This is a genomic window from Roseicyclus mahoneyensis (assembly GCF_003148775.1).
In the GTDB taxonomy this organism is placed as follows: Bacteria; Pseudomonadota; Alphaproteobacteria; order Rhodobacterales; family Rhodobacteraceae; genus Roseicyclus; species Roseicyclus mahoneyensis.
The window spans coordinates 111058-166026 of record NZ_QGGW01000003.1 but is presented as its reverse complement, the minus strand read 5'-3'; the positions used below and the strand labels follow the sequence as shown (position 1 = coordinate 166026).

Genomic DNA, 54969 nt, shown 5'->3' with positions numbered 1-54969 from the left:
ATACGCTTTCGTGGGACACGCTGGAGGGGATCCGGGTCAAGCCGCTCTATACCGCCGAGGACACCGCGGGCCTGCCGCATATGGGCAGCCTGCCGGGCTTGGCACCCTTCACCCGGGGCGTGAAGGCGACGATGTATGCCGGTAGGCCGTGGACCATCCGCCAATACGCGGGCTTTTCCACCGCCGAGGAAAGCAATGCGTTTTACCGCAAGGCGCTGGCGGCGGGGCAGCAGGGCGTTTCGGTCGCCTTCGATCTGGCGACGCACAGGGGCTATGACAGCGACCATCCGCGGGTCGAGGGCGATGTGGGCAAGGCGGGCGTGGCCATCGACAGCGTCGAGGACATGAAGATCCTGTTCGACGGCATCCCGCTGGACAAGGTGTCGGTGTCGATGACGATGAACGGCGCGGTGATCCCGATCCTCGCGAATTTCATCGTGACCGGCGAGGAACAGGGATATGCGAGGGCGGTGCTTTCTGGAACGATCCAGAACGACATCCTCAAGGAGTTCATGGTCCGCAACACCTATATCTACCCGCCCGAGCCGAGCATGCGGATCATCTCGGACATCATCGGCTACACCACCACCAACATGCCGAAATTCAACAGTATTTCCATCTCCGGCTACCACATGCAGGAGGCCGGCGCGAACCTTGTGCAAGAACTGGCCTATACGCTGGCAGACGGGCGCGAATATGTGCGCGCGGCGACCGCAGCGGGGATGGATGTGGATGATTTCGCGGGGCGGCTGAGCTTTTTCTTCGCCATCGGCATGAATTTCTTCATGGAAATCGCCAAGCTGCGCGCGGCGCGCACGCTGTGGCACCGGGTGATGACGGAGTTCGGCGCGCAAGATGAACGTTCCAAGATGCTGCGCACGCATTGCCAGACCTCGGGCGTGAGCTTGCAGGAACAAGACCCCTACAACAACGTGGTGCGCACCGCCTACGAGGCGATGAGCGCGGTTCTGGGCGGCACGCAATCGCTGCACACCAACGCGCTGGATGAGGCAATCGCGCTGCCGACCGAGTTCAGCGCCCGCATCGCGCGCAATACCCAGTTGATCTTGCAAGAGGAAACCGGGGTGACGCGCGTCGTTGATCCGCTGGCAGGCTCCTACTACGTCGAAAGCCTCACCAACGACCTGATCGAGCAGGCCTGGGCGCTGATGCATGAGGTCGAGGAGATGGGCGGCATGACCAAGGCGGTCGCCAGCGGCATGCCCAAACTGAGGATCGAGGAATCGGCGGCGCGGCGTCAGGCGATGATCGACCGGGGCGAGGATGTGATCGTCGGCGTCAACAAATACCGCAAGGACGTCGAGGACCCGATCGACATTCTCGACATCGACAACGTCAAGGTGCGCGACAGCCAGATCGCCCGGCTGGCCCGCGTCCGCGCCACCCGTGACGAGGCTGCCTGTCGAGCGGCACTGGCCGAGATGGAACGGCGCGCGAAGGAAGGTGGCAACCTGCTCGAGGCCGCGGTCGAGGCCGCGCGCCATCGGGCATCGGTGGGAGAAATCAGCATGGCGATGGAAAAGGTGTTCGGCCGCCACCGGGCAGAGGTCAGGACGTTGGCCGGTGTCTATGGCGCAGCCTATGACGGCGATGCGGGCTTTGCCGCCATCCAGGCCGATGTGGAGAGATTCGCCGAGGAAGAGGGGCGCCGCCCGCGCATGTTGGTCGTCAAGATGGGGCAAGATGGCCATGATCGGGGCGCCAAGGTGATCGCCACGGCCTTTGCCGATATCGGCTTTGATGTCGATGTGGGGCCGCTGTTCCAGACGCCCGAGGAAGCGGCGCAAGATGCCATCGACAATGATGTTCATGTCATCGGCATCAGCAGTCAGGCGGCGGGTCACAAGACGCTGGCGCCCCGTCTGATCGAGGTGCTGAAAGCGCGCGGCGCGGGCGATATCTTGGTGATCTGTGGCGGCGTGATCCCGCATCAGGATTACGAGTTCCTGACCAAGGCAGGGGTCAAGGCGATCTTTGGCCCCGGCACCAACATCCCCGATGCGGCGCGCGATATCTTGTCGCTGATCCGGGCCGCCCGCGCGGCTTGAGGCCACGGATCGGGAAACTGCAGTTTTTCGGCCGGGACAACTGCAGTTTTCCCATACGGCGGTCGCGCATTTTTCGCCCAAACCCTATCTGCGTAGCATGCCACCCCTTGTCCGGCGGCCCACCCTGCCGCATCAAGGGCAAAGAAACAGGAGAACGCATGGCCCTGCCCATCCGCCAGCAAGTCACCTACTGGGGCATCGCCACGGCTGTGTTCCTCTTCGTGCTCTGGGCTTTGGGCAACGTGATCTTGCCCTTTCTCGTCGGCGGCGCGATTGCCTATTTTCTGGATCCGGTCGCCGACCGACTGGAAAAGATGGGCCTGAGCCGGGTTCTCGCCACCGTCATCATCTTCGTGTTTTTGCTTGGCGTGGTGACCCTGTCGCTTCTGGTCATCATCCCGCTCTTGATCCAGCAGACCAATGGTCTGATCCAGTCCGCACCCGATCTGTTCAACCAGTTGCGCAACTGGCTGAGCGAACGGTTTCCCGACGTGATGGCCGAGGGATCACCTGTGCGCCAGTCGCTCGTCTCCATCGGCGAGACGATTCAGTCGCGGGGTGGCGAATTGCTGCAACAGCTGCTCAGTTCGGCTGCAGGTGTCGTGAACCTGCTGGTGTTCCTTGTCGTTGTGCCCGTCGTGGCCTTCTACATGTTGCTCGACTGGGACCGCCTGATCGCGCGCATGGACGACCTTTTGCCGCGCGATCATGCCGACACGATCCGCATGCTGGCCGGCCAGATAGACCGGACTTTGGCCAGTTTCATCCGGGGTCAGGGCACGGTCTGCCTGATCCTCGGCACCTTCTATGCTGTGGCACTGATGGTGGTGGGGCTGCAGTTCGGGCTGGTGGTGGGGCTGGTCGCAGGCCTTTTGACCTTCATCCCCTATGTCGGCGCGCTGGTGGGCGGCGGTCTGTCTGTCGGTCTGGCGCTGTTCCAGTTCTGGGGCGACTGGTGGCTGATCGTGGCAGTCGCGGCGATCTTTCAGGTCGGACAGATGGTCGAGGGCAACATCTTGACGCCCAAGTTGGTGGGGTCCTCCGTGGGCCTGCACCCGGTCTGGCTGATCTTCGCGCTCTCGGCGTTTGGCACGCTCTTCGGCTTTGCGGGGATGCTGGTGGCAGTGCCGGTGGCGGCGGCGATCGGGGTTCTGGTGCGTTTTGTGATCGATCAGTACAAGGACGGGCTGCTCTACAAAGGCCAGTCCGACCGCGAGCACGAGGGTCACGGGGACGACGCGTGAGCCCTCGTCAACTGGTGCTGGACCTGCCGTTCCGGGCGGCGATGGGGCGCGCGGATTTCTTTGTCTCCGAGGCCAATGCGGGCGCCGTCGCGGGGCTGGACGGCTGGCGCGACTGGCCGGGGGGGAAGATGCTGCTGATCGGCCCTGCAGGCGCGGGCAAGACGCATCTGGCCCATGTTTTCGCGGCGCAAGGCGGCGCGCGGATCGTTGCGGCCTCGAACCTTTCCGACACCGACCCCTCACCCCTCGCCGAGACCCCAGCTCTGGTGGTCGAGGATGCCGACCGCATCGCGGGCAACCCGGTGCAGGAAGAGGCGCTGTTCCACCTGCACAATGCCGCCGCCGATCGCGGCTGCGCGCTACTCATCACGGCCTGCGCCCCGCCGGGGCACTGGGGGCTGCGCCTGCCGGACCTGCTCAGCCGCATGTTGCAAGCCGCGCAAGTGAGCGTGAGGGCACCTGATGACGCGCTGATGGCCGCCGTTCTGGTCAAGCTGGCCGCAGACCGTCAGATGACGCTGACGCCCGCGTTGGTGGCCTATGTCCTGCCTCGCATCGCGCGGTCGCTGGCCGATGTGCAACGGTTCGTGAACGACCTCGACGCCGAGGCGTTGGCGGACAAGCAAAAGCCGGGGTTGCGCCATGTAAAGCAGGTGCTGGCCCGGCTTGGCGGGTGATCCGAACGCCCCTCGACGCCGTGCGGCCGTCGCCCCACAATGGAGGCATGCGTCACGCAACCTTCACACAATCCCACTAGGTCCGCCCCCATGAGCTTCGCCGATTTCCTCACCGCCCCCCTGCCCGAACCCGTGACCCTGCCCGAGGCGCAGATCACCGGCCCTCAACGGTTTTTCAACCGCGAGCTGTCGTGGCTGGCCTTCAACTGGCGTGTGCTGGAAGAGGCCGGCAACCCGCGCGTGCCGCTGCTGGAACGGGTGCGCTTCGTGTCGATCTCGGCGGGAAATCTCGATGAGTTCTACACCGTGCGCGTCGCGGGCCTGCGCGAGCTGGCGCAGGAGGGGAACCTGACGCCCGCAGCCGACGGGCGCACACCCGCCGAGCAGCTCAAGCTGATCAACGCCGATGCAAGACGCCTTATGCAGCACCAGCAGGCGGCGTGGAACGCGCTCAGGACCGAGATGGAGACCGAAGGGCTGACCGTCGTGACCACCTCAAAGCTGACGGTCGCGGATCGAAAGCATCTTGAAGAGGAATTTTTCGCCCGCGTCTTTCCGGTGCTGTCGCCTCTGGCCATCGACCCGGCGCACCCTTTTCCCTTCATCCCGAACGAAGGCATCGCGCTGGCGCTGCAGATGACGCGCGAGCGGGACGGACGGGTTCTCAAGGCGCTGTTGCCGATCCCGGGCCAGATCGACCGGTTTCTGCGCCTGCCCGCGCCCGAGGGGCAGATGCGGTTCCTGCCGCTCGAAGACCTGCTGCGTCTGCATATCGGGGCGCTGTTTCCGGGCTACAAGCTGACCGGATCGTGCATGTTCCGCGTGCTGCGCGACAGCGATCTGGAGGTGGAGGAAGAGGCCGAGGATCTGGTCCGCGAATTCGAGACAGCGCTGAAGCGCCGCCGTCGGGGTGAGGTCGTACGCCTGCAGATCAGTGCGGGCGCACCCGACGAGCTCAAGGCCGAGATCGTGCACCAGCTGCATGTCACCGAGACCGAGGTGGTCGAGGTCAAAGGCATGATCGGGCTGGTCCGTCTCAAGGAACTGGTGGTGGATCAGCGGCCCGATCTGCTGTGGCCCAGTTTCACGCCGCGCGTGCCCGAACGGGTGCAGGACCATGACGGCGACATGTTCGCCGCGATCCGGCAAAAGGACATGCTGCTGCATCACCCCTACGAGACCTTCGACATGGTGATCCGCTTTCTCAGCCAAGCGGCGCGCGATCCCAATGTGGTGGCGATCAAGCAGACGCTCTACCGCACCTCCTACGAATCCCCCATCGTCGATGCGCTGTGCGAGGCGGCAGAGAACGGCAAATCCGTGACCGCACTGGTGGAGTTGAAGGCCCGTTTCGACGAGGCCGCCAACATCCGCCAGTCGCGCAAGCTGGAACGCGCCGGCGCGCATGTGATCTACGGCTTCATCCACTACAAGACGCATGCCAAGATCAGCACAGTGGTGCGCCGCGAGGGCGACCGGCTGGTGACCTACACCCATTTCGGCACCGGCAATTACCACCCGATCACGGCCCGCATCTACACCGACCTGAGCCTGTTCACCTGCGATGACGCGCTGGGGCGCGATGCCACCAAGGTGTTCAACTATGTCGGCGGATATGCGGAACCCGAGGGGTTGGAAAACCTGCGGATCTCGCCGCTGTCGCTGAAATCGACGATCCTCGACGGGCTGAAGGCCGAAATCGAACATGCCAAGGCAGGTCAACCCGCGATGGTCTGGGTCAAGATGAACTCGGTCATCGACCCCGACGTGATCGACGCGCTTTATGCCGCGTCACAGGCCGGGGTGCGGATAGATCTGGTCATCCGCGGTATCTGCGGCCTGCGCCCGGGCGTGAAGGGCCTGTCGGAGAACATCCGCGTCAAATCCATCGTCGGGCGCTTTTTGGAACATTCGCGCATCGTGTGTTTCGGCAACGGCTTTGGCCTGCCGTCGAAAAAGGCGCGTGTCTACATCAGTTCGGCCGATTGGATGGGCCGCAACCTCGTCCGCCGGGTGGAAACACTCGTCGAATGCCGCAACCCCACCGTCAAGGCGCAGATCGTCAGCCAGATCATGGCGGCGAACCTTGCGGATGTGGCCCAGACTTGGGTGCTGCAACCCGATGGCAGTTTCCTGCGCCCCGACCTGAACGCCATCGACACCCCGTTTTCGTGCCACCGCTTCTTCATGGAAAACCCCTCGCTGTCGGGGCGCGGCTCTGCGGGGGCCAAGGATGTGCCGGACCTGACGCACAGTCATGACTGACCCGCGACGCCGGTGTGGTTGACGCCTGCGTGGCTCCTGTGCACAAGACCTCATGGTTAGGCAGATGCGCGCCGAAACGCCGCCGGGCGGCCCGGAACAGCACCCCGAATGGGGGCCTTTTGGCGTACCCCTTTTCGATGGCCCCGAGGCGCAAAGCCTTGCGCGCGTTGGCGTGATCGATATCGGCTCGAATTCCGTCCGGATGGTGATCTTTGACGGCGCCGCCCGCAGCCCGGCCTATTTCTTCAACGAAAAGATCCTGTGCGGGCTGGGCGAAGGCTTTTCCGAGACCGGGCGGCTGAACGCGCAGGGCAAGATCCGCGCGATGGGCGCGCTGAAACGCTTTGCCCGGTTGGCCGATGCGGCTGAGGTAGCACCCCTTCTGGCGGTGGCGACGGCGGCGGTGCGCGACGCCGAGGATGGGGCCGCGTTCCGCGAGGCGGTGCGCACGGCAACCGGCCTCGAGATCCGGGTCATCGACGGCACGGAAGAGGCGCGGCTGTCGGCGCAGGGCGTGCTTTTGGGCTGGCCCGGCGCCGAGGGGCTGATCTGCGACATCGGCGGATCCTCGATGGAACTTGCCGAGCTCAAGGGCGGAGGCAAGGTCGGGATGCGGGCAAGCTCGGACCTCGGGCCGCTCAAGCTGATGGGGATCACCGGCGGCAAGAAGGCGCTGCGCGCCCACATCAAGGCCGAGGTGGGCCGGCTGGCCAATGATTTCGCCCAACGCTCGGAGCGGCTGTTTCTGGTGGGTGGATCATGGCGGGCGATTGCGCGCATCGACATGGAACGGCGTGGCTACCCGCTCAAGGTGTTGCACGAATACCGGATGACGCCGCAAGGCATCCTCGACACGATCAAGTATATCGGCAAGACCGACATCGACGTGCTGCGCGCCTCGACAGGGACCAGCGGAGAGCGCATGCGCCTCGTGCCCCATGCCGCCGAGGTGCTAAAGGTGCTGGTGCGCAAGCTGAGGCCCCGCGAAATCGCCGTGTCGTCCTACGGCATCCGCGAGGGGCTGCTCTATGAACAGATGTCCGAGGCGCTGCGAAAGCGCGACCCCCTGATCGAAGCCGCCCGCCATTCCGAGGCGCAATCGGCCCGCATGCCGGGCTTTGGCCGCCAGCTTTACCGCTTCGTCGAACCGCTGTTCCCCCGCGCGCGCGCCGACAAGAAGCGCCTGATCCGCGCTGCCTGCCTGTTGCATGACGTGAGTTGGCGCGCGCATCCCGATTACCGCGCCGAGGTTTGTTTCGACAACGCGACCCGCGCAAACCTTGGCGGCATGACCCATGCCGAAAGGGTCTATCTGGGTCTGGCGCTGCTGCACCGCTACAAATCGAACCGGGCAGGCACCGGATTCGATCCCGCGCTGCTGGACCTGCTGCCCGAAGCACAGGTGCGCGAGGCCGAAATTTTAGGCCGCGCAATGCGCTTTGGCGCGATGTTCGCGGTCGCCAATCCCTCCGACCATGGCACGCTCGTCTACCGCTCCAAGCGCCGCGAGTTGATCTTGACGCTGCACACCGACGCCGGGCGCGACCTGTTCGGCGAGGTGGCACAGGCGCGGTTCAAGGCGCTGGCCGCCGCGATGGAGGTCGAAGCCATCGTGGTGAACGGACCGTAAGGGCATCGTAAGGTTTTCCGGACTACGCTCGACGGAAGTGTTGGCATAGCCTTTGCAACACCGCCCCCGAGACCCCCGACCCGGAGACGCTGCCATGACCATCTTGAACACCATCGCGATTTCCCTCGTGGTCCTCGTGTTTGTGATCTTCACGGTCCTGATCTTCGGCTCGGGCGGTCTCGTCGCAGCTTGAGAGCTGTTTTTTCCTCCCTGTTGGACTGGCCCCCGGTTTTCCGGGGGCCTTTTTTTGGGGTGGAGCGGGTAGGGAATGCCTGCCTGTCATGCCAACCGGCCCGGGGTTAGGGTCTGTCATCCAATGGGGGACACTGCCATGTCGCTGTTCAATTTCCTGTCCGCCGCTCTGATCGTGCTGATCCTTGCCGCCTGCGCCGTTCTGGTGACCGGGCTTCAGGCCGCGCGGGCGGATGCCACCACCGTGCCGGTGCAGACCACGTTGCAAGAGGGGCGCGGAACCCGCGCCTTGTGAGGCGTTTTCCTTTGGCGTATGCGTCGCGAAACATGTCTCGCCAAAGGGTTTCCCCATGCGCCTCAGCCGCTATTTCCTGCCCGTTCTAAAGGAAACGCCGTCCGAGGCGCAGATCGTCAGCCACAGGCTGATGCTGCGGGCGGGGATGATCAAGCAATCGGCGGCGGGCATCTATTCGTGGTTGCCGCTGGGCTACAAGGTGCTCAAGCGCATCGAGCAGATCGTGCATGAAGAACAGATCCGTGCGGGGCATATCCCGATGCTCATGCCGACGCTGCAACCGGCGGATTTGTGGAAGGAATCAGGCCGTTACGACGCTTACGGCCCCGAGATGCTGCGCATTCGCGACCGGCATGACCGCGACATGTTGTATGGCCCGACCAACGAGGAGATGATCACGGACATCTTCCGCAGCCATGTGGGCAGCTACAAGGATCTGCCGCTGACGCTCTATCACATCCAGTGGAAGTTCCGCGACGAGGTGCGGCCGCGGTTTGGCGTCATGCGGGGGCGCGAGTTCCTGATGAAGGACGGCTACAACTTTGATTTGACGAAGGAAGCCGCCCTTCACGCCTACAACCGCCATCTGGTCAGCTACCTGCGGACCTATGAGCGGATGGGGCTGCAGGCGATCCCGATGCGGGCGGACAGCGGGCCCATCGGCGGCGACGACACGCATGAATTCCTCGTGCTGGCGGAGACGGGCGAGTCGGAGGTGTTCTACGACAGCCAGATTACCGATCTGCGCTTTGGCGACCGGGCGATCGACTACGATTCGGTCGAGGAATGTCAGGCGGTGCTGGAGGAGTTTACCTCGCGCTACGCGCGCACCGACGAGACCCATGACGCCGAGGTTTTCGCGCAGATTCCCGTGGAGCGCCAAAGGGTTGCGCGGGGGATCGAGGTGGGGCAGATCTTCTATTTCGGGACCAAGTATTCCGATGCGATGGGGGCCTTGGTCGATGACGGTCAGGGCGGGCGCGTGCCGGTGCACATGGGGTCCCACGGGATCGGCGTGAGCCGGTTGGTGGGGGCGATCATCGAGGCGAGCCATGACGACAAGGGCATCATCTGGCCCGAGGGCGTGACGCCCTTCCATGTCGGCATCGTGAACCTGAAGCAGGGCGATGCGGCCTGCGACGGGGCTTGCGAGGATCTGTATAAAGCGTTCACTGCCAAGGGGTTGGAGCCGCTTTACGACGACCGCAGCGAGCGGGCCGGAGCGAAATTCGCCACCATGGACCTGATTGGCCTGCCCTGGCGCATCACGGTCGGGCCGCGCGGGCTTGGGGCGGGTGTGGTGGAGCTGACGAGCCGCCGCACGGGCGAGAGCGAGGAGCTGTCGCTTGAGGCAGCCGTGGCGCGGGTGGCGGAGATCTACGCCCCCCATATGTAGTGTTGGCCCCCGCCGCACAGGGCGTACACCGCGCGTACACATGCCGTACACCGCCCGTCACCGGCGGGGCGTTAGCGCTTTGTTGACCCTGCCACCCGAGACTGGCCCCATTCCACGAGACAGGGGGCGGGCATGGGCGCGCAGGACAGACCGCTGGGCGAGGCCCGGCGGCGGCATCACTTCTACATGGCGGACGCGCTCAGGCGGTTCGAATTCGAGATGCATTCGAAGATCTGGTTCGACAACCGGATCCCGCCCGACTGGCACGAGATCGCCACCCGGCGCGACAGCGCCAAGGTCCGGGTCACGGTGCGGCTGGATGCGGATGTGGTGAAATGGTTCCGCTCGATGGGGCCGGGGTATCAGCCCCGGATGAACGACGTGCTGTCGGCCTTCATGCACGCCAAGCTGGCAGGGCTGCTGCACGGCGACGACACGATCGAGCCGTTCCGGGACAGCTGGCAGTCGCGGATGGAGGTGCCGAAGTGGGGGGAGACGGAGAGGCGGAGGCAGAGGGGGGAGTGAGGGCTGCAAGTTCATACCCCTCTACGGCCTCGGCTACTTCATTAGAAGGCTGGCAACGCGACCTCTTTTTCCATTGACTAATTTCCTTTCTAAGCACTAATTTGGCTTAGTGCTTGATACAAGTAGGATTTTCTTATCAATGAACTGGATGACGAGGTCCCATGGCTGAGGCAAAAAAGATCTTTGAGGGGACGCCTGCCAGTGTGGTCTTTGAGGCTTCTCAGAGAGCCCTACGCGCATTAGATTTGGATATCACAGACGAGGACCACGCACGTCATCAAATCTTTGCAGAAAGAAAGAAGACGTTCTGGCAGGAGCGCGCAGAAGTCGATCTATGGGTTGCACAAATAGGTCAATCAAGCGAAGTGCGAGTTAAAAAGTTACCCCAGGCAATGTTGGACATTACAGGAAAAGAACTAGTAAACAGCATCCTTTCGAAGATCGAAGTTGAATTAGAGCAGATGAACTCTGCGGTCCAAGTTCCTCAGGAATATGCCGAATCTTATGATGGATCTAGTCAAACTTTAATAGCTGCTCCGACTGAAAGATTGCCGCCAGCTAGACCTCCCCTTCCAAGGCGCGAAAAAGCGGAAAAAAGTAAGTCAGGTGAAAAATTTGGTATTCTTCAGCTTGTCGGGCTAGTGATATTTGTGCACTTCTTTTTTGGATGGGAATGGCTAGGAAATGTAACATCAGGTGAAAGTAGTGATACGCGTGCGCAGAATTTAATTTCCACTCTGAACGGCTATGCGCAGGCATCGCCAAATAGTATTGATCCTGTCGATCTTGCGAGGCGATTGCCCAACTTAACGGATGTCCAACTCACAGGGCTAGAGGAAAGCCTCGCAGGAGAGCTAGTCACTGCTCGTGGATCAATCTATGATGTACAAGCGGTTAGCCCAAGCCTTGGCCTCGACCGGTTTGAGGTGGTTGTTTGGCAAGCTACATTCAATCCCGAACATCTTCCGGTGAGAGGTACGTGCATTGCGCGTAGTGCACAAGAAACGTCAATGTTTGAGCGATTGACCGTCGGACAAAATGTACGAATTACTGGAGAACTCGCTTCCATAGGCCGCGTCCTTGGTGTGCGTGTCCGAAATTGTATTATTGAATAAGGGTTATATTCATTCTATCGACCTGTGCGCCGTGCAACATATCATTTAGGCTAATTCCTTCGATAAGATCCATTGTATGGCGTACAATTTAATCTAAGGTTGCCATACCTGACGTTCCGAAGTGATCTCGCAAGTGAGCGTTGGCAATGCCGCCCGCCCACTCACGCCTGCAACGACCTCACCCCCAGCTCCCCTTCCCGGCTCGCCCGCATCGCCTGCGCCGCCGCGTGGCTGGCGGCCAGCGTCGTGAAATAGGGGATCTTGTCGGCCAGCGTGACCGCGCGCATGGAGCGGCTGTCCTCCACCGCCTGCGCGCCCTCGGTCGTGTTCAGCACCAATTGCACGCCGCCATCCTTGATGATGTCGACGATGCTGCGCCCGCCCTCGTAGGCCTTGTTCACGATGTCGGAGGGAATGCCGTGCTCCTTGAGGAAGCTGGCGGTGCCGCGGGTTGCCAGAAGCGAGAAGCCCAAAGACCGCAGGATTTCGGCCGCCTCGATCAGCAGCGGCCCCTTGTCCTCGTCCTTGATCGAGACAAAGACGGTGCCGGCCTCGGGCAGGACGGTGCCGGCACCCAGTTGCGCCTTGAGGAAGGCGCGGGGGAAGGTGCGGTCCCAGCCCATGACCTCACCGGTGGAGCGCATCTCGGGCCCGAGCAGCGTGTCGACGCCGGGGAAGCGGCCAAAGGGCATCACGGCCTCTTTCACCGAGAACCAGGGCGTACGGTAGGAGGCGAGCGTCATCGGGTCGTTGGGGATGATGGGCGTGGCGTCATCGACGGGCGTGTGGGGGGCGGCCATGGGGAAATCGGCCAGTTTCTCGCCCGCCATGAGGCGCGCGGCGATGGAGGCGATGGCCGAGTCGGTGGCCTTGGCGACGAAGGGCACGGTGCGCGAGGCGCGGGGGTTGACCTCGATCAGGTAGATCTCGTCGTCCTTGACGGCGAATTGCACGTTCATGAGACCCACGACGTTGAGGGCATGGGCCAGCGCCTCGGTCTGGGCGATGATGCGGGTCTGGATGTCGTCGCTGAGCGTGTGGGGGGGCAGCGAACAGGCGCTGTCGCCGGAATGGACGCCCGCCTCCTCGATATGCTGCATGATGCCTGCGACATGGACGGCGGTGCCGTCGCAGAGCGCGTCGACATCGACTTCGACAGCGCCAGACAGGTAGCGGTCGAGCAGCACGGGGCTGTCGCCCGAGACGACGACGGCCTCGCGGATGTAGCGGTCAAGCTGGGCGCTGTCGCGCACGATCTCCATCGCGCGGCCGCCAAGAACGTAGGAGGGGCGGATGACGAGCGGGTAGCCGAGTTTCTCGGCGGCGGCCTTGGCCTGCGCATCGGTGGTGGCGATGGCGTTTTCGGGCTGTTTCAGGCCGAGGCGGATCACCAGTTGCTGGAACCGCTCGCGGTCTTCGGCCAGGTCGATGGCGTCGGGCGTGGTGCCGAGGATGGGGATGCCCGCGTCATGCAGCGCATTGGCGAGTTTCAGCGGCGTCTGGCCGCCGAACTGGACGATGACGCCGTGCAGCGTGCCGCGGGACTGTTCGACGCGCATGATTTCCATGACATGCTCGAAGGTGAGCGGTTCGAAATAGAGCCGGTCCGAGGTGTCGTAGTCTGTCGACACGGTCTCGGGGTTGCAGTTGATCATGATGGTCTCGTAGCCCACATCGCTGAGCGCGTAGCAGGCGTGGACGCAGCAATAGTCGAACTCGATCCCCTGCCCGATGCGGTTGGGGCCGCCGCCCAAGATCACGACCTTCTTGCGGTCGGAGGGGCGGGCCTCGCATTCCGGCTCGCCCATGGTGGGGTGTTCGTAGGTGGAATACATGTAGGGGGTCTGCGCCTCGAATTCGGCGGCGCAGGTGTCGATGCGCTTGAACTGGGCGTGGATGCCGAGGTTGAGGCGGGCGCGGCGGATGTTGGCCTCGTCGCGCCCGGTGAGTTTCGCCAACCGCGCGTCGGTGAAGCCCATCATCTTGAGCGCTCGCAAGGCTTCCTCGGCCATGGGCAGGCCGTCGCGCTTGATGCGGGCCTCGGTATCGATGATCTCGCGGATGCGGGCGAGGAACCAGGGGTCGAATTTCGTGACATGGTGGATGGTGTCATCCGACAGGCCGTGGCGCATGGCCTGCGCGATGATGCGGATGCGGTCGGGGGTCTGACGGGCGAGCGCCTTGATGATGGAGGCCTCGTCGGGCGCGCCCGGAATGGCGATCTCGTCAAAGCCGGTCAGGCCGGTCTCAAGCGAAGCCAGCGCCTTTTGCATCGACTCGTGGAAGGTGCGGCCGATGGCCATGGCCTCGCCCACGGATTTCATCGCCGTGGTCAGCGTCGGTTCCGAGCCGGGGAATTTCTCGAAGGCGAAGCGCGGGATCTTGGTCACGACATAGTCGATGGTCGGCTCGAAACTGGCGGGCGTGACCTTGGTGATGTCGTTGTCCAACTCATCCAGCGTGTAGCCCACGGCGAGTTTCGCGGCGATTTTCGCAATCGGGAACCCAGTGGCTTTGGAGGCCAAGGCGGAGGAGCGGCTGACGCGCGGGTTCATCTCGATCACGACCATGCGGCCGTCTTCGGGGTTCACCGCCCATTGCACGTTGGACCCGCCGGTTTCCACGCCGATCTCGCGCAGCACGGCGATGGAGCCGTTGCGCATGATCTGGTATTCCTTGTCGGTCAACGTGAGGGCGGGCGCGACGGTGATCGAGTCGCCGGTGTGCACGCCCATCGGATCGACGTTTTCGATGGAGCACACGATGATGGCGTTGTCGGCCTTGTCGCGGACAACCTCCATCTCGAATTCCTTCCAGCCCAGAAGGCTTTCATCAACGAGGATTTGCGCGACAGGCGAGGCTTCCATGCCGGTGCGGCAATAGTATTCGTATTCCTCGCGGTTGTAGGCGACGCCCCCGCCCGTGCCGCCCAAGGTAAAGGCGGGGCGGATGATCGCGGGCAGGCCCACATATTCGATGGCGTCGATGGCCTGCTGGAGACCCGCCTTGATGTCGTATTTGCCGTTTGGCAGCTTGGGGGCCGTGACGATGGTTGCCTTGGGGTTTTCCAGCCCGATCCGGTCCATCGCCTCGCGGAAGAGCTTGCGGTCCTCAGCCATCTCGATGGCTTCGCGCTTGGCACCGATCATCTCGACCCCGAATTTCGCCAAAACGCCCATTTCTTCCAGCGCGAGGGACGTGTTCAGCCCGGTCTGCCCGCCCATCGTCGGCAAAAGCGCGTCGGGGCGTTCCTTTTCGATGATGCGGGCGACGACCTCGGGGGTGATCGGCTCGATATAGGTGGCATCGGCCAGACCGGGGTCGGTCATGATCGTGGCGGGGTTGGAGTTGACCAAGATGACCCGGTAGCCTTCCTCACGCAGGGCCTTGCAGGCTTGCGCGCCGGAATAGTCGAACTCGCAGGCCTGACCGATGACGATGGGCCCCGCACCGATGATCATGATCGAGCGGATGTCGGTTCTTTTCGGCATGGGGTCCCCCGGGACGGCTGGCGCAAATTGTCTGCGTTATAGACAGGGAGGGACCGGGCGCAAGGTGCGAATGGGCAAGGCGAGATGCGCCCGTAGGCGCACCCTACTCGGCCGCGCGCAGCTGGCGCTGTGCCGACGCCGGATGCAGGTAATCGCGCGTCAGCGGCACCGCATCGGCACGGTGGGCGATCTGCATCTGGAACACCGCCTGCCGGTTGTGGCGGAAGGTGTGTTCGCAGCACTTGAGATAATAGCGCCACATCCGGCAGAAGCGATCATCGTAGAGCGCGCGGGCACGGTACTCGTTGGCGGTGAAGCGGTCATGCCAGTGGCGCAGCGTTTCGGCATAGTGCAGGCGCCAGACCTCAAGATCGGTGGGGTAGAGGTTGGCGTGCTCGACGGCGGCGGCCATTTCCGACATCGACGGGCAATAGCCGCCGGGAAAGATGTATTTCGCGATCCACGGGCTGGTCGCACCGGGCGGGGCCACGCGTCCGATGGTATGGATCAGCGCGATCCCGTCAGGTTTGAGGCGGTCGCGCACCACGTCGAAATATTCGCCGTAATGGGGCGCGCCCACATGTTCGAACATGCCGATGGATACGATCCGGTCGAACTGTCCACTGACGGCGCGGTAATCCTTGAGCTCGAACCGGACGCGATCGGACAGGCCCGCGCGAGCGGCGCGCGCGGTGGCGATCTTGTGCTGTTCGGTGGACAAGGTCACGCCCAGCACGCGCACCCCGTAATCTTGCGCCAGCGTCAGCGCCATTCCGCCCCAGCCGCAGCCGATCTCGAACACCTCCATGTCGGGCGAGAGGCAGAGCTTGGCGGCGATGTGGTGCTTCTTGGCGTCTTGCGCCTGTTCCAGCGTCATGTCGGGACGGGCGAAATAGGCGCAGGAATATTGCCGGTCGGCGTCAAGGAAGAGGTCGTAGAGCGCGCCCGACAGGTCGTAGTGATGGGCGACATTGGCCCGCGCCCGGTGCGCCGGGTTGTTCTGGTCGATCCACCGCTTCGCGCGGCGCAAGCGCACACCCAGCCGCCGCCACCAGACATCGAAACGCACGATATTGCGGATGATCAGGGTGAAAAAGGCGTCCAGATCGTCATCCGCCACCTGCACCGTGCCGTCCATGTAGCCTTCGCCCAGCGCCAGTTCGGTCGACAGGACCAAGCGACGCAACAGGGCCGGGTCGGTGACGATCAGGTGCGCATCGGCCCCCTGCCCCGGCCCGTAGCGTCGCGTCGTGCCGTCGGGATATGTGAAATCAAGCGCACCGGTCACGAAAAACTGGCGCAACATGCCATCAAGAACCAAGGTCCACATCGCGGTGTCTCCCTCGCGTTGGTGGCCTGTGTGATACCTGCTGGGATGAGTATAACGCCTTTGGGCTGCCCGAAAAACCCCAAGCCCCGGAGGTCGGCGGAAACTTGATCTGTGTCAATTCAAGTTGACAGTTTTCATGATCTGTTTGGCTGACATCATGTGGGAGCGTGGCCAATGCGAATCTGTCTCATTCACCCGAATTACCATTCCGGCGGGGCCGAGATCGCAGGAAATTGGCCTCCCGCCTGGGTCGCCTATATCGCGGGGGCGCTGAAAAAGGCCGGGTATACGGATGTGCAGTTCATCGACGCGATGACCGACCACATCGGCCCGGACGAGCTGCGGGTGAAGCTGGCCGAGATGCAGCCCGACGTGGTGGGCACCACCGCGATCACGCCCTCGATCTACGTGGCGGAGGAGACGCTCCAGATCGCCAAGGAAGTCGTGCCGAAGGCGTTGCGCATCCTGGGCGGCATTCACGCAACCTTCATGTACAAGCAGGTCCTGTCCGAGGCGCCGCAGGTCGATGTGATCGTGCGGGGCGAGGGCGAGGAGATCATCGTCGAGCTGATCCGCGCCTATGACGACGGGCGCTGGCCGTCCGACCGCGACAAGATCAAGGGTCTTGCCTACCGCGACGGCGACGAGATCGTGGCCACCCCTGCGGCCGCGACCGTGAAGGATCTGGATGGCATCACGCCCGACTGGTCTTTGCTGAAATGGGACCAGTACATCTATGTGCCGCTGGGCGTGAAGGTGGCGATCCCGAACATGGCGCGCGGCTGCCCCTTCACCTGTTCGTTCTGTTCGCAGTGGAAATTCTGGCGCGACTACCGCGTGCGCGATCCCATCAAGGTGGTCGACGAGATCGAGAATTTGGTGAACGAGCATGGCGTGGGGTTCTTCATTCTTGCCGATGAGGAACCGACGATCAACCGGCGCAAGTTCATCCAGTTTTGCGAGGAATTGATCAAGCGCGACCTGCCCCGCCGTGTGCAATGGGGGATCAACACCCGCGTGACCGACATCATGCGCGACAAGGAGCTGCTGCCGCTCTATCGCCGGGCTGGGCTGGTCCATGTGTCGTTGGGGACAGAGGCCGCGGCGCAGCTGAAACTCGACCAGTTCAACAAGGAAACACGCGTCGAGGAGAACAAGGAGGCGATCCGCCTGCTGCGCGAGGCCGACATCTTCACCGAGGCGCAGTTCATCGTGGGGTTGGACAACGAGACGCCCGAGACGCTGGAAGAAACCTACCGCATGGCGTGGGATTGGCAGCCGGATCTGGCGAATTGGGCGATGTATACGCCCTGGCCCTTTACGCCGCTGTTCCAAGAGTTGGGCGACAAGGTCGAGATTTTTGACTTCTCGAAATACAATTTCGTCACGCCCATCATGAAGCCCGAGGCGATGGACCGCGACGAATTGCTGGACCGGGTGATGAACAATTACCGCCGCTTCTATTCGAAAAAGGCGCTGTTCCACTACCCTTGGCGCGGCACGGGCTATCGGCGGAAATACCTGCTGGGATGCCTCAAGGCCTTCATGAAGGCGGGGTTTGCGCGCAAGTTCTATGATTTGGGCAAGGTCGATTACTGGGGGCCGCAGTCCAAGGGGAAACTTAACTTCAACTTCGATCGGACGCGGACGATTGCGCCCGCGCAGATGGAGGATTGGCAGTCCAAGCAGGACATCGCGGCGCAGAAGCGGGCGGCGAAACTCTCCAGAACCGGCGATTTCGTGTTGCCGAACGGGGCGCAGGTGAAAGCCGATGCAGGGGCTGTGAAGGCCTGCGGCGGCGGCACCCAGCAGATGCGGGAGGAGGCGGGCAACATCCCCGCCGAATGATCCCATGGGTGAGGCAGCGGCACGGATCGGGCCCAATGCCATCCTCCAGTTCGTGCCGGTGCTGGAGGCGGCGCGCGGGCCTGAGGAAACCGCCCATCTGCTGGCGATGGCAGGGATCATCACGCTGCCCGATCCGGCAAAGGGCCTGATCGAGGAGGGACCGGCGGCGCGCTTGCACAGGGCGGTGCGCCAAGCGCTGCCGCATGATGCCGCGCGGCTGGCGCGCGCGGCGGGTCTTGGCACGGGCGACTATATCCTCGCCCACCGCATCCCGCGACCGGCGCAGGCCGTGCTGAAGCGCCTGCCCGCAAGGCTATCCGTGCCGATCCTGTCCAAGGCTATCGCCAAACACGCCTGGACCTTTTGCGGATCGGGGGCGTTTCGGCTGGTCGCCAACTGGCCGCCGGTGTTCGAGATCGCGGACAACCCGGTGGTGCGGGGCGAGGTCTCCGACGTGCCGCTGTGTCATTGGCACGCGGCGGTCTTCGAGCGGTTGTTCACCGCGATCTGCGGCCCGCGCTGGCGGGCGGTGGAGACGCAATGCTGCGCGCAAGGGTCGATAGCTTGCCGCTTCGAGTTGCACCGCCTGCCTTGAGGCGGCGGCAAAAGGGCGTTTTCCGCCTGCCGCTCAATTCTCGATGCGTTCGGGCGTCTGGAACACCCGGTCGCGCCCGGTGGCATCGGTGATCGTCACGGTGGCCACCGGCCGGATGATCCGGTCGCCGAGGATTTCTTGCAAGACGAACCGGATCGGATTCGTGCCCGGGTCGATCTCGACCACATAGGGATAGGTCGCGGCGCAGCCGGTCAGAGTGCCGGACCATCCGGCCTCAAACCCTGAGGCGGGCGCCGGGCCACGGCAGGTGGAGCCGTCGCTCATCCGCACCGACAGAAGATCGGCGTCAAGCGTCACACGCTCGGGCGAGGCGGGACCGACGGCGCAGGCGGCCAGGGCGGTGACAATGGAGAGGGCGGCAAGGGCGCGGCGCATGGGCGGGCCTTTCGGGTCAGGGGTCAGAGCGGCCAGATCAGTGGGATCGTCAGGCAGACGACCACGCCGAGGCTGAGGTTGAGGGGAATACCGATCCGCATGAAATCGGTAAAGCGGTAGCCGCCCGGGCCATAGACCAGCATGTTGGTCTGGTAACCGATGGGCGTGGCGAAACAGGCCGAGGCCGCGATCATCACCGCCACGACCAGCGGACGCGGATCGACGCCGGTGGCCTGCGCCAAGGCGATGGCGATGGGGGCCATGATGACGGCGATGGCGTTGTTGGACACCAGTTCGGTCAGGATGGTGGTGATGTAATAGACCGCCCAGACCAGCACCCACGGCGGCATCTGCGACAGATAGGGGGCGACCGGATCGACGATCAGGGTGATCGCACCGGTGTGATCGAGCGCCGCGCCCACTGCCAGCATGGCGAAAATGAGCGCCAAGAGCCGCCCGTCGACAAAGGAAAACCCCTCATCGGCATCGATGCATCCGGTCAGCAGCACGACGGCGACCGCGATCACGGCCAGCACGAGGATGGGGGCGACGTCCAGCGCGGCCAGCGCCACGATCCCTACCATCGCGCCGATGGCGATCGGGGCCTTGGAGCGCCTGTAGGCGCGTTCCGAGGGCTGGCTGACATCGCCCAGATCCATGTCGGCGGCCAGCCGCTGGATGTCGGCGGGATCGCCTTCCAGCAGCAGCGTGTCGCCCACCCGGATCGACAGGTTGTCGAGCTGGGTGCCGATGTTCTGGTTTCTGCGGTGCACGGCCAGCGGGTAGACCCCGTAGCGGCGGCGCAGGCGCAGATCGCCCAAGGTGCGGCCCACAAGGCGCGCGCCGGGTGTGATCAGCACCTCGACGGTGGTGGTGCGAACAGATGACAGCTTGTCGACGGTCTTGAGGTCTTTCGACGCCTGCAAGCCCAGAACCTCGGACATGTCGGTGCGCAAAATGACACGGTCGCCCGCCTGCAGCAGCACGCCAGACATGTCGCGGCGCAGCGAGGCGTCGCCGCGCAGCACGTCGATCAGCCGCACGCCGTCGCGGCGGAACTGGTCGACCTCGTTGACGTTCTGTCCGATCAGGGCGCTCTCCTCGGGGATGGCCAGTTCGGTAAAGAACTTGGCCTTGGCCCGCCCCGCCCCCAGCAGCGCGGCCATGGAGCTGCGGTCGGGCAAAAGATGGCGCCCGATGAGCGTCAGGTAGAGCATCCCCCAACCGACGACGACAAGGCCGATGGGCGTAATCTCGAAAATGGTAAAGGGCTCCAGCCCCTGCGCGCGGGCGACACCGTCGACCAGCAGGTTGGTGGAGGTGCCGATCAGGGTCAGCGTGCCGCCCATGATCGCGGCATAGCTGAGCGGGATCAATAGCTTGGAGGTCGAGGTGCCGAGAATGCGCGAGATCGACACGAAGACCGGGATCATGATGACCACGATGGGCGTGTTGTTCATGAAGGCCGAGGCAATAGCGACGACGCCCAGCAGGGTCGTGACCGCCAGCGTGGGGTTCGAAACCGCCTTGGCCTCCGCGAATTTGGTCAGCCGGTCGAGGCTGCCGGTCCGCACCAGCGCGCCCATGACGATGAACAGCGCGGCGATGGTCCAGGGCGCGGGGTTGGCCAGCACCTCGGTCGCGCGCCCGGCGGGCAAAAGGCCAAGAACAAGCAGCGCCGCAACGCCGCCGATGGCCACCACCTCGGTCGGCCAGCGTTCGCGCAGGAACAGCACGAACATGACGACCAAGATGGCGAGCGTCAGCAGGCCCGCGCCTGTTTCCGGGATGGGCAGGTCGATCATGTCAGTCCCTTGGCGCGGGAGGGCGCGGCGATGGTCAAGTGTAGCGATGGAACACGGCGGGGCAAGCGGGCTTGCGGATCAATCCCGCGCCGCACGCGGCCTGACGAGGGCGAAACCGCAAAGGATCAGCGCAAGGCCCAGCCAGACCGGGGCGGGGTAGCGCTCGGACAGCAGCAGCAGGGACCAGATCACGCCAAATCCCGTGATGAAAGGGTTGGTCAGGGCGGCAAAGACTGCGCCCGCCTGACCGATCAGCCACAACAGGCCCGCGTAGCCGACAAGATGCAGCGTGGTGGCCCCCAGCATGGCCAGATCGGCCGGCGCTGTCCCCGGCAGGCGCAATTGTCCGGTGGCACCCGCAAGGATCAGCGCCACCGGCAGCGCCAGCAGGGCCGAGCCCAGAACCAGTTGCATCGGGTCGAGGCCACCGCGACGGAGGCGGTCGAGCAGGTTGCCGTTGAGCGCAAAGCACAGCGGTGCGCCCAATGCGATCAACAGCGCCAGAAGCGACAGCGGCGCAGAGCCAAGGCCTGCGGCCAGCGCGATGGCCGCCACGCCGAGGCCGCCCAGCGCCACGCCCGCCAGCCGCCCCGGAGTCGCGCGGTCCAGCCCCATGGCGACGGCAAGCGCAAGGCTGAGCATGGGGGTGATGGACAAGACAATGGCCATGACGCCCGCGGGCAGATCCTGCACCGCGCGGTAGATCGCGGCTTGCGGCAGGAGCGTGCCGAGGATGGCCACGATGGCGCAAACGCCCCAGGCCCGCCTGCCGCGCGGCAAGCCCCTGCCCCGCAGGCTTGTGGCGATGGCGCCGCCCGCGATCATCACCAGCGCCTGCCAGACAAGGATTCCCATCGGCTGCCAGCCGCCGGTGACCGCGATCTTGGCCAGCGGCTGCCCCAATCCCCACAGTGCGCCGATGGCCAAGGGGGCCAGCATCAGCGCGCGCGATCCGGTCATTGGGCCGCCACCGCCTCGGTCGGTTTGCGCGGTTGCACGAGGACGAGGCCCGCCATCATCAAAAGCGCGGCCGCCCAGACCCAGGGCGAATAGGTCTCGCCCAGGATCAGCTTGGCCCAGAGGATGCCGAACCCCGTGACAAGATAGGAGACTTGGGCGGCAAAAACGGATCCGGCGCGGGTGACCAGCCAGACATAGGCGGTATAGGCCAGCGCATGGGTGATGGATGAGGCGACGATGGCCAGATCGGGCAGGCCCCATGGCGGCAAGGGCGAGATGAATTGCCCCGTCATCAGAGCGAGGGGTCCGGCAAAGACCATACCGACCAGCGATGCGCCCAGAAGCACCTGCAGCGCATCGAGGCCGCCTGTGCCGTAACGGGCGACGAAATTGCCTTCGACCGCGTAGAACAAGGGCGCGATCAGGGCCAGCGGCAGCCACCAGACCATCGCGCGGTCGGGCAGGCTGCTTTGCGGCGCGGCGATCAGGAGGATGGCGCAGAGCCCCAGCACCAGACCCGTCAGGCGGGCGGCGGAAAACCGGTCCATCCCCCAGGCCAGCGCGATGGGAAAGGCCAGCATCGGGATCAGCGACAGCACGATCGACAAGATGCCCGATGGCAGGTGGATCGCGGCGGTGTAGCTGGCCGAATTGGGCAGAAGCGTGCCGATCAGCGCGATGATGGTGTAGAAGGCGAGGTGGTGCGATGCTGTGGGCAGGCGGCCCCCGCGTGCAAGGTTGATCGCGCCCAAGAGCGCCGCGCCGATGGCGAATTGCCAGAAGATGATGCCGAAATGGCGGTAGCCTTCGGAGACTGCGATCTTGGCGAAGGGCTGGCCCAGCCCCCAAGCCGCGCCGCACAGCACGAGGATGGCGACATAACCGGCCCAGTCCCGGTTGCGCTCAAGCCACATCCGGCGGGCCCTCGGGCGCCAGCCGCCCGCCCAGCCGCACCGCGCGCACAAGGGTCGCGGCGCCGGTCTTGTCATCGGTTTCCACATAGGTGCCCGAGAGCGTCGCTGGCCCCTCGGCGGGGCTGAAACGCTCCTTGGGCATGCCGGTGATGAAGCGGCGCATCGGTTCGGATTTCTCCATGCCGATGACGGAATTGTAGTCGCCGCACATGCCCGCATCGGTCTGGTAAGCGGTGCCGCCGGGCAGGATCATCGCATCGGCGGTGGGCACATGGGTATGGGTGCCGACCACGAGGCTGGCGCGGCCGTCGCAGAAATGGCCGGTTGCCATCTTTTCCGATGTCGCCTCGGCATGAATATCGACCAGCGCGGCCTGCACGGCGCCGCCGCGCGGAAACTTGCGCAAAACGCCGTCGAGTGCCGAAAACGGATCGTCGAAGGGCCGCTTCATGAAGACCTGACCCAAGGCTTGCGCCACCAGAACCTGCCGCCCCTTGGTGGCCTTGAACACGCGCGCGCCCGCACCCGGCGCATCCTTCGCAAAATTGAGCGGGCGCAAGATGCGCGGCTCCTCGGTGATGAATTGCAGCATCTCGCGCTGGTCGAAGGCGTGATCGCCCAGCGTGATGCAATCGGCGCCCGCGTCGAGCACAGCGCGCGCATGGGCCGCCGACAGGCCCGCGCCGGCGGTCGCGTTCTCGGCGTTGACCACGACGAAATCGAGCTGCCAGCGGGCCCGCAGGCCCGGCAGGGTGTCACTGATCGCCGCGCGCCCGGCGCGGCCCATCACATCGCCAAGAAATAAAATACGCATGGAGTGGGCTTAGGTCGCGTGGTGGGCTTGGGCAAGGCGGAAAAGGGCCGCGCGTCAGGGCGCGACAATGCCGTCCTCGGTCACGATGCCGTCGAGCGCCACATCGGTCGGTCCAGCCGCGACATCGGGCAGCGCCTGCGCGGCAAAGGCGAAGCCCAGCGCGCGCACCGGCCCTTTCGCTTTCAGCCGCGCCAGCGTGCGGTCGTAGAACCCGCCGCCATAGCCCAGCCGGTTGCAGGTCGCATCAAAGGCGAGCATGGGCACGATCAACGTCTCGGGGGTGAGCCAGTCGCCGCTTGCGGGGATGCGCGCGCCGAAAGGGCCATCGACCAGAGGGGCCTCGGGCGTCCATTCCCGAAACTCGAGCGGCAGCGCCTTGCCCGCGATCACCGGCACGCAGATGCGGGCGCCTTGGCGATGCAGGGCCGTCATGGCGGGGATCGGGTCGATCTCGCTGCGCATGGGCATGTAGCCCGCGACGGTCAGGCCATGGGCCGGGCCGATCCGGGCCAGCAGATGGGCGGTGGCGCGCAGGATGACATCCGTGTCGGCGCGGCTGTCAAAGGCCCGTTGGCGGGCGGCAAGGGCGGTCTGGCGCAGGCTGGTCTTGACGTCGGTCATGGGACATATCCAAAACCGGATCGGCGCAAGAGGCAAGACAAGGCGAAACGGCATGCTGACACTCGATCATATCGCAATCGCCAGCGCGCGGCTGCAGGACGGCGCGGCGGCGGTGGAGGCCGCGTTGGGCCTGCCCTTGCAGGGCGGCGGGCAGCATGCGGCGATGGGCACGCACAACCGGCTGATGGGGCTGGGCGCGGAGTATCTTGAGGTCATCGCCATCGACCCCGAGGGCCGCGCGCCGAGCCAGCCGCGCTGGTTCGACCTCGACCGGTTCCGGGGTGCGGCGCGCGCGACGACATGGATCTGCCGCTGCGACGATCTGGAGGGGGCCTTGGCGGCTTCGCCCCCCGGCGCGGGTGTGGCGTGGTCGCTGTCGCGCGGCGATCTGAGCTGGCGCATGGCGGTGCCGGTGGATGGCATCTTGCCCTTTGACGGTTTGTTCCCCGCGTTGATCCAGTGGGAGGGGGCGGCGCACCCTGCCCCGCGCCTGTCGGATGTGGGCGCGCGGCTGGTGGGGCTGCGCCTGTTCTCGCCGCAGGCGGACGCGTTGCGCGCGACACTGGCCCCGCTGATCGCGGATGCGCGGGTCACGGTCGTGGCCGCCGACGCGCCGCGGATGGAGGCGGTGATCGCCACGCCGACAGGCGAGGTGGTGCTGTGATCCGCCGTGGGCGACCCGAGGACGCGGACGCCATCGCGGAGATCTGGAACGCGGTGATCCGCGACACGACACACACCTTTGGCACGGTCGAGAAGACCCCGGGGGAGCTCGCCGCACAGATCGGGGCGCAACCGTGGTTCGTCGCCGATACCGCGGGCGCGGTGCTGGGCTTCGTCACATGGGCGCAGTTCCGGGGCGGGACCGGCTATGTGCACACGGTCGAACATTCCGTGCATGTCGCCGAAGCGGGCCGCGGGCGCGGGATCGGGCGCGCCTTGATGGCGCAGGCCGAGGTGGCGGCGCGGGCGGGCGGCATCCACGCGATGATCGCGGGCGTGGCGGGGGAAAACACGGGCGGGGCGGCGTTTCACGCAGCGCTCGGCTTTCGCGAGGTCGGGCGGCTGCCGCAGGTCGGTTGGAAGTTCGGGCGCTGGCATGACCTTGTGCTGATGCAGAAACTGCTGTGATGCGGCACCCTTTCCCCTGACATTTGCAGGCAATTCACGCTACAAAACGCCATGTCGCTCTGGACCCGCATCACCGAGGCGCTGGCCGCCCTTGCCAAAGGGGAGGGTCTGTCGGCCGTCTTCGACAAGCTGCGCAGCGCACCCGAACGCAGCGTGGCCTTCACCATCGCGGTGATCGCGCTGTCGGCCAAGATGGCCAAGGCCGATGGTCTGGTGACCCGCGACGAGGTCACGGCCTTTCGGCAGGTGTTCCATATCCCGCCCGAGGATGAGCGGGCGGCGGCGCGTGTCTTCAACCTCGCGCGCGAGGATGTGGCGGGGTTCGAGACCTATGCCGCGCGCATCGCGTCCATGTTCCGTGCCGAGGGGCGGCCTTGCGGGGTGGACAGCGTGCTGTGCGACCTGATGGAGGGGCTGTTTCACATCGCCACCGCTGATGGCGATTACCACCCGGCCGAAGATGCGTTCCTGACGCGCGTGGCCGAGATTTTCGGTATGGAAGAGCTGCAATTCCGCCGGTTGCGCGCGTGCTATGTGCCCGAAGCCGCGCCGGACCCCTACGCGGTGCTGGGCGTCGACCCCGAGGCAAGTATCGAGGATATCCGCAGCGCGTGGCGGGCCGAGGTGCGGTTGACCCATCCCGACACGATGATCGCGCGCGGCGTGCCCGAGGAGGCGGTGAAACTGGCCGAGCGCCGCCTGATCGCGGTCAATCGGGCTTGGGAAGAGATCTCGACCCGGTCCTCGGAACGGTCGGCGGAGCGGGTATGATGGGCCGGGCCTGATGGACGCAGCGTGATGGATCGTCGGCGGCTGCGCATCGCCACCTACAACGTGGAGTGGTTCCACGCGCTGTTCGATGATGACGGTCACCTCCTTGACACCAACGCCTGGTCGGGGCGGCATGACGTGACCCGCGCGCAGCAGATCGCCGGGCTGACGCGCGTGTTCCGGGCGATGGATGCCGATGCGGTGCTGGTGGTCGAGGCCCCCGACATCTCGCGCCGCCGCAACGGGGCCGTAGCGCTGGAAAACTTCGCGCGCGCCGCGGGGGTGAGGGCGCGCGAGGTCTGTTTCGGTTTCGCCAATGACACGCAGCAAGAGATCATGCTGCTCTACGATCCCGATGTGGTGCGCGCGACCCATGCGCCCTCGGATTTCGGCGCGCCGCGGTTTGACGGAGAATTCCGGATCGATCTGGACGTGGACGCGACCGAGGATCTGGTGATCTTTTCCAAGCCGCCGCTGGAGATGCGGCTGGATACGCCGCTGGGCAGGATACGGATGATCGGCGTGCATGTGAAATCCAAGGCGCCCCATGGCGCGCGCGACGCCGATCACGCGATGAAGATCTCCATCGCCAACCGGCGCAAGCAGCTGGCGCAATGCATCTGGCTGCGCCGCCGGGTCGAGGCGCATCTGGCCCAGCGCGAGCCGCTCATCTTGCTGGGCGATCTGAACGACGGCCCGGGTCTGGACGTGTTCGAGGATCTGTTCGGGCGCTCGGGCGTCGAGATCGTGATGGGCTGGGGCGAGGACGAAGCCGGGCTGATGTACGACCCCCATGCCGCCCGCGCGCTGGAGCGACGGATCGTCGCCGCGCCCACCACCGCGCGCTTCTACATCGCCTCCGAAGGGCGCTATCTGTCGGCGCTCCTGGATTACATCATGGTCTCGCCCGACCTGCGGCCGATGGCGCGGCGCTGGCGCGTCTGGCACCCGTTCGAGGACCCTGCCTGCTGGGAGGATGAGGGCCTGCGCGACGCGCTGCTGATGGCGTCGGATCATTTCCCGGTCACGCTCGACCTTGAGGCCGAGGGGTGAAAGGCGCGCCGGGGATGATTATCTGGATGCCGCAGCAATGGAGGAAGCGAGCATGCGACATGTCCTTTTTCTGACCGCAGCCCTGAGCTTGTCGACACCCGCCGTGGCGCAAGATGACAGCGGGGGATTGCGCGACGGCCTCGGTCTTTTGGGCGAAGGCAGCCGGATGATCCTTGAAGGGCTGCTGAACGAGATGCGCCCGATGCTGGAGGAGGTGCAGCCCTTCTTGGAGGAGGAGGTGGTGCCGATGCTGGAGCGGATGGGCGAGATCGTCGATGACCTGTCCCATTACGAGTTGCCCGAGCGGCTGCCCAATGGCGACATCTTGATCCGCCGCAGCCCCGAGGCGCCGCCTTTCGGTCGCGAGCCACTGCCCGAGGTGGGTGAGGGCGGCGAGGTCGAGCTGTAGGGGGGCGCTGCCCCCCGGCCCTGCGGGCCTTCCCCCCGGCATATTTTCGAAAAGATGAAGGGGCGAGCCTGCGCTTTTGGTTGAGAGTGGGGGGCGGAGGGGTCATATCTGCGGCGACATGTTTTTCCCGAGAGGTTCCCCATGCATCTGTCCCTGATCTCAGCGCCCCTGCCCCGTGACGCCGCACGCGACGCCGGGGGCGGGCCATTTGGGGACTTGCCGGACTGGGACCTGACGGATCTTTACCCAAGCCCCGATGCGGCCGAGCTGACGCGCGATCTGGCGTGGCTGGAGGGGGAATGCGCCGGTTTCGCCGCCGACTACGAGGGCAAGCTGGCTGGGCTCGATGCGGCGGGCATGCGGGACTGCATCACGCGCTACGAGAAGATCGACGTGGTGGCGGGGCGGATCATGTCCTACGCGGGCCTGCGCTATTACCAGCATACGACCGACGCGGGCCGCGCCAAGTTCATGTCGGACATGCAAGACAAGATCACGACATATACCACGGCGCTGGTGTTTTTCAGCCTCGAGTTCAACCGCATTCCCGATGATCGGTACGACGCGGTCTTTGGCGGTGACGCGGGCCTTGCGCGCTACAAGCCGGTCTTTGACCGGATGCGGGCGATGAAGCCCTACCAGCTGTCCGATGAGCTTGAGAAATTCCTGCACGATCAATCGGTCGTGGGGGCGAGCGCGTGGAACAAGCTTTTCGACGAGACGATCGCGGGGATGAGTTTCGAGGTCGACGGCGACCGGCTGGGCATCGAGGCGACGCTGAACCTGATGACGGACCATGACCGCGCGCGCCGCGAGGCGGGGGCGCGCGCGCTGGCCGAGGCGTTCGGGGAAAAGCTGCCGCTCTTTGCCCGGGTGCACAATACGCTGGCCAAGGAAAAGGAGATCTCCGACCGCTGGCGCAAGCTGCCCAGCCCGCAGATGGGCCGCCACCTGTCGAACCATGTGGAGCCCGAGGTGGTCGAGGCGCTCAGGAACGCCGTGGTGGCAGCCTACCCGCGCCTGTCGCATCGCTATTATGCGCTGAAGGCCAAATGGCTGGGGCTGGAGCGGATGCAGGTCTGGGACCGCAACGCGCCCCTGCCGATGGAGGAAAACCGCGTCTTTGGCTGGGAGGAGGCCCGCGCGCTGGTGAGCGAGGCCTATGCGGGCTTTGATCCGCGCATGGCGGAACTGGCCGAGCCGTTCTTTACCCAAGGCTGGATCGACGCAGGTGTGAAGGAAGGCAAGGCGCCGGGCGCCTTTGCGCATCCGACGGTGGCCGAGGTGCATCCTTACGTGATGCTCAATTATCTGGGCAAGCCGCGCGATGTGATGACGCTGGCCCATGAGTTGGGCCATGGCGTCCACCAGCGGCTGGCGGCGGGACAAGGCGAGTTGCTGTCCTCGACGCCGCTGACCCTCGCCGAGACGGCATCGGTCTTTGGCGAGATGCTGACCTTCCGCAAGATGCTGGCCGAGGCGAAGGATGACGCCGCGCGCAAGGTGCTGCTGGCGGGCAAGGTCGAGGACATGATCAACACGGTCGTGCGCCAGATCGCGTTCTACGATTTCGAGTGCAAGCTGCACGCCGCCCGCCGCGAGGGCGAATTGACGCCCGAGGATATCAATCTGTTGTGGATGAGCGTGCAGGCCCAAAGCCTCGGGCCGGTGTTCGATTTCATGGAGGGCTACGAGACCTTCTGGGCCTATATCCCGCATTTCGTCCACTCGCCCTTCTACGTCTATGCCTATGCCTTTGGCGACGGGCTCGTGAACGCGCTGTACGCGGTCTATGCGGAAGGCACGCCGGGGTTCGAGGAAAAGTATTTCGAGATGCTCAAGGCGGGCGGGTCCAAGCACCACAAGGAATTGCTGGCGCCCTTCGGGCTGGATGCCAGCGATCCGGCGTTCTGGGACAAGGGGTTGAGCATGATCGAGGGGCTGATCGACGAGCTGGAGGCGATGGAGGGGTGAGGCGTCGGGCGGGCGTTTCCGCCCGCCAAGGCCCGTCCGGTAGGATGCGCGTATCAGGTGGGCAGCATTGCCCACCCTGCAGGCTTCATTCCGCCTCGTTGGCAGGTTTTGCCTGCAGCAGGCCGTAATTGGCCTCGCCCAGACGGTCGAAAAGGTCGATCTGGGTTTCGAGGAAGTCGATGTGACCTTCCTCATCCGCGATCAGGGCCTCGAACAGGGCCTTGGTCACGTAATCCTTGACGCTTTCGCAATGGTCGCGCGCCTCGATGTAGAGGGTGCGGGCCTCATGCTCGGCGGCAAGATCCGCCTCCAGCGTTTCGCGCAAGCTCTGGCCAATGCGCAGCGGGTCGAGTTTTTGCAGGTTGGGATGACCGCCCAGGAAGATGATCCGCGCGATCAGCCGGTCGGCGTGGTGCATTTCCTCGACGCTTTCCTCGCGCGATTTGGCGGCGATGCGGCCATAGCCCCAATCCTCCTGCAGGCGGTAGTGCAGCCAATACTGGCTCACGGCCGTCAACTCGCTGCGCAGCGCGGCGTTAAGAAATTCGATGACCTTGGCGTCGCCTTTCATGGCACGGCTCTCCTGTCTGTCTGGCCGGGGGCGTCAGGCCCCGTGCGGCTGGTGGTGGGTCAAGTAATTTGGATCATTGGGGGAATTGAACGAAGGCCGTCAGACCCGCGCGCGGCGTCTGAGCCCGCGCAACGCGGCGGGCACGCCAAGGCCGGGCGAGGCCTGCATTGTGGAGAGGAACAGAGGCAGGCAGCCGCCGCAATCCGCCTTGCGGCCCAGCGCGCGGTAGAGCTTGCCGGGGGTTATGATCGTGTCGGGGTCGGCGGCGCGCATCCAGTCGATGGCGCTGTGGATGTCGGCGTCGCTGATGCCGGTGCAGTGACAGACGATCATCGGCGGCGGCCCCCTGTGGCGGGGGTCGCCTGCCGATCGATCAGCCGTTCCAGCAGGGCCGTGACCGAGGGGCAGCATCCACCGCCGAATTCCGAGAGCAGATCGGCGGCCATGGCGACCGGCGCGATGTCGGGCAACAAGGGCGGAGGGCGCGTGTGCATGGGTCACCTTCGGGTCACAATACCCAAAACCTGACTAATTCACTCGGACATGTCAATCCTTACAAAAAGCATCGCCTATTTGTCGCAACCGGCGCTTAAAGCTTGTTGTGCGATCCATCGCAGAGCGGCTGGCGCGCGCTGGCCTTGCAGCCGCAAAAGAAGGCGGTGCCGTCTTTCTCGGCGGTCCATTTCTGCGGCTGAAAGGGCGTGTCCTTGTGCGAACCGTCGCAAAAGGGCTGGTTCTGCGACCGTCCGCAGGCGCACCAGAAATAGTTCTTGCCTGCCGTCACCTCGACGGGAAACGGGGCTTTCTGGGCGATGATCGGGGTTTCGTCTGACATCTGGCGGGCTTCCTTGGCTGGACGTATCCCAGCCAAGGTGGCGCGCCCGGCCCCCGCGTCAATCCAGATCGGTCCAGGGCCAGGGTTTCACGTCAGAGGCGGCGGATTGATAGCGCGCGGCCTTGGCCATCCAGATGCCCAGATCGGTGCCGAAATCGGCCAGCCGCTGGTTGCGCTCGCCGGTGTTGACCAGCATCACGATGAACTGCACCACCGTCAGCAGGGTCAGCACGGTCTGGCTCAGGCTCAGCATGATGGCGATGATCACCATATAGAGCAGGCGCATCCCCATGCCGTCCCGGGGCGCTTCGGGCTGGTCGCCGTTCAGCCGGCCTTTGATCCGTGCGTCGTCGTTGCGGTCCATCATCCCATCCCCAGAAGGTCGAACATCGCGTCCATCGCGGCTTGCGTGCCGCGCGCGGCCTCAAGAGGATAGGGGAAATCGACGCGATCGAGAAGGGTGGCCGCCACCGCCTCGACCTGGGCCGCGTATTGCCGCGCCTCGGGGAAGGCGAAAACCTCGGTGGGGCGGCCGTCGCACGACAAGATCAGGTCGGCCTGCGCATATTGGCCGGCGTTGAAAGGGGCCGCGACCGTCAGGCGGCCCGCGTCGCCCTCGAAGATCATCGACTGGTAGCGCGTCGTGCGCATCGAGACGTGGAAGTTGAACCGAACCGCGCCTGACCGCGACTGAACCCAGGCAGAGGTGTCGATGCCGTTTTCGATCACCGCATCGGCCCAGACCGGCACAGGTTCCAGCCCCGTGGCAAAGCGGAAGGCGCCGATGGGATATACCCCGATGTCGCGAAGCGCCCCGCCCGCGAGGTCGGCGGAGAGGCGAATGTTGCTTGGGTCCGCAAGGCCGTAGGTAAAGGCGCCGGTGACGGTGTGCAGCCGCCCCAGCGCGCCATCCGCGATCAATTCACGGGCCTTGTGCCACTGGGGATGATGGGCGGGCATCCAGGCCTCGGCGATCAGGGACCCGGTCGCGTCTTGCGCGGCGATCAGGCGGTCGAAGTCGGACGCCCGCAGCGCGATGGGCTTTTCGCACAGCACCGCCTTGCCAGCCTCGGCCGCGCGGATCGACCAGTCGACATGGAGCGCGTTGGGCAGCGGGATATAGACCGCGTCGATCTCGGGGTCGGCCAGAAGGGTATCGTAGCTGTCATGCACCCTGAGGCCCGGCGCGATCTCGGCAAAGGGGGCGGCGCGCGCGCGGTCCCGCGTGGCGATGGCGGCAAGGCGCGACCGGCGCGCCTCGTTGATGGCGGGGGCCATGGTCTTGCGGGCAAAGCCCGACGCCCCAAGGATGCCCCAACGGATGTGATCTTGTGTCATGGTGGGCCTGCCTCGGTTCTTCGGTCTGTGACTATGACGCGGGACCGGGGGCACAAGGCAGCGCTGCGCGAGACGGCGCACGGATGGCCAAGGCTTCGATCCCGCGCGCGATGTCCTCGACCAGCTTTTCTACCCGGTCGGCCGCGTCTGTGCGCTGTGCATAGGCCCGCAGGCCAAAAATGGCAACTTGCAGGCGCGCCGCCAGCAGCTCGGGATCGACATCGGCGGCAATCTCACCTTCATCGCGCGCCTTGCGGAACGCGTCGTGAAAAATCAGCTCCACCCGGCGCAGCACCTCTTCGACCGACCGGCGCAAGACCGGATCATCATCGGGCGTTTCCAGCAGGGTCTTGACCAGCATGCAGGCCCGAGACGGCGCCTTGCCGCGCAAAATGCCGCCAAGGCTGCGGACATGCGCGGCCAGACCCGCGATGGGCGAGGCGGCCCCCGACAGCGTCATGGCCAGATCGGCTTGGCCCGTGCTGACGTACAGGTCGAGCGCCTCGCGGAACAACGCCTCTTTCGAGCCGAAGGCGGCGTAGATCGAGCCGGGTCGCATGTCGAGCCCATGCTCGAGATCCTTGAGCGACGTGTTGTGATAGCCGCGCGCCCAGAAAAGATCTCGCGCCGCCATCAGCACCTTTTGCCGGTCATAGCTGGCCGCGCGTCCCATGACTGCTCCTGATCGCATTTGAGTGATCGCTCAAAATATATCTTGAGCGGAGGCTCAGGTAAAGCTAGGCATTTTTGAGCGATCACTCAATTACCTCAAGGAGATATCATCATGACCTTCGAACTGCATGATCTCGAGACTGCGCCAGAGGCCAGCCGCCCGCTGCTGGAGGCATCGCAAAAGGCCTTTGGACGCATCCCGGGCCTGCATGCCGTGATGGCCGAGGCCCCTGCTCTGCTGCAAGCCTATCAGACCGCCCACAAGCTGTTTGCGGAACAGACAAGTTTCGACAAGGACGAGCTGACGGTTGTCTGGCAGACGATCAACGTCGAACATGCCTGCCATTATTGCGTGCCCGCCCATACCGGCATCGCCCGGATGATGAAGGTCGATGACGCCATCACCGAAGCGCTGCGCAACGAGACGCCGCTGCCCAATGCCCGGCTTGAAGCCCTGCGCAGCTTTACCCTCGCCATGGTCCGCCAGCGCGGCATGGTCGACGATGCGACGGTGGCGGCCTTTTTCGAGGCAGGCTTCACGCGGCGCCAGATCCTGGAAGTCATTCTTGGCGTGTCGCAAAAGGTGATGTCGAACTACACCAATCATCTTGCGCAAACCCCTGTGGATGCGCCGATGCAGGCCTATCTGTGGGAGAAGGCGGGCCAGAGCGCAGCCTGATCCGCTTTCGGGGTCGGGCCTGCCGCCCGAACAAGAAACTGGCCCGGGGTCGGTCCACCCCGGGCCACGCGTCTGGATTGGTCGTGCGATGAGTGGCTCAGGCGTTGGCCAGCATGCCCTGATCTTTCGCCAGATCGCGCATCCGCTTTTGCAGCTTTTCGAAGGCGCGCACCTCGATCTGGCGGATGCGTTCGCGGCTGACGCTGTAGACCGAGGACAGATCCTCGAGCGTGACCGGCTCATCGAGCAGACGGCGCTGGGTCAGGATATCGCGCTCACGCTCGTTCAGAACCTCCATCGCCTGACTCATCAAGGACATGCGCTGGGTGTATTCGTCGCGCTCGGCATAGTCGGAGGCCTGATTGGCGCCCTCATCCTCGAGCCAGTCCTGCCATTGGGTCGAGCCGTCATCCTCCGATCCGATGGTGGCGTTGAGCGACGCGTCGCCCCCCGACAGCCGCCGGTTCATCGAGATCACCTCGGCCTCGGTCACGCCGAGGTCATGGGCGATGCGGGCGACGTTTTCGGGGCGCAGATCGCCCTCTTCCAATGCGCCGATGCGGGCCTTGGCCTTGCGCAGGTTGAAGAACAGCTTTTTCTGCGCGCTGGTGGTGCCCAGTTTCACCATCGACCACGACCGCAGGACATATTCCTGGATCGAGGCGCGGATCCACCACATCGCGTAAGTGGCAAGGCGGAAGCCCTTTTCGGGGTCGAATTTCTTGACCGCCTGCATCAAGCCCACGTTGGCCTCGGAAATCACCTCGGCCTGCGGCAGGCCGTAGCCGCGATAGCCCATGGCGATCTTGGCCGCGAGCCGCAGGTGGCTGGTGACCAGCTGGTGGGCGGCGGCGGTGTCCTGATCCTCGACCCAGCGTTTGGCGAGCATGTATTCCTGTTCCGGTTCCAACATCGGGAACTTGCGGATTTCCTGAAGATAGCGGTTCAGGCCCTGTTCCGGCGAGGGCGCCGGGAGATTGGCGTAAGTGGTCATTTTTGGGGACCCCCTGTTAGGCTCCGTTAGGGAAGTATGTAAATCAGATTAACTTTTCGTCAAGAGCCGAAGTGAACGCGTCGGTTCAGAATGTGCCCTTTGCGCCCACGAACGGCAAGTCGCGTTACCGTGATATCACGTGCATGTGCGCACAGATTACAGGCCCGCCGCGCGCAGTCCCTGCAAAAGCGCGGCCATGTCTGGCGGCAGATCAGCCTCGAAGCTCATGTCATCGCCCGTCACCGGATGCACGAACCCCAACCGCGCAGCATGGAGCGCCTGCCGGGGAAAGCGGTTGATCACCTCAGCCAAATCCGCGCCCAGAAGCTTGTCGGAGACCTTGCGCCGCCCCCCATAGACCGGATCGCCGACCAGCGCGTGACCGACATGAGCCATGTGAACGCGGATCTGATGCGTGCGCCCGGTTTCCAGACGGCAGGTGACCAACGTCACGGGGCCCAGCGGTTCCTCGACCCGGACGCGCGTGACGGCATGGCGTCCGCCCTGAAACAGCACCGCCTGCCGCTGGCGGTCGGTCTTGTGGCGGGCCAGATGGGTCGTGATCTTGAGCACCGCGCCCGCTTCGAAATTCACGCCCCTGACGCCGTTCAGACGCGGGTCTGCGGGATCGGGCAGCCCGTGACAGATGCCGATGTATTCCCGGTCAACGGTATGGGCGGCGAACTGGTCGGCAAGGCCGTGATGGGCGGCGTCGGATTTCGCCACCACCAGAAGGCCGCTGGTGTCCTTGTCGATCCGGTGCACGATGCCGGGGCGCTTTTCGCCGCCCACGCCCGACAGGTTGCCGCCGAAATGATGCAAGAGCGCGTTGACCAGCGTGCCGCCGGGCGATCCGGGCGCGGGGTGCACCACCATTCCGGCAGGCTTGTCGATCACGATCAGGTCGGCATCTTCATGCATGACCTTGAGCGCGATGGGTTCGGCCGCCGTTTCCACCTCGGCCGCCTCCTCGACGGTGATGGCGACCACATCGCCCTCTGCGACGCGTGCGCGGGAATCGGTCACGGGCGCACCGTTCAGGCGCACCGCGCCGTCCGCGATCAGGCGCATCAGGCGCGAGCGGCTCAGATGCGCCTCCTCTGGCACATCGCGGGCCAGTGCCTTATCAAGGCGGGGGGCCGGGTCCGGCCCGATTTCGACCGTCACGATATGGGTGGGCATGGGCGTGGAGCCTCCTGAAACCTCGGGGACCGAGGGCGATCTGCCGCCGCAGCTGCGCTGGCTCAAGCGGCTGGTGACGGTTTTGACCGTGTCGATGATCGGGGGCGTTCTAGCGATCACCGTGCTGCTTGTCATCCGCCTGAACGCCGATACCGCGCCCGTGGTCATCGCACCGGGCGATTTCGTGCTGCCCGAGGGCGTCGGACTGGTGGGGTTCAGTATCGTCGACGGGCGGACCGTGATCGTCGGCGACGATGGCGTGATCCGCATCTACGACAGTGAAAGCCGCGTGCTGATGCGGGATTTCACCATCGACTGAAGTGGGAATGGTACCAGCGCCCCGGCTCGAACGGGGGACCTCTTGATCCACAATCAAGCGCTCTAACCAACTGAGCTACGCCGGCATGACTTGCGTCTGGCGCGGGGGATAGCGCCCGCGTCGGTCGATTGCAAGGGGTCAGGCGCACCCTGCGGGTCAGGTATTCCACACCGGCTCGCTTGCACAAACGGCCATCTGCCGCTACCTCCGGCCGGAATGTTGGAGGGTGGACCGATGGGCATCAACAGCGAAAACGACGTGGCCGCGAATCTGCAGATCGGGCCGACGACGCTTGGCATGGTGCGGATCTACGTCGAGGGGGACGGGATCGACCTGCCGCTCGACTTCGACCCCGAGGAAGCCGAGGAAATCGCCGAGGAATTGCGCGCCGCCGCCGCCGCCGCGCGTGCCATGGGCAAGAAAAAGCGCTAAAGGATCAGGCCCGGGTCGCGCAGCATCTGCAGCCGCAGCGCCGCGTGGCGGGCAAAACGCTGTGTCACCGCCTTGCGGCGCGCGGGGGGCAATCTCACCTCGTCGGGCATGCGCAGGATTTCCGCGTCATAGGCATCGGCGATGATCAGGCCCGTGCCCTCGGGCAAAAGGTCGGTCGGAAAGGCCTCGTCCACAGCCCAGAAATAGCGGTCGCCCCATTCGAGATAGCCCTGCCACTTGCCATCCGAGGTGAAATCGGTGCGGGAGGATTTGCATTCGATCACCCAAAGCTCACCGCGCGGCCCAAGCGCCATCACATCAAGCCGCTTTCCGCGTTCGGGGGTAAATTCCTCGAGCGTGACGAAATCATGTCCGCGCAGATGGCGGCAGACGCCCCGCGCCAGAAGCTGGCCGGGCGCGCGCGTATCGAGGAACGGGGGCGCAAGGTCGGTCATGAACGCAAGATGGAACATTCAGGGAACAAAGGCAAGCGGGGCGCACCCCTTGCCAGAATCCCCCTGCCCGCCTATCTGCGGTGGTGACGGATCTGCTCGTCCCGTGCCTGTGGCAAAATTCCGGTGGCCTTAAGCATTTTCGAGGGAGCTGGCTCTGATCGGATCCTGGTCTGATTACCTGGTGCCCACCTGTACACACAGGTCCTCGGGAATTAAACGCCTCCACGGATGCTGCGGTCCCCGTCACCCCATACAAAAACGCCGCCCTGCGAGGGGCGGCGTTTTTTGTTGTAATGGGTTGAAATGTCAGCGGCGCGGGTCGTCGCTGCGGATGCGGACAGGAACCGGCATCGCGTCAAGCGTGAACACGCCATCGCGGCGTCCGCGCTTGTCGTCGTCGCTGTCATCGGCCATGGTCATGATCTTGTAGCCGACCTGTGCCGAGCCGAAGGTTATCCCGCACAGCACCGTCAAGACAGCCAGCGCGATCGGTCCCTCGACCGTGTGGGTCACAAGATGCCAGAGCCCGGCCACATCGAAGGCCAGCAGCATGCCAACGAAGACAAAGGCCAAGACGAAGCCGAAGGCCGCATGGCGCAGGATGAAACGGATGTGATCGGGCATGCACGACTCCTCTGTTCGTTGAGGGAAAGATGATGGCGCCGGGTCTGTCGCGCAAGGGGGCGTGGCGCTCTGGCGCGGATGGTGGTGTGGATCTGCCCAACAATCAGGCAACAGATAGCGCCAGCCAGCCGATGTAGCCTGCGTAAAGCGTCACGAATACCGCCCCCATGCCGCGCCCGATCCGCCCTAGAAAGAGTGCCACCAGCAAAAGCGCCGCCGATCCGGCGACGACAGCCAGATCGACCGGCGACAGGCCGGGGGGCACGGGGATCGGCACGATCACGGCAGTCAGGCCGAGGATGGCAAGAATGTTGAACACGTTGGACCCCAGCACATTGCCCAGCGCCAGCCCCGCTTCGCCGCGCCGCGCGGCGATGACGCTGGTGGCCAGTTCCGGCAACGAAGTGCCTACCGCCACGACGGTCAGCCCGATCACCGTCTCGCCGATGCCCAAGCTGCGTGCGATGCCCGTCGCCCCCTCGACCAGCAGCCAAGCGCCCCCGATGAGCGTTACAAGCCCGCCTGCCAGAAACAGCGCGATGCGCGCTGCCCTCATGCCCTCGATCCCCGGCACTGGCGCCACTTCGGCGTCGCGCGACAACGCGCGCCAGATGTAGATGGCGAGCGCCGCCAGCAAGACTGTGCCTTCGATGCGCCCGACGGTGAGGCCCACGAGGATCACGGCGATACCCAGCACGGTGGCCACGGCAAGCCAGACCCGGTCCTCGATCCCGGCCGCTCCGGCGGGGATCGGCGCGATCACGGCGGCCACGCCAAGGATCAGCAAGATGTTGGCGATGTTGGACCCCAGCACATTGCCGATGGCGATGCCCGGCGCACCCGCAAGCGCCGCCGACAGCGATGTCAGCATCTCGGGCATCGAAGTGCCAAAGCCCAGCACGACCGCCCCCACCACGGCCATCGGCAGGCGCATCCGCGTGGCCAACGCCACGCCGCCGCGCACCAGCCCCTCGCCCCCGCCCAAGAGAAGGGCGAGGCCCGCAAGCATCATCACGGTGTCCAAGATTTGTCTCTCCCGATGGCCCGACGCAGCGGCGGCTTCAGCGCAGATGGAGAGGGGCGCCGAAGGCCGCAAGGCGTGGCGGAAAATATCCCGCCGACGGTCTCAGAACGCCTCGGGCTTTGCCTCGCGGGCCATATGGTCGAGCACGGCGTTGACGAATTTCGGCTCTTTCCCCTCGGGGAAAAAGGCGCGCGCCACGTCGACATACTCGCTGATCACGACCTTGGGGGGCGCCTCGCCCTCGACCAGTTCTGCGCCTGCGGCGCGGAACAGCGCGCGCAGCGTAGGGTCGATGCGGTGGATCGGCCATTTGGCGACCAGCGCGCGGTCGGTCATCTGGTCGATCTTGGCTTGCCAGTTGACCGCGTCTTCCAGCGTCTTGGCGAAAAGGTCGGGATCGCCCTCGGCCATCTCCTCGCCCTCGTAGATCTCGCCGAAGCGGTGCGTCTCGAACTCGCGGCGCACGACCTGACGGGTCTGACCCGAGGCCTCCATCTGGAACAGCGCCTGCACGGCGTAAAGCCGGGCAGCCGATTTCATCTGGCGGCGTTCCTCGCGGCTGAGCGCCTTGGGGCGCGGCACGGGAGGGGTCTGGGCGGGGTCGTCCGTCATGCCGATGCAGGGCCTTCGTTGTCGCCCGCGACCTCGATCACATCGGGGCGGGTCTTGAAACCGATGCCGCCTTTAGGCTGACCGAACCGGCGCGTCAACGCGATCAGGTGGAGGGCTGCCTGCGCGGCCCCGCCGGCCGTGTTGAGCCGGGCGGCATCGGCCCGTTCCTCGGCCTGTTCGCGTGTCTCCACCGTGATGATGCCATTGCCGATGCAGATACCCTGCAAGCCCAGCAACGTCAGCGCGCGGGAGCTTTCGTTGACGACCACGTCATAATGCGAGGTCGCGCCCCGGATCACGCAGCCCAAGGCCACGAAGCCGTCGAAATTCGACAGCCGATGCGCGATGCCGATGGCTGTCGGGATCTCAAGCGATCCGGGCACCTCGATCACCTCATGGCTCACGCCGGCAAGCTCCAGCACGGCGGCCGCAGCCGCGATCTGCGCCTGCGCGATGGCGGTGTAGTAGGGCGCGATCACGATGGCGACCTTGGTGGGCTTGTCGAAGCGCGGCAGCGCCATGTCGTTGTCGGAATGTCCGGCCATCTATCCAAGCTCCGATATCTTGCGCGTGCCCGTGATGGACAGGCCGTAAGCCTCAAGCCCGACGACGCGCGGCTTGGGGGAATTGGTGAGCAAGATCATGTCGCTGACCCCCAGCGAGGACAGGATCTGCGCGCCAAGCCCATACTGGCGCAGCGTCTGGGGGCTGACCTCGTCGCCCACGGCCAGCTTCATGGTCAGGTCGCGCAGCAAGACCAGAACGCCGCGCCCCTCGTCCGCGATCAGGCGCATCGCGTCGCCGAATTCGGCCGCGCGGCCCTTGGGGCCTGCACCCACCACGTCAAGCAACGGGTCCATCGCGTGCATCCGCACCAGCACCGGCTCGGGCGTGGTGATGTCGCCCTTGACCAGCGCGATATGTTCGGCGCCCTGCGTCTCGTCGGTGTAGATCCGCATCACCCACTCGCCGCCGAACTCGCTGGTGATGGTCTGTTCTTGCCGGACCTTGACCAGATTGTCGTGGCGGCGGCGGTAGGAAATCAGGTCGCTGATCGTGCCGATCTTGAGGTTATGGCGCTGCGCGAAGGCCACCAGATCGGGCAGACGCGCCATGGTGCCGTCCTCGTTCATGATCTCGCAGATCACGCCCGAGGGGTTGAGGCCGGCCAGCCGCGAGATATCGACCGCCGCCTCGGTATGGCCCGCGCGGACCAGAACGCCGCCATCCTTGGCGCGCAGCGGAAAGACATGGCCGGGCGTGGCGATATCCTGCGCGCCGCGGCTGGCGTCGATCGCGACCTGCACGGTGCGCGCGCGGTCGGCGGCCGAGATGCCGGTGGTCACGCCCTCGCGCGCCTCGATCGACAGGGTGAAGGCGGTTTCGTGGCGCGAGGAATTGTTGGTCGACATGAGCGGCAGGCCCAATTCGTCGATCCGCGCGGAGGTCATCGACAGGCAGATCAGCCCGCGGCCATGGGTGGCCATGAAGTTGATCACATCGGGTGTGGCCCATTGCGCGGGGATCACCAGATCACCCTCGTTCTCGCGGTCCTCGTGATCGACGAGAATGAACATGTGGCCGTTGCGCGCCTCGTCGAGGATTTCCTCGATCGAGGAAATCGCGTCCGACCAGTCGCGCTCGACCGGTCCGGGCTCTTCATAGGGTTGCGTCATGGTCATCCTCATCGCGCGGCGTCTGGGGCGCAAATAGACCGCGCGCCTTGCGGGTGCAATCGGGCGTCGCCCGGCATCGGCGCACATAGACCATGCCCCGGGCAGAGACTAGGCCGCGCCCCCTGCGGCGAAGAGGATGTCGCGGTCGATCACGCCGCCAAGTCCCGCCGCCGCGCCCCAGCCGCGTTCCACCGCGGTGGCGGCGACCAGCACGACCCCGTCACAGGGCAGCCTGCGCGCCGCCAGCGCGCCGCGCAGGCTGTCGCGCGTCTCGCGCCATGTGGCGGTGAAGCCGGGCGCGCGGAGGGCCGCGTCGATCAGGCCAGGATTTGCCGCCAGCACAGCCTCGGGGGGGCTGGGCGCATAGATGGCGGCAAGGCGGTGCGCCGCGCCCTCCAGCCCGGCCAGACGGGCCATGACCTCCTGGCCCAGCGCCACTTGACCCACCCGAAGCTCCAGCGCGTTGCCGGAAAACAAGAACCCCACGATGTCCTGCCCCGAGGTCGCGCGGATCGTGGCATAGGTCTTGTAGGGGAGGCCCAGCCGCGCTGCGCGCTTGACCCTCAGCCGCACGACCTCCAGCGGGAGGGTCGGCATCAGCTCCGCGCGCGCCCTCGTCCAGGCCAGCTTGCGAAAGCCGAAACCCGGCTCCATCGAGGGCCCGCCGTTGTGTCCAATCGTGCTCATGCTCTGCCGCGCCTTTCCCTCTCTTTTAGTCTACCCCTGCCGGAGAGGCTCAGCCCCAGTCCTGCAGCCGTGCGACATAGCGCGCCAGCGTGTCGATCTCGAGGTTCACACGGTCGCCCACCGCCGTTGTGCCCCATGTCGTCACCGCCTTTGTATGCGGGATCAGGTTCACGCCAAAGGTCGCGCCCTCCACCTCGTTCACCGTCAGCGAGGTGCCGTTCAGTGCCACCGACCCTTTCGGCGCGATGAAGCGGGCCAACGTGTCGGGCGCACGAAAGGTGATGCGGGTGCTGTCACCCTCCTCGGCCATGGCGATCACATCGGCCACGCCGTCGACATGGCCCGAGACGATATGCCCGCCCAATTCATCGCCCAGCCTGAGCGCGCGTTCGAGGTTCAGGCGCTGCCCCTCGGCCCAGCCCGAGACATTGGTCTTGGAGACGGTTTCGGCCGAGATATCGACCTCGAACCAATCCTCGCCCAAGCCTGTCACCGTCAGGCAGACCCCGTCGCAGGCGATGGAGGCACCGATCTCGATGCCGCCCGTGTCATAGCCGGTGGCGATCCGCGCCTTGAGGTCGCCGGCTTTCGTCAGCTGCCGCACCTCGCCTTGATCGGTCACGATCCCCGTGAACATCGCCCATCTCCCGCTTTATGTCATGCCCCAGACAAACCACGCGCCCTGCGCCGCTTCAAGGGGCGGTTCCGCCACGAAACCGTCCCGGTTTCGCCCGCAGACCGCCGCCATGTCTTGCTTTGCTGCCGCCAAGACCGCATCCCTGCACCTGTCCACGAGTAGTCCAGTCCATGGCCCCAAGCCACGCAAACCGCGTCTTTTTGTTCCTGCAGGGCCCGCATGGCCCCTATTTCGGCCAGTTGGGCCGCATGCTGCGTGCGGCGGGGGCTGCGACGTGGCGCGTTGGCTTCAACCAAGGCGATCATGCCTTTTGGCCCGAGCGCGCAAGCTACATCCCCTTTACCGGCGCGCCCGAGGATTGGGCCGACCGTGCGGCCGCGCTGATGGACGAAAAGGGCGTCACCGATCTTGTGCTATACGGCGACACGCGCCCGATCCATGCCAGCGCCATCGCGGCTGCCCGCGCGCGCGGCCTGACCGTCCATGTTTTCGAGGAAGGCTATCTGCGCCCTTATTGGGTCACCTATGAACGCGGCGGCGCCAATGGGCATTCGCGGATCATGGACCTGAGCGTGGCCGACATGCGCCGCGCGCTGGAGGGGCTGGACCTCGATCTGCCCGACGCGCCCGCGCGCTGGGGCGACATGCGCCAGCATATCTTTTACGGCGCGCTCTATCATTTTCACGTGTTTCTCAGGAACCGCGCCTATGCCGGGTTCCGCACCCACAGGGCGCTCAGCGTCGGGCAGGAATTCCGTCTCTATCTCAAGCGGCTGGCGCTGATGCCGGTGCATTGGCTCGACCGGGTGCAGGCGACGACGCGGATCAAGACGGGGGGCTTTCCCTATCATCTGGCGCTGTTGCAGCTGGAGCATGACGCGAGTTTCCGCGACCACAGCCCCTTTGGCACGATGAGCGATTTCCTCGAGGTGCTGATCATGGGCTTTGCCAGCGGCGCGCCCGCCCATCATCACCTCGTGTTCAAGGCCCATCCGCTGGAGGACGGGCGCACGCCCTTGCGCGCCAACATCTTGCGGATCGCGGCCGCCCATGGGGTCGAGGCGCGGGTGCATTATGTGCGCGGCGGCAAGCTGGCGCGGCTTCTCAACGACGCGCGCTCTGCCGTGACGGTGAATTCCACCGCTGCGCAACAGGCGCTGTGGCGGGGCCTGCCGCTCAAGGCTTTCGGGCAGGCGGTCTATCTCAAGCCCGAGTTCGTGTCGGATCAGCCGATGGAGGCGTTTTTCCATAACCCCACCCGCCCCGACAGCCGCGCCTACCGCGATTACCGCCATTTCCTTCTGGAAACCTCACAGATCACCGGCAGCTATTATTCGGCGCGCGGACGGCGGCAGTTGCTGCGGCAGGTCGTCGACATGATGCTGTCGGCCGAAGACCCCTATGAGGCCCTGCAGGCCGGCCGGCCTGCACCGCGGCAACACCTGCGGCTGGTCAAGTGAACAAAGGCTGGCGCGGCCTGCATAAAATCGCTAATGTCACAAAAAAAGAAGACTGAGGCAGTACAGGCAATAAGGAGCCACCCCGTGACATCGACGGTGTATCGCAGCGCGCGCGTGGCCGCGCTATGCGTGCTTGTGACCGCGGTTTCGGCCTGCGGTCTGCTTCCCCGTGCGGGCCCGACCCGCAACGAGATTTTCGCAGGTTCAGTGCAGCGTGAGGGAGACGCTTTCGTGGTCGAGGTCAACCAGCGTGTGACCGCGGCGACTGCCGTGGTGCCCGCGCTGGGCTTTCCGCCCGAACTGATCAACGCAGGCGTCGCCGACACCGACGTGATCCGCCCCGGCGACCGTGTGTCCTTTACGATTTACGAGAACGTCACCGACGGGTTGCTCGCCGGCCAAGGCTCGGCCGCAGCCGTGATCGAAGAGGTCGAGGTCGATGGCGCGGGCTTCATCTTCATCCCCTATGCGGGCCGCATCCGGGCGGCGGGCAACACGCCCGAAGCGCTGCGGGGCGTCATCACCCGCAATCTCGACGAACAGACCCCTGACCCGCAGATCATCGTGCGCCGCACGGCGGGCGATGGCTCGACCGTGACCGTCACGGGCGTCGTCGGCGGTCAGGGCGTCTATCCGATCCAGCGGCCCACGCGCACGCTGTCGGCCATGCTGGCGGCCGCCGGTGGCGTGACCGTCGCACCCGAGATTGCGCAGGTCACGCTGGTGCGCGGCAATCATCGCGGCACGATCTGGTTTCAGGACCTGTTCCGCGACCCCACCGTCGACATCGCGCTGCGCGGGGGCGACCGCATCTTGGTCGAGGAAGACAGCCGGGATTTCACCGCGCTGGGCGCGACCGGCACGCAGACCATCGTACCCTTCGAGTCGCAGGTCATCTCGGCCATCGAGGCCATCGCCTCGGTCGGCGGCCTGAACCCGAACCTGGCCGATCCCACAGGCGTCTTCGTGTTGCGCAACGAGCCCGAGCCCATCGCCCGCGCCGTGCTGGGCCGCGATGACCTGATCGGGGCGCAGCGCATGGTCTATGTGCTCGACCTGACCGCCCCAACCGGCATGTTCGAGGCGCGCGATTTCGTCATCCGCGACGGCGACACGGTCTATGTCACCGCAGCACCCATCACACAATGGAACAACGCCATCGGCGCGCTGACCGGGACCTTGGGCGCCGCACGGACTGTCGGCAACACCGCGAACTGACCGGCCATGGCCGGGGCTGGAGAGGGATCGGGACGGCGGCGGCGCGGCTACCATTTTAACGCGGGCTTTTTGACCAACGCCCGCGTGCGGCGCATCCTGACGCTTGCGGGCCATGACCTGAAGCTGGGCAAGCCCGGCGCGCAAGATGACGTGCTGGTCTGGGGCCATTCCCCCTATGCGCCGAGGGGAGAGGCCGTGGCGCAGGCCACCGGCGCGCATCTGGTGCGGGTGGAGGACGCGTTTTTGCGCTCGCTCCATCCGGGGCGGTCGGGCGATGCGCCGCTGGGCCTCGTGATCGACCGGAAAGGAATCTATTTCGACGCCACCCGCCCGTCGGATCTGGAGACGTTGCTCGCCACCCATCCGCTTGACGACACGGGGCTTTTGGATCGCGCACGCGACGCGCTGGCAAGGATCGCCGAGGCGCATCTGACAAAATACGCGGCCGTCGATCCGACGCTTGATCCGCCGTCGCCCGGCTATGTGCTGCTGATCGACCAGACCCGCGGCGATGCCTCGATCCGGCTGGGGCAGGCCAATGCCGACAGTTTCGCCGAAATGCTGGCCCATGCGCAAGAGGATCACCCCGGCGCGCCGATCGTCATAAAGACCCACCCCGAGACGCGCGCGGGTCACCGCCCCGGCCATTTCGACCCCGCAAGCCTTCCCCCCGGCGTCACGCTCGATGACCGGCCGATCGCGCCCCGCCGTCTGTTCGAGGGCGCGCGCGCGGTTTATTGCGTCACGTCCCTGCTGGGGTTCGAGGCGATCTTTGCGGGCCACCGGCCCGTCACCTTCGGCGTGCCCTTCTACGCCGGCTGGGGGCTGACCGACGACCGCCGCCTGACGCCTGCCCGACGCCAGCGCCACCTGACAAAGGTGCAGATGGCCGCTGCTGCGCTGATCCTTTACCCGACATGGTACGATCCCTACCGCGACCGGCTTTGCGAGGTGGAGGATGTCTTGGCCACGCTCGAGGCGCAGGCGCGCGCCTGGCGCGAGGATCAGGCGGGTCATGTTGCGGTCGGCATGCGCGCGTGGAAACGCAGGCACATGGTGCAAAGCTTCGGGCGTTTGCGGTTCGAGGATGATCCGGACAAGGCCGCCGCCGATGGCCGCCCGGTGATGGTGTGGGCGGGCCGCGAGACGCCCGAGCTGCGCGCGGCCTGCAGCGCGGCAAAGCGTCCGCTCTGCCGGGTGGAGGACGGATTGCTGCGCTCGCGCGGGCTGGGGGCCGATCTGGTGCCGCCGTTGTCGCTCGTGCTCGACGATCTGGGTATTTACTACGATCCGACCCGCGAAAGCCGCCTCGACCGGCTGATCGCCGAGGCCGCCGTGATGGACCCCAAGCGGCTTTACCGCGCCGAACGGCTGGTGGCGCGGCTGGTGGCGCTGGGGTTGACGAAATACAATCTGGGCGGGGCAATGCCCGAGCTGACACCCCCCGAGGGCCGGGCGCTGATCTTGGTGCCCGGGCAGGTAGAGGATGACGCCTCGATCAAGCTGGGCGCGGGCGCGGTGCGCACGAACGCAGGGCTTTTGCAGGCCGCGCGCAACCTGCATCCCGAGGGGTGGATCGTCTACAAGCCGCACCCCGATGTGGTGGCGGGCCTGCGCGCAGGTGCCGTGGAGGCCGGAGGTCTGGCCGATGCCGTGGTCACGGATGTCGATACCGCGGCACTGCTGCCGCTTGCGTCACGGGTCGTCACCATGACCTCGGCCATGGGGTTCGAGGCGCTGTTGCGTGGGGTGCCGGTCACGGTGCTGGGCGCGCCCTTTTACGCCGGATGGGGGCTGACCCGCGATCTGGGGCCGGTGCCCAAGCACCGGACCGCGCGCCCGAGCCTTGGGGCGCTGGCCCATGCCGCGCTCATCAGGTATCCGCGCTATCACGATCCGGTCACGGGCCTGCCCTGCCCTGCGGAGGTGGCGCTCGACCGGCTGGCCAGTGGCGAGGGATTGCGGGGGCGGCCAGGCTTGCGGGCGCTGGCGAAGCTGCAGGGTTGGTTGGCGGGGCAAAGCTGGCTCTGGCGGCGGTAGGGGGCACGGAAAAACCTCGGTTTTCCAAGGCGTTTTCCGCGCGGGAAAACACCCTAGCGCGACCAGATCGCCAGCACGTCGCCGCCAAGGCTCTGGAGTTCGCGCAAGCTGAAACGCGGCGCTTCGGACAGCGCGGCGATGCCCATGGCGCCGATGGCCGGCGTGCCTTCGGCCCCCAGTACGATGCCTGCCGACACCACCGCCAGCTCATCGACCAGATCGGCCGACAGCAGGCCCGCCGCCAGCGTCCCGCCGCCTTCGCAAAACACCCGCGTGAGACCCGCCTGCCCCAGCGCCGCCATGACCTGCGCAAGGTCCAATTGCCCGCCCGGCCCCGACAAAACCTCGATCAAGCGCGCGCCCGCGCGATCCCACGCGTCACGCGCCGCCCCCGGCGCGTCGGGCCCATGGCAGAGCCAGACCGGAACCTCGCGCGCCGTCCGCATCAGCGCGCTGCCCTCAGGCAGGTCGAGCCGCCGCGACAGCACCACGCGCACCGGCTGATGCGCCACGCCCAGCCCCCGCACCGTCAGGCTGGGATCATCGGCGCGCGCCGTGCCCGCGCCCACCAGCACCGCATCATGGCGCGCGCGCATCGCATGCACATGACGCCGCGCCTCGGGGCCCGTGATCCACTGGCTTTCGGCCGTGGCCGTGGCGATCCGCCCGTCTGCGGAGGTGGCCAGTTTCAGCGTCAGCATCGGGCGGCCCTGCGTGACGCGGGACAAAAACCCCCGGTGGGCCAGACGCGCCTCGGCCTCGCAGATGCCGATGACAACCTCGATCCCGGCGGCCTGCAAGCGCGCAAGCCCGCCGCCCGCAACCCGAGGATCGGGATCGGTGAGCGCCACCACCACGCGGCTCACACCTGCGGCGATCAAGGCTTCGGAACAGGGGGGGGTCTGGCCATGATGATTGCAGGGCTCAAGGCTGACATAGGCGGTGGCCCCGCGCGCGGCACGGCCCGCCTGCGCCAACGCCATCGTCTCGGCATGGGGCCTGCCGCCATCTTGCGTCCAGCCCCGGCCGACCACGCGCCCGTCCCTGACGATGACGCAACCAACCGCCGGGTTTGGCCAGACCCGGCCCAGACCCCGCGCGCCTAAGGACAGCGCCAGCCCCATCCAGCGCGCGTCCGCAGCGGACGCCACGGCTCAGGCTTCGGGCTTGGGGTTGGGCGGCACCAGTTCGGCGAGGAAATCCTCGAAATCATCGGTCGCCTGAAAATTCTTGTAGACCGACGCGAAACGCACATAGGCGACCGTGTCGATGGCCGCGAGACGCTCCATCACGATCTCGCCGATCTGTTTCGACGGGATGTCGGTCTCGCCCATGCTCTCCAACCGGCGCACGATGCCCGATACCATCTGGTCGATCCGTTCGGGTTCGATCGGGCGCTTCTGCATCGAGATCCGGACAGAGCGTTCCAGCTTGTCGCGATCGAAATCCTCACGCCGGCCGTTGGATTTGACCACGACCAGATCGCGCAGCTGCACGCGCTCATAGGTCGTGAACCGCCCCCCGCAGGCCGGGCAGAACCTGCGCCGCCGGATGGCGACATGATCCTCGGCCGGACGGCTGTCCTTCACCTGCGTATCGACATTACCGCAAAACGGGCAGCGCATCGGCGTCCCCCTTCTTGTCCCTCGGGCGGCCCGCGCGGCCTGCCTCTGCCTCATCCATGGGGTCTGACGCCCCTGTTATCCACAGTCACTATAGGCGAGCCGGCAGGGGTTGGGTAGATGGCATTTCACGGCCACAGCATGTGGGTTCCCAAAGCCTCACCCAGCCACGTCAGGGGCCTGGCGACAGGGCCGCGCGCCCTGTGTCAGAGAGGGTGTAGACCCCGGTGCCGAGCCTGTCGAACCAGCCATAATGATTGTCGCGCATCAGTGCGGTGGCACGCTCGACGCCCGTGGCCGCCTTTACCGCCGCCCCCCGGGCCGGCCCGTTCGCGGCCAGATGGCGCGCGCAGGCGAGGGCATCTTGCCGGTAGGCGGTCATCCGCACGCCCCGCAGGCCGCCGAGGTTGGGATCGCCCCGCCGTCGCGCGAATTCCGTGAGAAGCGCGCGACGGCGGGGCGCGGATTTGCGGGGCGCGTAGGGGCCGGGCTCGCACTGGACCTCGACCAGACCGTCGGCCAGTCGCACGGTCAGAAGGCCAAGACCAAGCCTGCGCGCCAGCCGCGTGTTGTCGGCCAGCGCCTGCGCGAACCGCCGCCCCTGTCCGCGCGGCACTGCCAGATAGACGCTGTCGCTGACGGCCAGCCGTGCGATGCCCTGATGGAACAAGGCGAGCGAGAATGCGGTCTTCAGCTCAACGATCACCGGCTCTTCGCCATCACGCAGCGCCATGACATCGGCCGGGCCGATTTCCGCCTTGACGGTGTAACCCGCCGCCTCGAGGAAGGCTTTTACCGGCGGATAAAGCTCGGTTTCCTGCATTGCGCCCGTTCTGCCCCCCTGCCCCGGTCTGCGCGGGGCCTGCGCCCATCTTGCCCGCGCGACCCGCGCGCGACAAGCCCGCAGGCCGTTTGCCCCTCTTGACACCGCCCTGCCACGCTCGTATCCCCCGCCAAGATTTGCGGGCGTGGGCCATGCCACACGCCCTTTCCGTTTCTGAGCTGTCGAGGATCATCCCATGTCGCGTGTCTGCGAACTATCCGGCAAAGGCCCGATGAGTGGCAACAATGTCAGCCACGCCAACAACAAGACCCGGCGCCGTTTCCTGCCGAACCTGACCGATGTCACGCTGGGCTCGGACATTCTGAACCGCAGCTTCAAACTGCGCATATCGAATCACGCGCTGCGCTCGGTGGATCACCGCGGCGGTCTGGACGCGTTCATGGCCAAGGCCAAGGATGTGGAACTGTCCGACAAGGCGCTGAAGATCAAGAAAGAGATCGTGAAGGCACAGGCCGCACAGGCCTGATCCTTTCCGATTGCATGGTTCGGGACGCCCCGCAGGAATGATCCTGCGGGGCGTTTTGCGTTTGGGGCCCTCCGCCCGGGTCACGCGTTTGGCCAAAAGGGGCGATCAACACAGGCAAAAGTAGGATCGCCCCTGTGCCGTGATCGCCTCAATCAGCTGCCGCAAAGTGATCGAGTTGATCCTGCAGAGCCTTCTTGAATGCAGGTCTTGTCGTGGCCCGTTCGACGTAGGCGCGACAATTGGGATGATCTTCGAGCGCATCGAAACGATCCGCCAACCGCAGCACATCGACCATGACAATGTCGGCGATGGAAAACGCGCCGGCCAGCCATTCACGGTGGGCCAGATAGGCATCCACGTGCCCAAGACGTGCTGCAAGAAATCCATCGAGCGCCTGACGCCCCGGCGTTTGCGCTTCATCGCCCGTGAACTTGAAGATCGTAAAGGGCAAGACGGCCATTTCAACGGAATTCAGCGCTGCAAACAGCCACTTGATGACACTGCTGCGCCCCATCGCATCCTCAGGCATCAGCTTTCCGCTGCTTTCTGCAATATGAAGCAGATCAGCGCCACTTTCGAAGATCGAGATTTCGCCATGCGACAGCCAAGGCACCTGACCAAAAGGTTGGTGGCGAAAGTGGTCATCGGTGCGATCCCTGAAGGGCGTCGTTGCAACACCGTAGGGCAGACCTGCCTCTTCCAGCGCCCATCTGAGGCGGATGTCCCTGACATAGCCGCGCGGCAAATCAGGCACCCAGTCAAAGGTCCCAATGGTGTAGTCTACCATACGGCGACCCTATCATCCGGGCCTGCCGGTGTCGACCATCCGCCCCGCGCAGCGGCGGGAGGTCGCCTGCCCCCACCATGTCATCATGCCGCGTTCCCACCACCGGAACCTTGCGCGACAACACCCCCCATGGTTTGCTTACGCGCCCTTGTCCTGCCGCCCCTGCTTCTGTTGCTGGTCATCACTGGCATCGGCATCGGCAGCGCGCGCGGCGCCATGGCCGCCGACGGGCAACTGTGCTCCGTCACCGGGCCCGCGCCCGTGGTCATCGCCCATGACGGCCTGCCGCTGTTCGATACGGATGGTGCGCCCGTCACGCTTGACCGGTCGGTCTGTCTTGATTGCCTGATCGCGACCTTTGCCCTGCCGCCCGCAAGTGCCGGAGCCGCAGCGCCCGAAGGCGCGCAAGCCGCACCCTTTGTCCTGCTCATCTCCGACTGGATCCCTGGCCGGGCCTGCCCCGGTGGTCTGGCCCGCGCGCCGCCGCTTGCGGCCTGACGCGACGCCATATCCTTTCCAGCATATCCAGACCGGAGACCGGACCCATGTCCCTGAAACATATCCTGTGCGCAGGCCTTTTCGCCGCCTTGCCCAGTCTTGCGAGCGCCCATGTCGTGATCGAAGACGCCTATGCCCGTGCCAGTAGCCCGCTGGCCCAATCGGGTGCTATCTTCATGTCGATCTACAACCACAACGATTACGACGACGTGCTGATCGGCGCGGACTCGGACATTGCCGAACGGCTTGAGCTACACACCCATATCCAGACCTCGGACGGCGTGATGCGCATGGTCGAGATCGAAGGCGGCATCCCGATCGCTGCCGATGAAACCGTCCTTCTGGAACGGGGCGGGCTGCATGTTATGCTTCTGGGGCTGACCCGTCCGCTGGAGCAAGGCGACACCTTCACCGTCCGGCTGATCTTCGAGACGTCGGACCCGGTCGAAATCGAGGTGCCCGTCGATCTGGAGCGGATGCCCGCCGAGGGTGGCGCGATGCAGCATGGCGATGGCCATGGACATGCTCACGGCCACAACCACGGCGGCTGACGGCCCAGCGGTCGGGCTGTCCCATGCCCCGGCCATGACGGCGCGCCTGCCTGTCCATCGGATGCGCGGGCGTGCCGGTCCTGGCACGATCCGGCGGGGATGACGCTCAGCCGCCCAGAACCTCGGCCACCCAGGCGGGAACCGTCAGGCTTGCCGGCCCCGCGATCACCTGGTCGAAACGGCCCGGCGCCGAGGGCTCCAGATTGATTTCGAGCGTTTCGGCCCCGAACCCCGCCGCCTCCTCGACGAAGCCTGCGGCCGGATAGACCTCGCCACTGGTGCCGATCGCCACGAAAAGGTCGCAGGCCGCCAGCGCCTCGGCGATACGCTCCATGTGGTAGGGATATTCCCCGAACCAGACCATGTCGGGCCGTGTCGCGGGTTCGCCGCAGGCCGGGCAGGCATCGCGCGGGTGCATCGCCCGCGGCGCGTCCCAGCGTGACCCGCAGACCGAACACAGCGCCCGCGTGATCTGGCCATGCATGTGGATGACCTCGCGCGCACCACCACGCTCGTGCAGGTCATCGATGTTTTGCGTGACCAGAGTGACGCCCGCGCGCGCACCTTGCAGTCGGGCCAGCGCCCGATGTGCGGCATTGGGAAGGGCATCCAGCGCATTGGCGCGGCGCGCGTTGTAGAAGTCATGCACGAGCGCCGGGTTGCGCACAAAACCCTCGGGCGTGGCGACCTGCGCCAGGTCGTAGCGGTCCCAAAGACCGCCCTTGTCGCGGAAGGTCCCCAGCCCGCTTTCAGCCGAGACGCCCGCCCCGGTCAGTATGACGATCCGCGTCACGGGGCCGGGCAGGGCATCTCGGCGCGCGCAGGATCGCACAACACCACATCCCGCAAAAGGATCGTCCAGCCCTCGACCAGTTCACGGGTCGCGGGGCCGCGCCATGCGCCTTGGACATTGTAGAGCGCCGTTTGCCCGCCGATGGCCTTGCTCAGGAACCATTCCTCGCCGCCGGTCACCGGGCTGACCGGACAGCCCGCCAGCACGATGTGCACCGGCGCGCCGCGTTCGACGGTCGCCGTGACCTCGGCATATTGCGCGGTGGGGCAGGCAGCGGTCAGCGACTGGATCAGGTTGCCATGGAAGGCCGCAGGATCGGCGCCCGCAAGGGCCGGAAAGTCGCGCACCGTCATCATCTGCGACCATGCGCCAAGGGTCTCGGCCGAGGGGATGTATTCCTGCAAGGCCCCGTCCGGCCCCGCCGCAGAATGGGCCAGCACATAGCCCTGCGGCACCGGCACCAAAAGCTGCTCACCGCCTTGCGCCACCGCGAGTGTCGGCAAGACCAGCGCCAGAAGGCCAAGGATCACGCATCGCATCGATATCTCTCCAAGGGACCGACCATTGCCCCATCCCATCCGCATCCTGTGCGTCTGTCCAGGCAATATCTGCCGGTCCCCGGCCGCCAAAGGGTGTTTGTCGGGCAAACCGGGCGGCTTGACGCCGACCGATCGCCCAAGACATGGCGATAGGCTTGCGCGCGCTCCGCCCGCACACCCGATGCAGGCGGGGGCTAGCGGCAGAGCGCCTCGGCGGTCTGGCCAAAATTGCGCCAGGCGCGCCAAAGTTCTTCATCCGTGCGCCGGTCGGACTGGCGCACGTCTTGCGCGCGCTGCGGGTCTTGAAAGAAGCGTGCACCGTCGCGCATCTGGCGGTTGGTCAGCGTCTGCTGCGCAGCGCGTCCGATGCAATCGCATAGCGCAGGTGTCGCCGCAGAGCGGTTGGATTGCTGGCAGGCGCGCTCGATCGGATTGGCGTTTGCCGGAACGGGTGCCACGGCTGCGGCCAAGGCCAGCGCAAGGGCCGGCACAATCAGGAAGCGTCTCGTCATCTCGGGCCTCAATGTCACGGGCTGCTCGGACGGGCGGATCTTATGTCCGCTCCGCCCGGAAGAATGCTCCGAATCGGGCCGTCTGTCCACGGCCATGCGCGGTGTGAGGGTCAGAAGGACCAGACGATGCTGCCCTCGGCGGCCATGGCGGCGGCCATCGCGGGGGGCTGGGCGACGGTTACGCCCTCGATCAGCACGCTGGCATCTGCACCCAGACCCGGCAGGTAGATCGCGCAGACCTCGACCGTGGCGCCATTTGCCATCAGTTGCACCATCAGGCCCTGCGGGCTGGCCCCCATGGGGGGCTGCGGTGCGGTGACACCCTCGGGTGCGTCGGCCAGCGCCATGTCGCCGCCCGGACCGCACAAGAGCACGCGCACCGGGTGGCCCTGCTGCGCGGCCTGAGACGTCAGCACCATGGCCATGAGCTGGGTCTGGGGGTGATCGGCGGTGACCACCGTGACAAGCGGCGCGGCGTCTTGCGCAAGGGCGGCGCCTGCGGAGAGGGCAAGGGCGAGGGTCGCGGCAAGGGTTTGGGGGAAACGCATAGGGACGGTCCTTTTGTGACTTAGGAAATTATTGCCTAGGTCACTCATATACGCCAACCTCCGCGGATTCGCGCAGCGACCCGTCGCCGCGTGGCACTGGCCCGCGCAACGCCCCCTTTCCCCCCGCGTCTGCAAAGGCTATCTCCCCCTGCGAACCTTATCATTGCAGGCCGCCATGACCGACCTCAACCGCATCCGCAACTTCTCCATCGTGGCCCACATCGACCACGGCAAATCCACGCTCGCCGACCGGCTGATCCAGCTGACCGGCACCGTGGCCGAGCGTGACATGCAAGAACAGCTGCTCGACAGCATGGATATCGAGCGCGAGCGCGGCATCACCATCAAGGCCAACACTGTCCGCATCGAATATCCGGCCAAGGATGGCCACACCTATATCCTCAACCTGATCGACACCCCCGGCCATGTCGACTTTGCCTATGAGGTCAGCCGCTCCATGCGCGCCGTCGAAGGCTCGCTGCTGGTGGTTGATGCCAGCCAAGGCGTCGAGGCCCAGACGCTGGCCAATGTCTATCAGGCGATCGACGCCGATCACGAGATCGTGCCGGTGCTCAACAAGATCGACCTGCCCGCCGCCGAGCCTGAGCGGGTCAAGGAGCAGATCGAGGATGTGATCGGCATCGACGCGAGCCAAGCCGTCGAGATCAGCGCGAAAACCGGCCTCGGCATCCCCGAAGTGCTGGAGGCCATCGTCACCCGCCTGCCCGCCCCCAAGGGCGAGCGCGATGCGCCGCTGAAGGCGATGCTGGTCGACAGCTATTACGACCCCTACCTTGGCGTCGTGGTCCTGATCCGCGTCATCGACGGCGTGAT

Annotated in this window: 60 protein-coding genes and 1 tRNA gene (2 of these 61 cut by a window edge); 27 read left to right on the top strand and 34 right to left on the bottom strand. The window is 65.5% G+C overall.

Annotated elements, in window-relative coordinates; all coding sequences use genetic code 11:
* From scpA to C7455_RS19875, 9 genes are all read left to right on the top strand, one after another.
* Positions 1-2069, top strand: partial view of a methylmalonyl-CoA mutase gene (scpA, locus tag C7455_RS07870; RefSeq protein WP_109667149.1) — the 3' portion only. It extends 67 nt beyond the left edge of the window; only the last 2069 of its 2136 coding nucleotides appear in the window; its start codon lies beyond the left edge, outside the window; it ends in the stop codon at positions 2067-2069.
* 158 nt (positions 2070-2227) lie between these two features.
* On the top strand, positions 2228-3313 hold the full coding sequence (locus C7455_RS07865; protein WP_109667148.1) for an AI-2E family transporter: 1086 nt from the start codon (positions 2228-2230) through the stop codon (positions 3311-3313).
* A complete protein-coding gene (locus tag C7455_RS07860; protein ID WP_245904262.1) occupies positions 3310-3990 on the top strand; it encodes an HdaA/DnaA family protein in 681 nt (226 codons plus the stop codon). Before C7455_RS07865 ends, C7455_RS07860 begins: the two co-directional genes overlap by 4 nt.
* A 90-nt stretch (positions 3991-4080) precedes the next feature.
* Positions 4081-6255, top strand: a complete 2175-nt coding sequence (locus C7455_RS07855) for an RNA degradosome polyphosphate kinase (RefSeq protein ID WP_109667144.1) — start codon at positions 4081-4083, stop codon at positions 6253-6255.
* A gap of 64 nt (positions 6256-6319) precedes the next feature.
* Positions 6320-7885: a Ppx/GppA family phosphatase gene (locus C7455_RS07850; protein WP_109667143.1), complete on the top strand. Its 1566-nt coding sequence runs from the start codon at positions 6320-6322 to the stop codon at positions 7883-7885.
* 316 nt (positions 7886-8201) lie between these two features.
* On the top strand, positions 8202-8372 hold the full coding sequence (locus C7455_RS20110; protein ID WP_170119029.1) for a hypothetical protein: 171 nt from the start codon (positions 8202-8204) through the stop codon (positions 8370-8372).
* A gap of 55 nt (positions 8373-8427) precedes the next feature.
* On the top strand, positions 8428-9768 hold the full coding sequence (gene proS / locus C7455_RS07845; protein WP_109667141.1) for a proline--tRNA ligase: 1341 nt from the start codon (positions 8428-8430) through the stop codon (positions 9766-9768).
* 132 nt (positions 9769-9900) lie between these two features.
* Entirely contained in the window at positions 9901-10293 is a 393-nt protein-coding gene (locus C7455_RS07840) for a BrnA antitoxin family protein (protein WP_211315465.1), read from the top strand.
* Positions 10294-10454: 161 nt separating this feature from the next.
* Positions 10455-11408 (top strand): hypothetical protein, encoded by a 954-nt coding sequence (locus tag C7455_RS19875; protein WP_146199954.1) that lies wholly within the window; start codon positions 10455-10457, stop codon positions 11406-11408.
* A 161-nt stretch (positions 11409-11569) separates the two neighbouring features.
* On the opposite strand, the gene carB is transcribed toward C7455_RS19875, so the two are convergent.
* A complete protein-coding gene (gene carB, locus C7455_RS07835; RefSeq protein ID WP_109667139.1) occupies positions 11570-14899 on the bottom strand; it encodes a carbamoyl-phosphate synthase large subunit in 3330 nt (1109 codons plus the stop codon).
* A 103-nt stretch (positions 14900-15002) separates the two neighbouring features.
* Positions 15003-16229 carry an SAM-dependent methyltransferase gene (locus C7455_RS07830; protein ID WP_109667137.1) on the bottom strand — a complete coding sequence of 409 codons (1227 nt, stop codon included), beginning with the start codon at positions 16227-16229 and terminating at the stop codon, positions 15003-15005.
* A gap of 174 nt (positions 16230-16403) precedes the next feature.
* Here C7455_RS07830 and bchE point away from each other — a divergent pair, with 174 nt between their 5' ends.
* Positions 16404-18077: a magnesium-protoporphyrin IX monomethyl ester anaerobic oxidative cyclase gene (bchE, locus tag C7455_RS07825; RefSeq protein ID WP_109667135.1), complete on the top strand. Its 1674-nt coding sequence runs from the start codon at positions 16404-16406 to the stop codon at positions 18075-18077.
* A gap of 4 nt (positions 18078-18081) precedes the next feature.
* A complete protein-coding gene (gene bchJ, locus C7455_RS07820) occupies positions 18082-18672 on the top strand; it encodes a bacteriochlorophyll 4-vinyl reductase (RefSeq protein WP_109667133.1) in 591 nt (196 codons plus the stop codon).
* A 33-nt stretch (positions 18673-18705) separates the two neighbouring features.
* On the opposite strand, the gene C7455_RS07815 is transcribed toward bchJ, so the two are convergent.
* From C7455_RS07815 to C7455_RS07790, 6 genes are all read right to left on the bottom strand, one after another.
* On the bottom strand, positions 18706-19068 hold the full coding sequence (locus C7455_RS07815) for a hypothetical protein (RefSeq protein ID WP_109667131.1): 363 nt from the start codon (positions 19066-19068) through the stop codon (positions 18706-18708).
* A 23-nt stretch (positions 19069-19091) separates the two neighbouring features.
* The gene (locus C7455_RS07810) at positions 19092-20873 is read right to left on the bottom strand and encodes an SLC13 family permease (RefSeq protein ID WP_109667129.1); all 1782 of its coding nucleotides are present in this window, start codon (positions 20871-20873) and stop codon (positions 19092-19094) included.
* 78 nt (positions 20874-20951) lie between these two features.
* The gene (locus C7455_RS07805; protein WP_109667127.1) at positions 20952-21833 is read right to left on the bottom strand and encodes a DMT family transporter; all 882 of its coding nucleotides are present in this window, start codon (positions 21831-21833) and stop codon (positions 20952-20954) included.
* A complete protein-coding gene (locus tag C7455_RS07800) occupies positions 21830-22747 on the bottom strand; it encodes a DMT family transporter (RefSeq protein WP_109667125.1) in 918 nt (305 codons plus the stop codon). The genes C7455_RS07805 and C7455_RS07800 overlap by 4 nt, the downstream gene beginning before the upstream one ends.
* Positions 22737-23561, bottom strand: a complete 825-nt coding sequence (locus C7455_RS07795) for a TIGR00282 family metallophosphoesterase (RefSeq protein WP_109667123.1) — start codon at positions 23559-23561, stop codon at positions 22737-22739. The genes C7455_RS07800 and C7455_RS07795 overlap by 11 nt, the downstream gene beginning before the upstream one ends.
* Positions 23562-23615: 54 nt before the next feature.
* Positions 23616-24182, bottom strand: coding sequence for a 5-formyltetrahydrofolate cyclo-ligase (locus tag C7455_RS07790; RefSeq protein ID WP_109667122.1), 567 nt, complete (start codon positions 24180-24182; stop codon positions 23616-23618).
* A 52-nt stretch (positions 24183-24234) separates the two neighbouring features.
* Between C7455_RS07790 and C7455_RS07785 the strand changes: the two genes are divergently transcribed.
* From C7455_RS07785 to C7455_RS07760, 6 genes are all read left to right on the top strand, one after another.
* Positions 24235-24846 carry a VOC family protein gene (locus C7455_RS07785; protein ID WP_109667542.1) on the top strand — a complete coding sequence of 204 codons (612 nt, stop codon included), beginning with the start codon at positions 24235-24237 and terminating at the stop codon, positions 24844-24846.
* Complete coding sequence (locus tag C7455_RS07780; protein WP_109667120.1) at positions 24843-25313, top strand: GNAT family N-acetyltransferase; 471 nt, start codon at positions 24843-24845, stop codon at positions 25311-25313. Before C7455_RS07785 ends, C7455_RS07780 begins: the two co-directional genes overlap by 4 nt.
* Before the next feature lie 51 nt (positions 25314-25364).
* Entirely contained in the window at positions 25365-26084 is a 720-nt protein-coding gene (locus C7455_RS07775; RefSeq protein ID WP_109667118.1) for a molecular chaperone DjiA, read from the top strand.
* A 42-nt stretch (positions 26085-26126) separates the two neighbouring features.
* On the top strand, positions 26127-27137 hold the full coding sequence (locus C7455_RS07770; protein ID WP_109667540.1) for an endonuclease/exonuclease/phosphatase family protein: 1011 nt from the start codon (positions 26127-26129) through the stop codon (positions 27135-27137).
* A 52-nt stretch (positions 27138-27189) separates the two neighbouring features.
* Positions 27190-27546 carry a hypothetical protein gene (locus tag C7455_RS07765; RefSeq protein WP_146199953.1) on the top strand — a complete coding sequence of 119 codons (357 nt, stop codon included), beginning with the start codon at positions 27190-27192 and terminating at the stop codon, positions 27544-27546.
* A 141-nt stretch (positions 27547-27687) separates the two neighbouring features.
* Positions 27688-29520, top strand: a complete 1833-nt coding sequence (locus C7455_RS07760) for a M3 family oligoendopeptidase (RefSeq protein ID WP_425450633.1) — start codon at positions 27688-27690, stop codon at positions 29518-29520.
* 85 nt (positions 29521-29605) lie between these two features.
* Here the strand turns inward: C7455_RS07760 and bfr are convergent, their stop codons facing one another.
* The 7 genes from bfr to C7455_RS07730 all read right to left on the bottom strand — a co-directional run bounded on the left by bfr (position 29606) and on the right by C7455_RS07730 (position 32937).
* Positions 29606-30091 carry a bacterioferritin gene (gene bfr / locus C7455_RS07755; RefSeq protein ID WP_109667114.1) on the bottom strand — a complete coding sequence of 162 codons (486 nt, stop codon included), beginning with the start codon at positions 30089-30091 and terminating at the stop codon, positions 29606-29608.
* Between the two features lie 99 nt (positions 30092-30190).
* Positions 30191-30424 carry a (2Fe-2S)-binding protein gene (locus tag C7455_RS07750; protein WP_109667112.1) on the bottom strand — a complete coding sequence of 78 codons (234 nt, stop codon included), beginning with the start codon at positions 30422-30424 and terminating at the stop codon, positions 30191-30193.
* A complete protein-coding gene (locus C7455_RS20105; protein WP_170119028.1) occupies positions 30421-30585 on the bottom strand; it encodes a hypothetical protein in 165 nt (54 codons plus the stop codon). The genes C7455_RS07750 and C7455_RS20105 overlap by 4 nt, the downstream gene beginning before the upstream one ends.
* Before the next feature lie 95 nt (positions 30586-30680).
* Positions 30681-30926: a CDGSH iron-sulfur domain-containing protein gene (locus C7455_RS07745; protein WP_109667111.1), complete on the bottom strand. Its 246-nt coding sequence runs from the start codon at positions 30924-30926 to the stop codon at positions 30681-30683.
* Between the two features lie 58 nt (positions 30927-30984).
* Complete coding sequence (locus C7455_RS07740) at positions 30985-31290, bottom strand: DUF4389 domain-containing protein (RefSeq protein WP_109667109.1); 306 nt, start codon at positions 31288-31290, stop codon at positions 30985-30987.
* Positions 31290-32264 carry a Gfo/Idh/MocA family protein gene (locus C7455_RS07735; protein WP_109667107.1) on the bottom strand — a complete coding sequence of 325 codons (975 nt, stop codon included), beginning with the start codon at positions 32262-32264 and terminating at the stop codon, positions 31290-31292. Before C7455_RS07735 ends, C7455_RS07740 begins: the two co-directional genes overlap by 1 nt.
* Before the next feature lie 31 nt (positions 32265-32295).
* Positions 32296-32937: a TetR/AcrR family transcriptional regulator gene (locus C7455_RS07730; protein ID WP_170119027.1), complete on the bottom strand. Its 642-nt coding sequence runs from the start codon at positions 32935-32937 to the stop codon at positions 32296-32298.
* Positions 32938-33048: 111 nt separating this feature from the next.
* Here C7455_RS07730 and C7455_RS07725 point away from each other — a divergent pair, with 111 nt between their 5' ends.
* Positions 33049-33615, top strand: coding sequence for a carboxymuconolactone decarboxylase family protein (locus C7455_RS07725; RefSeq protein ID WP_211315464.1), 567 nt, complete (start codon positions 33049-33051; stop codon positions 33613-33615).
* A 97-nt stretch (positions 33616-33712) separates the two neighbouring features.
* On the opposite strand, the gene rpoH is transcribed toward C7455_RS07725, so the two are convergent.
* Positions 33713-34609, bottom strand: a complete 897-nt coding sequence (gene rpoH, locus C7455_RS07720; RefSeq protein ID WP_109667102.1) for an RNA polymerase sigma factor RpoH — start codon at positions 34607-34609, stop codon at positions 33713-33715.
* A 156-nt stretch (positions 34610-34765) separates the two neighbouring features.
* Positions 34766-35791, bottom strand: a complete 1026-nt coding sequence (locus C7455_RS07715) for an RluA family pseudouridine synthase (protein ID WP_109667100.1) — start codon at positions 35789-35791, stop codon at positions 34766-34768.
* Here C7455_RS07715 and C7455_RS07710 point away from each other — a divergent pair.
* Positions 35790-36110: a DUF6476 family protein gene (locus C7455_RS07710; protein ID WP_109667098.1), complete on the top strand. Its 321-nt coding sequence runs from the start codon at positions 35790-35792 to the stop codon at positions 36108-36110. The two genes, C7455_RS07715 and C7455_RS07710, sit on opposite strands and share 2 nt — an antisense overlap.
* Positions 36111-36118: 8 nt before the next feature.
* Here C7455_RS07710 and C7455_RS07705 read toward each other — a convergent pair.
* Positions 36119-36195, bottom strand: a tRNA-His gene (locus C7455_RS07705).
* 149 nt (positions 36196-36344) lie between these two features.
* On the opposite strand from C7455_RS07705, the gene C7455_RS07700 reads away from it, so the two are divergent.
* The gene (locus tag C7455_RS07700) at positions 36345-36542 is read left to right on the top strand and encodes a DUF6324 family protein (protein ID WP_109667537.1); all 198 of its coding nucleotides are present in this window, start codon (positions 36345-36347) and stop codon (positions 36540-36542) included.
* Here C7455_RS07700 and C7455_RS07695 read toward each other — a convergent pair.
* The 8 genes from C7455_RS07695 to C7455_RS07660 all read right to left on the bottom strand — a co-directional run bounded on the left by C7455_RS07695 (position 36539) and on the right by C7455_RS07660 (position 42257).
* Positions 36539-36997, bottom strand: a complete 459-nt coding sequence (locus tag C7455_RS07695) for an MmcB family DNA repair protein (protein WP_109667536.1) — start codon at positions 36995-36997, stop codon at positions 36539-36541. The two genes, C7455_RS07700 and C7455_RS07695, sit on opposite strands and share 4 nt — an antisense overlap.
* Before the next feature lie 306 nt (positions 36998-37303).
* Positions 37304-37621, bottom strand: a complete 318-nt coding sequence (locus C7455_RS07690; protein WP_211315463.1) for a hypothetical protein — start codon at positions 37619-37621, stop codon at positions 37304-37306.
* A gap of 103 nt (positions 37622-37724) precedes the next feature.
* Positions 37725-38636, bottom strand: coding sequence for a calcium/sodium antiporter (locus C7455_RS07685; protein WP_245904275.1), 912 nt, complete (start codon positions 38634-38636; stop codon positions 37725-37727).
* A gap of 111 nt (positions 38637-38747) precedes the next feature.
* Positions 38748-39257, bottom strand: coding sequence for a transcription antitermination factor NusB (nusB, locus tag C7455_RS07680; protein ID WP_109667095.1), 510 nt, complete (start codon positions 39255-39257; stop codon positions 38748-38750).
* Positions 39254-39802 carry a 6,7-dimethyl-8-ribityllumazine synthase gene (locus C7455_RS07675; protein ID WP_109667093.1) on the bottom strand — a complete coding sequence of 183 codons (549 nt, stop codon included), beginning with the start codon at positions 39800-39802 and terminating at the stop codon, positions 39254-39256. Before C7455_RS07675 ends, nusB begins: the two co-directional genes overlap by 4 nt.
* Entirely contained in the window at positions 39803-40933 is a 1131-nt protein-coding gene (gene ribB, locus C7455_RS07670; protein ID WP_109667534.1) for a 3,4-dihydroxy-2-butanone-4-phosphate synthase, read from the bottom strand. It abuts the gene before it with no gap.
* A gap of 108 nt (positions 40934-41041) precedes the next feature.
* Entirely contained in the window at positions 41042-41620 is a 579-nt protein-coding gene (locus C7455_RS07665) for a hypothetical protein (RefSeq protein WP_109667092.1), read from the bottom strand.
* Between the two features lie 49 nt (positions 41621-41669).
* Entirely contained in the window at positions 41670-42257 is a 588-nt protein-coding gene (locus C7455_RS07660) for a riboflavin synthase (RefSeq protein WP_109667090.1), read from the bottom strand.
* A gap of 170 nt (positions 42258-42427) precedes the next feature.
* On the opposite strand from C7455_RS07660, the gene C7455_RS07655 reads away from it, so the two are divergent.
* The 3 genes from C7455_RS07655 (at position 42428) to C7455_RS07645 (ending at position 46975) form a co-directional block, all read left to right on the top strand.
* Complete coding sequence (locus C7455_RS07655) at positions 42428-43717, top strand: capsule biosynthesis protein (RefSeq protein WP_109667088.1); 1290 nt, start codon at positions 42428-42430, stop codon at positions 43715-43717.
* Positions 43718-43801: 84 nt separating this feature from the next.
* Positions 43802-44935, top strand: coding sequence for a polysaccharide biosynthesis/export family protein (locus C7455_RS07650; RefSeq protein WP_245904261.1), 1134 nt, complete (start codon positions 43802-43804; stop codon positions 44933-44935).
* A 6-nt stretch (positions 44936-44941) separates the two neighbouring features.
* Positions 44942-46975, top strand: coding sequence for a capsular polysaccharide biosynthesis protein (locus tag C7455_RS07645; RefSeq protein WP_109667087.1), 2034 nt, complete (start codon positions 44942-44944; stop codon positions 46973-46975).
* Between the two features lie 53 nt (positions 46976-47028).
* Here the strand turns inward: C7455_RS07645 and ribD are convergent, their stop codons facing one another.
* The 3 genes from ribD to C7455_RS07630 form a co-directional block, all read right to left on the bottom strand.
* A complete protein-coding gene (gene ribD, locus C7455_RS07640; RefSeq protein ID WP_245904260.1) occupies positions 47029-48126 on the bottom strand; it encodes a bifunctional diaminohydroxyphosphoribosylaminopyrimidine deaminase/5-amino-6-(5-phosphoribosylamino)uracil reductase RibD in 1098 nt (365 codons plus the stop codon).
* A gap of 3 nt (positions 48127-48129) precedes the next feature.
* Positions 48130-48600: a transcriptional regulator NrdR gene (gene nrdR / locus C7455_RS07635; RefSeq protein WP_109667083.1), complete on the bottom strand. Its 471-nt coding sequence runs from the start codon at positions 48598-48600 to the stop codon at positions 48130-48132.
* A 169-nt stretch (positions 48601-48769) separates the two neighbouring features.
* Positions 48770-49420: a DUF2161 domain-containing phosphodiesterase gene (locus tag C7455_RS07630; protein WP_109667082.1), complete on the bottom strand. Its 651-nt coding sequence runs from the start codon at positions 49418-49420 to the stop codon at positions 48770-48772.
* A gap of 196 nt (positions 49421-49616) precedes the next feature.
* Between C7455_RS07630 and rpmB the strand changes: the two genes are divergently transcribed.
* Entirely contained in the window at positions 49617-49907 is a 291-nt protein-coding gene (gene rpmB / locus C7455_RS07625) for a 50S ribosomal protein L28 (RefSeq protein ID WP_109667080.1), read from the top strand.
* A gap of 148 nt (positions 49908-50055) precedes the next feature.
* On the opposite strand, the gene C7455_RS07620 is transcribed toward rpmB, so the two are convergent.
* Positions 50056-50694, bottom strand: a complete 639-nt coding sequence (locus C7455_RS07620) for a glutathione S-transferase family protein (RefSeq protein WP_109667079.1) — start codon at positions 50692-50694, stop codon at positions 50056-50058.
* A gap of 171 nt (positions 50695-50865) precedes the next feature.
* On the opposite strand from C7455_RS07620, the gene C7455_RS07615 reads away from it, so the two are divergent.
* Together C7455_RS07615 and C7455_RS07610 are read left to right on the top strand one after the other, a co-directional pair.
* Positions 50866-51192 (top strand): hypothetical protein, encoded by a 327-nt coding sequence (locus tag C7455_RS07615; protein WP_146199952.1) that lies wholly within the window; start codon positions 50866-50868, stop codon positions 51190-51192.
* 47 nt (positions 51193-51239) lie between these two features.
* Entirely contained in the window at positions 51240-51743 is a 504-nt protein-coding gene (locus tag C7455_RS07610; protein ID WP_109667075.1) for a copper chaperone PCu(A)C, read from the top strand.
* A 106-nt stretch (positions 51744-51849) separates the two neighbouring features.
* On the opposite strand, the gene C7455_RS07605 is transcribed toward C7455_RS07610, so the two are convergent.
* The 4 genes from C7455_RS07605 to C7455_RS07590 all read right to left on the bottom strand — a co-directional run bounded on the left by C7455_RS07605 (position 51850) and on the right by C7455_RS07590 (position 54135).
* Positions 51850-52536, bottom strand: coding sequence for an NAD-dependent deacylase (locus tag C7455_RS07605; protein ID WP_109667073.1), 687 nt, complete (start codon positions 52534-52536; stop codon positions 51850-51852).
* Positions 52533-53075, bottom strand: a complete 543-nt coding sequence (locus C7455_RS07600) for a hypothetical protein (protein ID WP_109667071.1) — start codon at positions 53073-53075, stop codon at positions 52533-52535. Before C7455_RS07600 ends, C7455_RS07605 begins: the two co-directional genes overlap by 4 nt.
* Positions 53076-53269: 194 nt before the next feature.
* Positions 53270-53587, bottom strand: coding sequence for a hypothetical protein (locus C7455_RS07595; protein WP_245904259.1), 318 nt, complete (start codon positions 53585-53587; stop codon positions 53270-53272).
* 110 nt (positions 53588-53697) lie between these two features.
* Complete coding sequence (locus C7455_RS07590) at positions 53698-54135, bottom strand: DsrE family protein (protein ID WP_109667069.1); 438 nt, start codon at positions 54133-54135, stop codon at positions 53698-53700.
* A gap of 175 nt (positions 54136-54310) precedes the next feature.
* Between C7455_RS07590 and lepA the strand changes: the two genes are divergently transcribed.
* Positions 54311-54969 carry the 5' portion of a translation elongation factor 4 gene (gene lepA / locus C7455_RS07585; RefSeq protein ID WP_109667068.1) on the top strand. It continues 1141 nt past the right edge of the window, so 659 of the gene's 1800 nt are visible here — the first part of the coding sequence; it begins with the start codon at positions 54311-54313; the stop codon falls past the right edge of the window.

Bases quoted from the DNA above. Each gene is read 5' to 3' on its own strand.
- C7455_RS07865 (WP_109667148.1), top strand. From the start codon at position 2,228: ATGGCCCTGCCCATCCGCCAGCAAGTCACCTACTGGGGCATCGCCACG.
- C7455_RS07855 (WP_109667144.1), top strand. From the start codon at position 4,081: ATGAGCTTCGCCGATTTCCTCACCGCCCCCCTGCCCGAACCCGTGACC.
- C7455_RS07850 (WP_109667143.1), top strand. From the start codon at position 6,320: ATGCGCGCCGAAACGCCGCCGGGCGGCCCGGAACAGCACCCCGAATGG.
- C7455_RS20110 (WP_170119029.1), top strand. From the start codon at position 8,202: ATGGGGGACACTGCCATGTCGCTGTTCAATTTCCTGTCCGCCGCTCTG.
- proS (WP_109667141.1), top strand. From the start codon at position 8,428: ATGCGCCTCAGCCGCTATTTCCTGCCCGTTCTAAAGGAAACGCCGTCC.
- C7455_RS07840 (WP_211315465.1), top strand. From the start codon at position 9,901: ATGGGCGCGCAGGACAGACCGCTGGGCGAGGCCCGGCGGCGGCATCAC.
- C7455_RS19875 (WP_146199954.1), top strand. From the start codon at position 10,455: ATGGCTGAGGCAAAAAAGATCTTTGAGGGGACGCCTGCCAGTGTGGTC.
- carB (WP_109667139.1), bottom strand. From the start codon at position 14,899: ATGCCGAAAAGAACCGACATCCGCTCGATCATGATCATCGGTGCGGGG.
- C7455_RS07830 (WP_109667137.1), bottom strand. From the start codon at position 16,229: ATGTGGACCTTGGTTCTTGATGGCATGTTGCGCCAGTTTTTCGTGACC.
- bchE (WP_109667135.1), top strand. From the start codon at position 16,404: ATGCGAATCTGTCTCATTCACCCGAATTACCATTCCGGCGGGGCCGAG.
- bchJ (WP_109667133.1), top strand. From the start codon at position 18,082: ATGGGTGAGGCAGCGGCACGGATCGGGCCCAATGCCATCCTCCAGTTC.
- C7455_RS07815 (WP_109667131.1), bottom strand. From the start codon at position 19,068: ATGCGCCGCGCCCTTGCCGCCCTCTCCATTGTCACCGCCCTGGCCGCC.
- C7455_RS07810 (WP_109667129.1), bottom strand. From the start codon at position 20,873: ATGATCGACCTGCCCATCCCGGAAACAGGCGCGGGCCTGCTGACGCTC.
- C7455_RS07805 (WP_109667127.1), bottom strand. From the start codon at position 21,833: ATGACCGGATCGCGCGCGCTGATGCTGGCCCCCTTGGCCATCGGCGCA.
- C7455_RS07800 (WP_109667125.1), bottom strand. From the start codon at position 22,747: ATGTGGCTTGAGCGCAACCGGGACTGGGCCGGTTATGTCGCCATCCTC.
- C7455_RS07795 (WP_109667123.1), bottom strand. From the start codon at position 23,561: ATGCGTATTTTATTTCTTGGCGATGTGATGGGCCGCGCCGGGCGCGCG.
- C7455_RS07790 (WP_109667122.1), bottom strand. From the start codon at position 24,182: ATGACCGACGTCAAGACCAGCCTGCGCCAGACCGCCCTTGCCGCCCGC.
- C7455_RS07785 (WP_109667542.1), top strand. From the start codon at position 24,235: ATGCTGACACTCGATCATATCGCAATCGCCAGCGCGCGGCTGCAGGAC.
- C7455_RS07775 (WP_109667118.1), top strand. From the start codon at position 25,365: ATGTCGCTCTGGACCCGCATCACCGAGGCGCTGGCCGCCCTTGCCAAA.
- C7455_RS07765 (WP_146199953.1), top strand. From the start codon at position 27,190: ATGCGACATGTCCTTTTTCTGACCGCAGCCCTGAGCTTGTCGACACCC.
- C7455_RS07760 (WP_425450633.1), top strand. From the start codon at position 27,688: ATGCATCTGTCCCTGATCTCAGCGCCCCTGCCCCGTGACGCCGCACGC.
- bfr (WP_109667114.1), bottom strand. From the start codon at position 30,091: ATGAAAGGCGACGCCAAGGTCATCGAATTTCTTAACGCCGCGCTGCGC.
- C7455_RS07750 (WP_109667112.1), bottom strand. From the start codon at position 30,424: ATGATCGTCTGTCACTGCACCGGCATCAGCGACGCCGACATCCACAGC.
- C7455_RS20105 (WP_170119028.1), bottom strand. From the start codon at position 30,585: ATGCACACGCGCCCTCCGCCCTTGTTGCCCGACATCGCGCCGGTCGCC.
- C7455_RS07745 (WP_109667111.1), bottom strand. From the start codon at position 30,926: ATGTCAGACGAAACCCCGATCATCGCCCAGAAAGCCCCGTTTCCCGTC.
- C7455_RS07740 (WP_109667109.1), bottom strand. From the start codon at position 31,290: ATGGACCGCAACGACGACGCACGGATCAAAGGCCGGCTGAACGGCGAC.
- C7455_RS07735 (WP_109667107.1), bottom strand. From the start codon at position 32,264: ATGACACAAGATCACATCCGTTGGGGCATCCTTGGGGCGTCGGGCTTT.
- C7455_RS07730 (WP_170119027.1), bottom strand. From the start codon at position 32,937: ATGGGACGCGCGGCCAGCTATGACCGGCAAAAGGTGCTGATGGCGGCG.
- C7455_RS07725 (WP_211315464.1), top strand. From the start codon at position 33,049: ATGACCTTCGAACTGCATGATCTCGAGACTGCGCCAGAGGCCAGCCGC.
- rpoH (WP_109667102.1), bottom strand. From the start codon at position 34,609: ATGACCACTTACGCCAATCTCCCGGCGCCCTCGCCGGAACAGGGCCTG.
- C7455_RS07710 (WP_109667098.1), top strand. From the start codon at position 35,790: ATGGGCGTGGAGCCTCCTGAAACCTCGGGGACCGAGGGCGATCTGCCG.
- C7455_RS07715 (WP_109667100.1), bottom strand. From the start codon at position 35,791: ATGCCCACCCATATCGTGACGGTCGAAATCGGGCCGGACCCGGCCCCC.
- C7455_RS07700 (WP_109667537.1), top strand. From the start codon at position 36,345: ATGGGCATCAACAGCGAAAACGACGTGGCCGCGAATCTGCAGATCGGG.
- C7455_RS07695 (WP_109667536.1), bottom strand. From the start codon at position 36,997: ATGACCGACCTTGCGCCCCCGTTCCTCGATACGCGCGCGCCCGGCCAG.
- C7455_RS07690 (WP_211315463.1), bottom strand. From the start codon at position 37,621: ATGCCCGATCACATCCGTTTCATCCTGCGCCATGCGGCCTTCGGCTTC.
- nusB (WP_109667095.1), bottom strand. From the start codon at position 39,257: ATGACGGACGACCCCGCCCAGACCCCTCCCGTGCCGCGCCCCAAGGCG.
- C7455_RS07675 (WP_109667093.1), bottom strand. From the start codon at position 39,802: ATGGCCGGACATTCCGACAACGACATGGCGCTGCCGCGCTTCGACAAG.
- ribB (WP_109667534.1), bottom strand. From the start codon at position 40,933: ATGACGCAACCCTATGAAGAGCCCGGACCGGTCGAGCGCGACTGGTCG.
- C7455_RS07665 (WP_109667092.1), bottom strand. From the start codon at position 41,620: ATGAGCACGATTGGACACAACGGCGGGCCCTCGATGGAGCCGGGTTTC.
- C7455_RS07660 (WP_109667090.1), bottom strand. From the start codon at position 42,257: ATGTTCACGGGGATCGTGACCGATCAAGGCGAGGTGCGGCAGCTGACG.
- C7455_RS07655 (WP_109667088.1), top strand. From the start codon at position 42,428: ATGGCCCCAAGCCACGCAAACCGCGTCTTTTTGTTCCTGCAGGGCCCG.
- C7455_RS07645 (WP_109667087.1), top strand. From the start codon at position 44,942: ATGGCCGGGGCTGGAGAGGGATCGGGACGGCGGCGGCGCGGCTACCAT.
- nrdR (WP_109667083.1), bottom strand. From the start codon at position 48,600: ATGCGCTGCCCGTTTTGCGGTAATGTCGATACGCAGGTGAAGGACAGC.
- C7455_RS07630 (WP_109667082.1), bottom strand. From the start codon at position 49,420: ATGCAGGAAACCGAGCTTTATCCGCCGGTAAAAGCCTTCCTCGAGGCG.
- rpmB (WP_109667080.1), top strand. From the start codon at position 49,617: ATGTCGCGTGTCTGCGAACTATCCGGCAAAGGCCCGATGAGTGGCAAC.
- C7455_RS07620 (WP_109667079.1), bottom strand. From the start codon at position 50,694: ATGGTAGACTACACCATTGGGACCTTTGACTGGGTGCCTGATTTGCCG.
- C7455_RS07610 (WP_109667075.1), top strand. From the start codon at position 51,240: ATGTCCCTGAAACATATCCTGTGCGCAGGCCTTTTCGCCGCCTTGCCC.
- C7455_RS07600 (WP_109667071.1), bottom strand. From the start codon at position 53,075: ATGCGATGCGTGATCCTTGGCCTTCTGGCGCTGGTCTTGCCGACACTC.
- C7455_RS07595 (WP_245904259.1), bottom strand. From the start codon at position 53,587: ATGACGAGACGCTTCCTGATTGTGCCGGCCCTTGCGCTGGCCTTGGCC.
- C7455_RS07590 (WP_109667069.1), bottom strand. From the start codon at position 54,135: ATGCGTTTCCCCCAAACCCTTGCCGCGACCCTCGCCCTTGCCCTCTCC.